The organism is Paenibacillus endophyticus (genome assembly GCF_014192395.1).
Classification (GTDB): domain Bacteria; phylum Bacillota; class Bacilli; order Paenibacillales; family Paenibacillaceae; genus Pristimantibacillus; species Pristimantibacillus endophyticus.
Genome location: NZ_JACHXW010000007.1, coordinates 261,171 through 318,841 on the forward strand (window position 1 = coordinate 261,171; position 57,671 = coordinate 318,841).

Here is a 57,671-nt window from a genome sequence, read left to right on the forward strand (position 1 = left end):
ATGATACTGTTTAGAGGATCCGATAAAAAAGTAGAACGGATTAACCTCAACGATACAGGACATGTCTGCTATTGCGTCAGATCACTACCCATTAAAGTTTGCGGCTTTTCGGACGCAGCACCCAGGAGGCGATGCCAAGTGCGGCATAGAAAAGCGGAAGAATAATGTGGAATCCGTAATCACCGTAATCGTTGGCGAACACATGAGATAGGGCCGCACCCGTCATTAGAAAAAAGATCCCGCTATAAGCCCATTCCTTAAGCCGGGGGAAACCTGGCGATATGATCGCAATGACTCCAAGCAATTTCCAAACTCCGAGAATGTTCGTGACATATAACGGGAAACCAATATCGGTCACTAGTTCGACATTCCCCCCCAATCGCATCAGTTGCCCGATACCGCTTAATGTAATTGAGAATACGAGTATTATTGTGACAGTCCAATAAGCGACCATCCTTCCAATAGTACGGGTTTCTACTTTCATGACTTTTTCATTACCGATGATCGTACTCATTTTCATTCCTCCTAAAAGTTTTGCTTGTGTTACATCTTAGAACCTACTTCGAGCATCGGTAGCATTCACCTACTCGTTTACTTCTTAACAACAGCAATCCACATTTCCCCATATACAAAGCCGTCTCGTTGCCCCATCTCCACCGTTGCATTGGGTCCGCCAACATAGGCGAAATTTTCGGCTCCCGGCAAGACTTGACCAAAGGCAATGCCAGTAAGCATACTACTCAACTCATCAGCCGTCTCACCTTCGCCTTTAACGACGAGGTATTGTCCCTTGGGGAATTGGATTACCCTCTGTTCTTCCAGTACCGATGCTTCTGTCATGACGCCAGCGTAATACATCCTCTTGTGGTTTACCGCTTCGTTCACGGCAAAAATATAGTCATTCGTGGCAATGGCCTTTAAAGCTTCAAGCCTTCCATCCTGCTCCACTGCCCGCCAAAAGCTTTCCTTCTCCTTGTTCATGCCGACATAATCCGTGTAATCGCTCTTTAGCTCCGTTCCAATACCTAGTACGATAAAGCTGTTTTTTTCCTCAAGGGTATACATTGCCATGATCAACACTCCTTTTTTTGAATGGATTAAATGATTTCTTTTTCCACTTGATACGTTTATAATAACCTTAAATCATGTCAAAAAATGATACTGTTTAGAGGGCCCCATGAAAAAAGTAGAACGGATTAACATCATCATGCGGTACATCAACAACCGCGCCCACTTTACCATTTCTGAAATCATGCGAGAATTCAACATCTCTCGTTCGACGGCGATCAGAGATATCCGAGAAATTGAGGCGATGGGAATGCCTCTTGTCGCTGAAGTCGGGAGGGACGGGGGTTATTTTGTCATGAACAATTCCGTCCTACCGACTGTCCGCTTTACCGATAATGAGATTAAAGCCCTTTTTATTGCCTTCATGGCCACAAGAAATCAACAACTCCCCTATCTCAAGAGTCGCCAATCTTTAGCGGAAAAATTACTCGGACTCATCTCAAAAAACCAGCAGGATGATCTTGTTCTGCTAAATCAAATCTTGCTGTTTGAAGGAACCAACCCCCACAATCCCGACCTGCTTGATCTGTCAGACCTGCCCCATCCTATGTTAGAACAACTCATCCAAATCATTATTATGGACAGCTACTTACTGGTTTCCGTCGAAGAAGGAAGGGAAATAAAGTCTTATCCCATTTATCTGTTGCACTTATATCGTGAAAAAAGCTATTGGCAAATTGAAGGCTTTGACCTAAAGGAAGAAAAGAGGCGGATTATTCCTGTCGATAATCTCACCGATGTCAAACCATACCCTGAGAAAAAGAGAATAAGCAAGAAGAAGATTGTCGAACAACTAAGCAAGCAGGAAGAAGCCATCAACCTAGTCCTCGAACTCGGTCCAAAGGCGATTGCCCAGTTTAAAAAATACCATCCGTTAAAAATTTCAATTTCTTACACGAATCCTTATCAGACTACTGCTGTTCTAAAAGCTTTCATCAATGTTCATCATTCGGAGGAATTGGCGGAAATAACAAATTGGCTGCTTTTCCTAGGTGGTGACATCAAGGTTAGGGAGGTGCCGAATGAGGTTTTGGAGGGCTTGCAGGAGAGAATAGTTGTTTTAGGGAATAAGTAAAATAACCCACCCAATAAAGGGTCATTATCCCCAACCCCGAACTGACCTTCGACAGATTAACTTTCTCCATTCGTTGTTCGATAACTATTCGATGTGCGGTTTCCAATATAAGTTCTACAATCGTCGTTACAGGCGGCACTTCGGGCATTGGTCTTGCATTCGCTTTGAACTTGTTGATTCATATTCAACAGAGGAGTCAATTTGCTCATTAACAATCATTACCTACGTGTTACTATTTTCTTTATTATCCGAAGTTAATGTATAAATATACATATAGATCATGCCTAAAAACAAATACGATGATATTCCTTTTTCGGACAATCTTTTAATGGAAACTGCCAAACCTAATAGTTCATTCTCTATTCTATCCTCATAAACATTTAATGTTTTACGATGCCCTTTTTGATTTAGTATTTTTTTAAAGTTAAGGCAAAAGATAATAATGAGAAAGATATTTATTATAAATTCTAATACCGACTTTACTGCTATCTTGTCAACATAACCGCTAATATTCAAGGTATTTTCACTTAATAACCTTATAAAATTATAAATAGACAGCCCAAAAGGATAAAGCAGTGTAATTAGTATAACTAAATCTTTATTTTGAATTACGATCTCGACAAACCTGCTTAAAAGATGTCTCGTCCTCTCTTTTTTATTCTTAAACATATTAACCTTAATTCCGTAGATCGCTTCGTTTTCATCTTTCTCAATAGATTTTTCTTGTAGCTTAATCACATTTTCCAATGACTGATTAATAATCACTTGCCCCAATACTTCAAAATCTACTGTGCCTGGCTGGTTATTCACTTCGTTTCTATGTGTATTAGCCTTTCCACTAATCATTAGTCCTAAATATCTCCAATCACCAGCTGATGTAGAGATTCCCAGTTCCGCTCTTGCTTCCCTAGAAAATTCCCCTCCAAAATCATATTCTCCTCGGCTTTGAATGGCCGGCTTATCATCGTTTACAGAATATCTATAAAATTCAACGTTATCATCGTATATTTCACTATACCCAGTAAGGGAGCAGCTATATTTCCCCTCATGCTCTACATTCTTTCCCCTTTTCGTATATATGAGATATTCATCTATCGTTAATGTGTTACCAGCAATACTTATTATATGAGGAAAATATGAATCCGTTAGATAAATATTAATTAGATTTTCAATTAATTGTTCATCCCGTATGCCGTAAAGTGAATCAAATAATTTCTTTTGAACGGCTCTCTCTTGTTCATTCAATTGAGTAAGCTCTGCATAATAGTCCATTAAAAGAGGATGATGATTTAGAGAATATTTTGAATACAAATTGCCTTCATCATAAGTTAATTTCGGATGTCCCATACCTAGAACAGTGGCATAGGTAGTTCGATCCGTTTCTACATTTATTCTAGTTAAACGTTTATTAGCATTATATGATCCCAAAAGATTCACTTTTTTTAAATCTGTTAATACCCCTGAATATAAAGAATGACTGCATTTTAATTTTCCATACAAATCCTCCCAACACATTCCGGATAATAATGTATCGACCTGATTTTTAACGACAACTGACCTTTCTTCCCCATTTTCATACAGAAAATATTTTAAACTTAAGTAACGACACTGACTTGTTCCCAACCTTCCATGAAGACTTATTAGCTTTTTGCCAGTCGTTTCTGTATATCTATAGTATATAGTTTGTTCATCCAAGCAGTCCAAGAGCCCCTCTACATCTTGTAAATCATCACATTGTAACGTAACGCTAAACTCGTGGGTAATCGCAAGAACACATTTAGATAACAGAGCAGTTTCAGGAACCTGCTCTTTTAGTCGTATATTTTCTCCCCAGCTCCAATATTCTTTATTTTGAATAATATATTCAGCAAACGACTGCTCATTCAATAATGGGCTAATTGCATTGTATATTAAATCCTGTTTTATTTTTTCAACACTCAATTTAGGAGAAACTCCAAATAGACTTTCTTCTCGGATGAATGTACCCCCAATGGATATGTAGTTTGGGTTGCCGCCACATATGATTTTTGAGACTCTTGCGCTCGGTAAGGTCCTACTATGATTCAACAACTCCTGATTTACTTTTTCTATATACGGAATATCAAGTTCTTTAAATCTCATTTAATTACCCCATCTCTAACAACGAACCTTCAGTAAAATGCTTCTAATCGAGCCGCAGTTTGCATAAAGCGGATTCAGACAAATACGCTGCCGTCCACCAGATATCGCTTTTATCATTTTTGACCACATCAATAACATGTAGTCCGCGATTACAAATTTCTTGAATCGAAGGTGCATAAGTAAACCAGCTATCCATGAGCACAAAAGATGCAGACAGACTTGCAACAATTGCGCGATCCAGCATTGCGGCAATATTTTCAGCAGCACTTTGAAGCGCTTCTTTTCGACGCTTGTAACCGGATGAGCGTTTATCGATTCCCGCGGCGATCCCATTTATGCTAGTGTTGTTCGAGCTGAGAAACGCGAAGTCAACCGGAAAGAAGGAGTGACCGTCCGTCCAGCCCATGGTTAGCATGCGAAAATCCTTGTAGTAAACCCCTGTGGCATGATCTTTAAAGCGTACGAGCATCTCAACAGCATTGCTTCGGTTACGTTCAAACAAAGCTGTCTCGCGAGTGTCAGCGGTCAAGTGCTCAACGACTTCTCCATAATTATTGGAGCCCGTCCGAATCACTGCGTCAAAGTTAATTGGATAGGTTGTTACCGGTTAGTCTCCGAACGCCTCGATCTCGTCATCACGATTAACCTCGATTACACGCAACTCATAAACCGTATCTCAGGCTCGATGTAACATTAATAGGGTAAAGTTTAGAGGGCACCAACGGCGAATTTGTTAGGGTGCCCTCATTTCAGACCTTATTATCTATTTCTATTGCACTTTTCCAATATTGCGGACTTAACATCATCTTTAGTAGTTTATCTTTGCATGTAATAACTTCGAACAGTCAATCCGATCAATCCAGAACTCCCGTGCTTGCGGCACTTCCTTTGATACGGTGGAAAATGCACCCTTGAAACCATTAGCGACTAGAATTGGTGTTAATTGCTCTCTCATCGCTTTATGGTGAACACCTCCACCAAAAGCAGGTGTGTACCACTCAGGAGAAGACCCTAATACATTCTTAAGATAGTCCCGGCAAGGCTTAATTTCCCTGTCGTAGAACTGTTGAGGATTTCCACAGTAAGGCTGATGCTTGTGGCAGTGCACACCTATGGTCATTCCTTCACGATGCATATGCTTGATTTCCTGTTCGGTCAAGTAAAAATCATCAATAAATTTAGCTCTATCCGAAAACAGGGTGTCAAATACTGATCCCAGAATTTCAGTTGCTTCTTCTGTTGTCAACTTTACATTCAACATGTACTTGTTATACCTACGCAACCTATCAAGCTCATAAGAATAGATTGTGCTTGCTTCTTCTATGCCAGTTGTATCGTGCTTCAAACGAATCAGTTCCCAGATTTCCTCATCAGACACAAACGAGAGAACAGTATGCACAAGATGCATCATAGGAACAACACCCGAAACCAAAGGGCCTGACATCACTGTAAAATAAGCAGGGATCCCTTTGCGCTTCAAAATATCAAACGCATTGACATATTGATCCTTAGTGCCATCATCGAAAGTCAAGATACACCATGGTCTTGATCTGGGTATGTCCATCTGATCCAGTGAAATAATATCATATGTCTTGCTTAGCGTATCAATTTGATGTGAGAAATCCTGAGGCGACAAAGGGAAAATACCCCTCCAGCCATTTCGCTCCCGGATATAATGGTACATTACGGCAACATTATTCATATGCATTCCATCCTTTAGTCAGCAGCTAAAATATTCGATCGGACCATATCACAATCCGATTTTACAAAGTAAGTATCATCAATAGAGATTGGTGCTCCCTTGTTATGATGCATCATTGTCAACAAAAGCAATCACTTCAAACTACTGACTCAACATATATTGGGCATGCAGCGCGCCGTCTCCTGCTCCAAATAATATAACTTTACTCTTCCCAACCATCTTTACACACCTTGTAATAATTTTTGCAATTGATTTCTGTATCTTATATCGGTTATTTTGAACCGATAATAAAGGTCTTGATTACGCCGTCATGAAGTAAATCTTCTTAATAGTGTATTAAGTTATTAATATGATTTGTCGATAATCATTTATAAAGAAAGAATTCAAGTAGAACTTATAAAAAATAGCTGAGTTGCTAATTTCCAAAAATTTCGCAAGGGGATGTAATTGAACTATGGAGATACGGCTCTTTAGAAGAGATGAGACTAACTTATACATGGAAGCAGTAGATGAAATATGGAAGAAAAGCCATATCTTAAGCAGAGATAAGGCTCTAGCTGATTTTATGTTTTATAATACCCCGCGGCATGAAAAATATGTGGGGAAAGAAAACTATGGTGCTATCGGTGTTTGGGAAGATGGTAAAATCGTTGGTCTAGGTGGCTTAATGCTATTTGAGTTTAACCTAAATGGTGAAACAGAGGCAGCATGTAACGTAACCAATTCTATCGTATTAGAAGAATATCGAAGCTCCATGGCGGGCCTATTATTATATGCTAAACCTTTTGATCTGTACCCTTTCTTCTGCAATTTTGGGATAGGTCTCAGTACATTTTCAATGCGTGTTTCACCGGCTGCTATTTCAAGAGATATTGTAACACAACCTATTTATAAACTAGACCGGATGGTTGGCATTCTTGATAAGAAAAAAACAAGCGAAGTTTTACTAGATGGTAATGAGAATTATTTAAGAAATTATGGCATGGTTAGCAAGGTAACGCAATATGGTGACAAAACAGTTCGGCAGGAACTGGTAAACGATAGATGGGATAGCTTTTACTACACACATATTGCCCCTAAAACTATTAGTGTTTCACGCAACTTTGAATTCCTAAGCTGGAGATATTTAAACCATCCGACTTTTAATTATTTGGTGTATACTGCTCAAGATCAGGCTGGGAATTATGAAGGATTATTTGTCGCAAGGGTTGAAAGCATCGTCAATAACACCGCTAAAATTTTGCGTATTGTTGAGTTTATTTCCAAGAACCAAGATGCTTCCATAGCACTTGCGAACAAAATTGTAGAGATCGGAACTAAAGAGGATGTCCTTTTCGCCGATTTCTATTGCACGACAGATATGTTTAATTTTGGACTGGAATCAGTTGGCTTTAAGAAAGAATTTACTTCAGATGATGATAAAATCGTCTTGCCGTCCAGATTCCAACCTGTGGATTTATCAGTTGTTAATTTGAATGCATGCCTATCTTTTTACGGAAAGAAGGTAAAAAAGTTGAATCTTTTAAATAATAATATCTATTTTACTAAAGGTGATTCAGACCAGGACAGACCTAATTAGGCTAATAACAATATGTATCAGAAATCTGTTTATATGAAATAAAAGGTCCCTCTGACTGCCAGAATGAACTGCGACCCATAAGAAGGACACTTTGAAAAAAGTGACCCTCTTATAGGTCATTTGTGTTTTCCGAGACCAACTAACATTAATCATTTAATTATACAGGAAAACAGGATGCCCCTTCTCAAAAAAATGAGGAGGGACATCCTGTTTATAGATGTTGGACTTTTTAGTGGACTTGACGAATTCAGAGGTCATCTGCTAGCTAGTTAAGTTTAGGGCTATTTGTTTTAATCGTCTACTATCCGGGTCAAAGTTCAAGATGCTCAGTTGTAGGCACTTTTCGCTTTACACTATCTAAAAATGTTTTAGTGAGAAGTTGCTCCTGAATCAATAATAAAGTCCGTCCCAGTGATATATTCAGAAGGTTTTGAAAGTAAATATGCAATTGCATTTGCAACACTTTCGGGAGAAATATAGCCTGCGTATTGTTTTTCTAGTAATTTAATTCTTGCTCCTTCACCGGCTAGGGTTGTATACTCCTCAAGCAGCTCCGTTTCAACAAAAGAAGGACACACTGTATTTACGCGTATTTTTTTATCGGCTAGCTCCACTGCCATTGATTTTACAGCACTATTTAATGCCCCTTTTGATGCACTATATGCTATTTTTGTTTTATCACCTTGAAAAGAAGCAGTAGATGACATAACGACTATGCTTGAGTTTGGATTAAAGTTCCCTTTTTTCGCAAATATTCTAGATAATTCGATGAATGCAAAAACATTAATTACAAACACATCATTTATGAACTTATGCGTTGTCATATTTAATGGGCGCATTGGAGCAATTCCTGCACAATGCACCAAACCGTCAAGTGCCCCTGTTTCTGAAATCAATTTCTTCATCAAGCCCTCAATACCACTAATATCTTTAAGATCATATATATACGAAAGGTGGTTGCCACCTTCCATTTGATACAAAGTTTCAATTAGCTTTTGCTCATTTCTAGCCATCATAATAACTTGAGCCCCTAGTCGGCTTAGTTGGATACAGGTAGCTCTTCCAATACCGGAAGACCCACCTGTAACTAATACCTTCTTGCCACTTAAGTCCATAGGATTAATCAACCACAATTCCTCCGTCTTCGAAATAATCATCCGTTTCAATAATCGGCAAGCAGTTTTCTGCTAACACGTCAAAATAATTAGTTCCCCAAGATAAACCTATTCCAAATCCGGGCGCCAGCACTTTTTTTATTCCCTGTTCTTTGCCCCCATACGCATCACAAATGGTTATGGGTATTGATGTTACACTTGTATTTCCGTATCTGTCCATGGAAACTCCGAGCTTATCAAGCGAGATCTTTGCTTTTTTAGCAATATGCTTGAGCATAAATACATTTGCCTGATGAGGTGCAAACAGGTCATAGTCATTATGAGATATATTATGTTCTGCCATAAAACTTTTTAACATATTGGGAACCTCGGTGATGGTAAAATCGAATACCTCTGCCCCATTCATGTATAAATCATAATCAGAGCGAAGCACACCTTCACCAAACTCTCTACGTTCATGACTGCCTTTTGGAGTGCGGCAAGCACCGGCTGGTGTAATTATAGATTTATATCCAGTACCATCAGTATAATAACAGTAAGGAATTTGCGACGCTTCATCATGCTCAAGGGCTGTGGCAAATCCAGAATCACCAAATAACATAGCAGCGGACTTGTCCAAGGGCGATATACCTTTCGTTGATGTATCTCCACCCAAGAATAAAATACGCTTTGTATCTCCGGTCTGCATCAATGAGCCTGCAATATATATACCATATACGAAACCGGAACAGCCTAAATTTACGTCAAATGCAATACAATCTTTTTTCAAGCCTAACCGTCCGTGCAAAACACATGCAGTGGCTGGAGCTATATAATCAGGACTTTGTGTTACAAAAATCAAACCATCAATGCTGTTAATGTCCCATTCCAAGTGCTTAATAAGATCCTGCGCTGCTACAAAAGCTAAATCAGAGGCTGTTTGTTTTTCTGATGCTACGTGACGTTGTTCGACGCCGGTCATTTTGACAAATTTTGAAACACTCTCTTCTCCGAATAGCCCATTACTTTCCGAAGTTTTTACTACAGTTTTAGGCACTGCACATGCAATACCTCGTATTGCTATATTTCTTAAGATTCCTTTTGGCATATACGACGCCTCATTCCATAAAGTCGATGATGTCTTGCACTGTTTTGAACTCTTTAATCATGGCTCCGGTTAATCTCTTTTCGAAATGTTCATCAACAAGAGCAATTAACGAAATTGCCGCAAGCGAATCCCAGCTTTCTAAGGATTCAAGCTTGCAAGTCATCTCTAACGACCCCTGTTCAAGCTCTAACATATCTTCCAGCAAGTCTAATTTTGTTTGTACGTTCATACTCATTTCCTCCAATTTAAATTAAAATATCTATATTTACCATACGATGATGGTTGAACCCCAGGATAATCCTACTCCAAAACCTACAAGAAGGATAGTGTCACCTCTTTTGATGCGACCCTCATTCTCAGCCTGACAAAGTGCAATTGGTATTGTTGATGATACCGTATTACCTGTATCACTCATGTTTATAAAAAATTTATCCTCTGGAATGTAACACTTTTTCCTTAAGTGATCTAACATATAACTGTTTGCTTGATGAAACACAAAAAAATCGATATCATTAAAGGTTAGGTTATTTTTTATCAAAACGTTTTCTATAGATTTCGGAACAACATCTATAGTAAAATTGAATATTTCTGGTCCATTCATGTATAGGCTATTACTTAAACCATCTTGATTATTGTTTTCTGTCCTTCTTGACCTGACTCCACTTGATGAAACGATCAAATGTTCCGCGCCGCTTCCATCAGTGCCCAAGTCGAATTCTTTAATTTGCGAGGCCTCACTATAAGAAATTAGAGCCGCGGCTGCTCCATCGCCAAAAATGGTTACAACACTTTTTTCTCTTGGATTAATATATTTTGAATAGGTTTCTGCAGTAATTAAGAGTATATTCTTTGCTATATTCGTATTTATTAATGATTTTGCCACAGCTAGTCCATATATAAAAGCTGAACAACCCAAATTAATATCAAAAGCGCCAGCAGATTTGGGAATCTCTAATCGGTCTTGCAGTATACAAGCTGTTGTTGGAACATTATAATCTGGGCTTTGTGTAAAAAGGATTACAAAATCTATATCTTTGGGTTCAATTGAATGGTTCTCAAATAATTTTTTGGCAGCACAGTAAGCAAGGTCAGATACATATTCATCATCATTTGCAATGTGTCTATTTACTATTCCTGTTTTATTGTAAATTTTTTCCTCCGTCCAACCCGGGAAAGTTTTTGCCAGATCTGCGTTTGAGAGAATCTTTTGAGGAAGAAAATATTCAATTGCTTTTATCCCTATGTTCATTCCAAATCCCCCTCAGATTACCTAAAACCACCTATTATCAAAGTTTTTTTCTATACACTTTAATATCGACAATTATCGATAAAATCTTTACATTATCATTCATTAAAGTTCAAAGAAACATATTACTAAATAGTATATCATTTAAAGGGATGCTTATTAAATAGAAATTGATGAGTTGATTCCAAGACACCTCTTTCCACCCAGACCTATGCAATCTGCTTATCAAGCCGATTCTCACGTTTATCCCACGGACCATCCGCAAATCCGTGGTCCCGTATCTTTTTAACTACTTGGAGACAGCGTACCTATATGGAAGGTGTGACGTCCGGCCTTTCTTGTTCAGAGTCATATGAAAAAACGCGAAAAAGTGCAGATCTGATTCAAAAGAATTTCTTCCAGCAATGCGGTCCATCTAAGATCCTCTTCTTCATATCTGGTTGGCTTAAGATACTTGTGGTAAGACTTTAATAGCTCCTACCAGTCCTCGGGAAATCCATCAATGTAGCAAAGAGACACTGAGATTCTACTCATCAGTGTCTTTTAATTAATACTTTTTTACCATCATCGTTAAACTCAAACTCGTTCACTTTAGCCCTATCCGCTGTTTTAAAGCAGCTTAATCAGCTCTTCCAGCTCATCAACCCATACTTTTGCAAGTTCAAAATCAGTATCTTTTAAAGCCAATTCTATTTTCATTTCAAGTGACTTTTTCTTTTGTTCCGTTTCTAAATAATCTTTATTAAAATGACTCGCATAAATCATCTGTCTAAATTTGCGCATACTCATTTTTCTGATCGTCTTATCGTCAATGATTAACACATAATCCATTCCATTTACAACGGAATAAAAATCATGAGAAATCATAAGAATCGCACCTTTATAGTCTTCAATGGCTTTATCCAGTGCGATCTGCGTATAGATGTCTAAATGGCTTGTCGGTTCATCAAGAAGCAGTAGGTTGGCTTGACTGGCAGAAACTTTAGCCAATTGAAGCATGTTTTTTTCTCCGCCGGATAAAGACTCGATTTTTTGATTCAGCATTTCTCCTTCAAAGCCATAGTTTGAAAGATACGATCTAATCTCATCATACGTTTTAAATCCGGCATCGATGAATTCATGTAGTATGGTATTGGAATCCTTTAGCGTTTCGCCTTGAAGCTGTGATAAATAAGCCACTTTAACATCAGCATTTATTTCGATTGAATCATGATTGTTTTGAAAGATTTCTCGGAGTAAGGTCGTTTTCCCGGTACCGTTAGCACCGATAATGGCTACTTTATCCGTAGATTTGATCTCAAAGTTCACATTTTCCAAAAGCAGCTCATCAAAGGAAACGCTATAATCATTGACATTAACCACAGTGGTGTCTTCCATTTTATGAGCCATACCAAAACGAATATCCGGCTGCTTAATATCGACAAACGGCGCTTTGATTTTACGCGCCTCCAGCCTTTCTTGAAACTTGACTCTGGCTTTTAACGCTCTGCCTCTGGATGCTCCCGAATTATAGGTGGCGATCGCTCGAAGATTATCGATGATGTGCTCGTTTCTCTCGATTTCCTCCTCTTCGGCAACGGTTAATTCTTGCAGCTCAATTTTGGTCTGAAGCAAAGAGAAGTTATAATCGATATATCGCCCATCAAACTCTTGGATCTCCGTATTTTCGAGATGTATGATTTTGTTGAAGCAATGATTCAACAGATATCGGTTGTGCGTAACCACCAGCAGCATGCCTTTGTGGGAATTGATCAATTTTTTAAGCGCATTTAGGTTTTCAAAGTCCAAAAATACATCGGGTTCGTCCATAATAAGCAAGTCCGGACGGCTAAGCATTTCCTTCATTACTTGAATAAGTTTGAATTCCCCGCCGCTCAGGTTGGATACGTTAAGATCTTTCAGCTTCATGAGGTTTGCCAGGTTCAACTGCTTATTAATGGTGTTTTCAAAATTGTCCCCGTCCATCGACTCGAAGGCGTCCAAAGCCGATTGATATTTTTCCAGCAGCGAATCCATATCCGACGTGGTTGCCATTTCAGCATAAATCGATGTGATTTCATCTTGTATTTTGATAAATTGTTCTCCGATATATTCAAAAACGGTCATTTCTTCGGTTTTGTCCACTTGCGAGAACTGACTCACATGCCCAATTCTGCAATCCGGGTCGATCTCTAACTTGCCATCATACAAATATCTTTCCGGATCCGTCAGGATATCGATCAGCGTACTTTTCCCACTGCCGCTTGTTCCGATAAAAGCGCAATGTTGACCCTCTTCAAGCGTAAACGAAATGTTGGTATAGAGTTTTTTTTGCGGAAACGAGAAGGATAAGTTATCAACTTTTATCATAGTGTTACCTTTCTTGACAGCTAAAATGGTGATTATTGTTAGATGTAAGTCTGTGGAATAGTGGCTTGTTTCTACTTTACCACTCCGTTTTTCAACTGCATAGGCTACACTTCGTTGGACAGAAAAAATAAGGGCTTATAGTCAGTAAAAAAGGTTCATCGCAGCAGTCAGCCACGATGAACCCTTTCATAAAAAGAAACTACGTTATAATAACTTCATTAAAGCTTTCTAAAACCTGGAAGGCCAGGGAATTGACTTCCCAGAACTCCTGGAAATCCTGGGAATCCCGGAAATCCTGGATTTTCGCCTCCTCCGCCTTCTTCATCAGCCAAAATAAGCTCATATGTCACATTTTGTGCAGGTACTAAGTTCAAATCAAATTCCTTAATTTCCGGTGCTCCATCTAATGCCTTCCATCCAATTCCAGTCAATCCTAATTCCCAGACAAATTTACTTGGAATCATAAATTGTACGCCAAAACGGTAGGTTTCCTCATTGATTACCTTTACTTCTTGTGTAAACGGATCAATAACTATAAATTTCACTTTATACACATTTCTATCATAATACAGCTTCAACGTCGTGCTACCATCTGCATGAACAACTCCACTGCTTATGGGTTCGTAATCGGTACCCGTTCCTTGTAGCGCATAGAATCCGGAGTAGGTTTTATGGGTTGCAGTTACCGTGTCCCCTATTGCTCCTTGTAGCACTTCTGTATCCACTAATTCAAATGGACCATCAATACCCGTACCTCTTTGATAATGCTCCACCGTATACTTTTGCCTCTCTGAAGCCTCCGTCCACTGTGCAGTGTAGGTCAGATTTCCCGCTGGCATTTCACGATTCTCCGACGGAATTGCAGGTGACCAGCCTGCAAATTTATAACCATCACGCGTTGGATCAGATGGTATTTGATAAGGCATTCCTGCAATCAAATAGCTTTTCCCAGAAACACCATCTGCAAAAGCTCCTCCATTCAAATCAAAAGTTAGCTCATACTTACGCTGTAGGTATTGTTTCACTACAAGATTTTTAGGATTATCCGGATCTACTACAATTTTATAATCTGTTGGAAGACCCCAATCATCTGCTAACTCGTACTCATTTGGACTGTTATAATAGCCTGTCGCTTGGGAACGAGCATTGAACTCTTTGAATGCAGTAGCCAAATAAATTTCACTACCGACTTTCAAAAATTGTCCATCGTAGCTATCTCTTGAATAATATTCTACGAGTACCCTCATGTCCTTCTTTAAATCGAAATATGCCGTATAGGTTTTCGATGTAGCTGGAACAACCTCATCCATTGATTCCCAACCCAGGAAGGCAAGACCTTCAACATTCGTCACATAGCTCGGAACATTCAATCTGTCCCCATACTTCATGTATTCAATATACCTGCCTGCGGAAATCGGTACATCATCTGTTGCCTTCGAATAGTCGTGTTGGAAGATCAGCTCAATCGTATCGCGCTTATAATAGTACTTGATTACAGTTGATCCGTCTGCTTTAATCACCTCATGAGTCTTTTGAGGTGTAATAAATCCTGGGATATACTTCGGATCTACTGAAGGTAAAGCATTCGTTTTTCCTCTTAATTTTTCTGTATCGACTAATGTGTAGCCCTTATCATGTAAATTCTCAGAATAGGTTTCAACTAGATACGGCGTATCCGTAGCAGGTACAAATGCAGCATAAAAGTTACGATTTTTAACATCCATTACAGTTGGAAGCGGAACCTTCCAACCTATCGTTCCCATACTTTCATTATACCAACCTGCAAATGTATAACCTTGCTTTGTAGGATCCGGAATCTGAGGAATCGCTGATAAATATGGACCAATAATCTGCCGCATGACTCTCATTTCGGAAATTGGCGATTGGTCATCAAGTTCCTTCAAGGTAATGGTATAGCTATCATTAAGATTATCGTATGAGAGTTTATAGGTACGAGTCAGACCACCAGAACCTAATGATGCGCTTGATCCGTCATAAGTGATATATAATTTGGTTTCATAGCCAGTGTCTTCATCACGATCAGGTGTAATTGTACGATTGCGAGGATCATATCTGAACAAGTCCCTCTCCGCGAAACTGATTCTAAAGAAAGAAGGATCATGTATAGAAGAAGTGACTTCACCATCGTGTAAATCCATCTTATCCATCATAAAGTATTCAAGCGGTAATTGATAAGAGGTCTTTCCAAGCTCACCATGTATCGTAATCGGCTCTATATCATCCTGTTCGTAAGAAAAATCCAGAATCGCGTTACGTGTACCCATTTCGAATAAAGGCTTCTCATAGGTCGTTGAGAAAGGTACAACCGAGAAGGTTCCTTTAAACGCCTGCGCAATAATTTTTATCTCTAAATATAGCCCGATCTCTAAATGATAAGCGCCTTTCATGTTAGAAATCGCCGGGCTGCCTGCTACCCTCTCATAATGATAATAGAAGAAGCCCCATAGTTTAATATATCCGCCTAACTCTGCTTGCACCCCAATGCTATTAAGCGTCGTGGATAGGGCACCGACCTCTACCGTAAGGCGAATCCCCGCCCTTAACCCTAATTCACCCATCGCATAGAAGGTAAAGTTATACTTTTCAGGTACAAGCGTAGTTTGAGAGTTTCTAACCTGAGCTGCCATGATACGCATATTGAAGCTATAACGTTGCCCGTTTTCATACGTATATATAATTCCAACCGAGATATTAACCTTTGCACTCACTACAAACTCTGCCTTAAATACAACCTCAAAAATACCGTAAACGACTCGCGTGCTAGTTCTAAATATTTCTTTCGTAACGATGTCAACCCAATCAATATCTTCGTTCTCTAAGAATTCTTGATATAGCTCGGGCAAGTCATTTGAAATCTCATCAATTTCATTATCGGTGTACTTTTCAGTCTCTTCCATAACCTCTTTAATTTGTCTGGCGACGTTAATAACATCATCACTTTTCCAATCAATATCTTCCTCTTTTTCAAATAGGCCGAGATTGGCATCGAATCTTACTGCCGTATACGTATATACATCAAGATCTACATGTACTGAATAATCGACAGGTATGGATATGAACCAGAAATCTTCCCAGTAAATCTCGCCACCGGCGCTAAGGTTAACTGAAAACTCTTGTTCAAATGTTCCTGTTAATTTAATTTTGATTTCGTGATCTGCACTAACTTCAATCGCTACTTCTGCTTCAATTTCTAAAGAGGCACGAATCCCTGTTTTTCCTTCAAAATGTTCGAGGTCCTTTGAAATATTTACCTTTACTTGTTCAACAGATACTTCTACCTTTGAACCCGCTATATTCATCAGGCTAGTACCTTGAGCCGCATTTTCTCTAAGATGCTGAATGTCGCTATCACTAAACTGGGCAGCATCTACATTAAGTTCCTTAAAGCTGTCTGTTTGCAGAGCCATTGACGCAAGATAGCCCGAAGCCTGTTGTGCAAATCCACTATTGATGGCTTCCTTAGTCATCTCTGCTTCCAGTTGGGCAATACTTTCGCTGCTAAGCAGCTCTTCATTCTCTAATTCCTGATTTTTTTTATAATAATCGAATGAGTTGCGCATGGCTTCTTCGCTAATAACCTCGTAAGTAATCGTATACGTGTGATTAGCAAGATTAACTGTTTTGATCTGTGCATAGTTGGCAAGCTGAGATGCCTCGCTCCATTCGCCGGTATAGAATGCGATAAAATCTCCTGGCTCGACGCTAAGATCTTCTTTGAAATGAAATCCCTCATACTTTGCGTCCGAAAAATCCATCGTTGATTCAGATACCGTGATTGAATTATTGTTCGGATTACCATCCGTATCCTCAGTAACAGTGACGGGTAAAACATCTGGTACAAAAATAATATCCGTTACATCTGGTGCACCGTAATGATACTCATTGCCATTTTTGATAGAAAAAATTTCGACGTAAGAAATGTTTCCTTCATCCTCTAACGGCGCGCTGCCATTACGCTCATTTGGATGTGCTCCATCATAAATGGCAACGGTATCTCCTACTTCAATCTCACCGCCATCATAAATGAAGTAGCCATTCTCATAGTCGCTTACGATTGTTTCCGTGCTTCCCTCCTTGATCTCATACGTAAATAATGAGTTCGCAATAAACTTAGCCTGCTGACCGCCTTGACTCATTAAAGACACATCAGATGCACTTAAATATTTTAGGTTTGAATTGAATTTAAGATTGTTGACTTCAGTCTTAGCCGTCGTAAATGCAACTTCCCTTGTTGATGAGTCGTATTCCGTATCCCCTTCTTTGAAGACTAAAGCATCTTCAGTCAATACGAGCTTAAAGGTACCTCCCTCAGGAAATTGCTTATTCTCGTTATTGGCAGTAATTATGTATTCATTGTTAACCTTAGTTATGGAAATACCTGAATCCTCCATAAAATCAAGATGCGAAGATGAGCTAAACTCAATCGCATTCTTAATCGTAGATTCTGTTAATTCTCCAGAGCGATCAACGACTTTAATTGAAAATGCGCTTGGTTGATCCAGCTTACTAATTACAGGTATGCTTTGGACTTCTAGTGCTTGTTCTGATAATTCTTCGAACCTGGCATACAGTGTTATATCGCTAGTTACGATTCTATCTAAAGAAACTACCTTAGTTAACTCCCTATCCGTATACCAATCCAGGAAACTGTGGTTTGCTTTTCTTGCAATTGGCAGTTCACCTAGTGAATGACCTGCAACAACAGACTTATTCGCGATCGGTGTTCCACCGTCTGTTTGGAATGTAATGGTGTAGGTTCTTGGTGTTGGTATTGTCGGTGTTGTCGGTGTTGGTGAAGAACTTTCCTTAATCACCTCATTACTGCGCATGACAAACGAAGCCGCTTCAGCACGAGTTGCATTGGAGGTTGGATTGAAATTTCCGTTGCGATCTCCATTGATTAGGCCAGCTCTCCATAATGCCAATATAGCATCCCTTGCCCAGCTTGAAACATGACCAATATCGCTTGGCTCTGTAATAACGGTATTTCCTGTTTTATAGTTGATATTAAATTCCTCAAAATATCTCACCATAATTGTAGCCATTTGCTCTTTTGTCACCGTATTGCTCGGTGCAAACTTATTATTGCCTACCCCTGTTACAATACCGTTTTCATTTGCCCATTCTACGTACGGTGCATAATAAGAACCCGAGGACACATCCGTGAATGAAGAGGCTGAGGTGTATTTTGAAGAATCAATTCCTGCTACACGTCCAAAAACGGTAACGAACATTGCACGTGTCATCGTGCCTTGTGGTGAAAAGGTGTGCTCGCCTGTACCTTGAAATAGGCCATTTTGATACACATAATTTGCTGCATCGAAAAACCAATCGCCCGGCTTCACATCATTGAAAGAACTTGTTGTATTCCCATTCGTCAAATTCGTTGCGTCGACAACTGGATTAATATTTTGCACTATACCATTCCAGCTACTTGATAACTCATTGGATGGAGGTAACGCCAACAATTCTGTTCTAGATTCACTAGAATTGCTGGAATCACTAAAACTACTTGACCCGCTGAAGCCACTCCGATCACTAAAACTGCTCGTTTGCGCCGATATCAAACCTGGCGCTACTAGGGACACCGATAATAACACAGAAAGCATTAAACTTATAATCCGTTTGTACAAAGACTATCACTCCCCCAAAAATGAATTACATGAAATGGCATTTTACCTCGTACTGAAAAGTTTTGTGGAACAAGGCTTGCAAGAGACGATTACAAGAAAAAACGACTGACACCATATACAGTGTCCAGCCTCTTGTGCATCCAATTGTTATCTTCAACCATGTTAGCACAGCAACTTAACCCTTATCTGAAACCTAAAGAAAACTTTAACTTCAACTTGAAAATGGGAAGTAGAAATGGATCCAAACTATCAATTCTACAGAATCTATCTGTATGCAAGAATTGGAATACGAGTCGATTGTCACATCATGTGACGAGGATGGAAAAGCGCAAACTTGAGGAATTTAAGAGATACAGTATTATCAAAATGATGTTTTTCTAAAAATAAAAGCGGCAGAAGAGAGTTTATCTCTTCGCCGCTATTTATTAAATAACTTTGCCTAGGATCTGCACAGTTCGGCGCCCTCGAGCTCTTCGGTACTGTACTAATCACTTAAATTCATAGACGAAATCACAATACTTTAGAGTCGATTCTCGATGGGATGCAATGATAACAGTCTGATTATTTAATTTAGACACTGCCCTCATAACTTCCTCTTCAAGGCATTCGTCGAGTGCAGAGGTTCCCTCGTCCAACACCAAGATATCCGGAGAATCGTACACCGCCCTCGCTAGGCCTACGCGCTGGCACTGTCCCCCGGAAAGAAAGATTCCGTTTTCGCCAAGATTGGTGTCTTCGCCATGACTTAACCCTGCGATCATATCTGCTATTTGAGCTACCGATATCGCATGCTTCATTTTTTCTTTATCATAGTCTCGATAGAAAACAATATTTTCCTTCAAGGTTGCATTCAACAAAAAAACTTTTTGCGGAAGATATCCGAAACGAAACTTTATCTCGCCAAGTTGTTCCATCGTTCCATCTTCATGCTCCACATCTAGTCTTCCTTCTTTCGGCACAAGAAGACCCGTCAACAGATTTAACAGCGTACTTTTGCCTATTCCGGAAGGACCCCTTAAACCAACGATAGCCCCGCAAGGAATCTCAACATTTATTTTCTTTAAAACTTCTTGTCCATTCCCATAGGAAAAAGACAGATCACGACATACAATTTTGCTTCCCTGATTAAACCTGCCTGTAGTACGTGTATCTTTGTCTTGATCATTTGCGGCATGCGACTTGCTTTGTTTGTCTTCCTTGAGTATCCCTTTAATCTTCTCGTAGAAACCTCCGTCCATTCGATCCAAAACCGAGGAATTGGCATACAAAGAAGATAAATAACCGTTTATTCTTGTCACTCCTGGCATAACTCTAATTAAAATTAAGGCTAGAATGGCCATTTTCGACATGACGTCCTCGGATGAACCATTTGTTACATAAACAGCAAGAAACGCCATCAACATACAAGCCACCGTAATCAATTCAATTAGATGTCTAGGCAACGTGGAATAGACAGTCTGCTTTACTTCTAATGTTGCATTCTCCCGAATATACCCTTCGTAGAGATGCTCCACTGCATCTTTTGCATTATACAATTTTACTTCCTTGATACCATTTATGGCCTCTCTTGTAACTGCACTCATTCGGTCAAAGCTGTGATTGGAACGTTTTCCGGTATCTCGTACTTTAGTATAAATAAACCGATGGAATAGGATCATGATAAGAACATACACCAGAATCAAAGCCGCCGATATATTGACATTTAGGATGCACATGTAAGCCAAAAGCATGAGAATGACTAGAGCTTCTGCAAAAAATTCCAGCATACTCTGTATACTCAAGAAGATGGAACCCGTATATTTGTTAATATTATTAATAAGAGCCGACGAATCTTCATCAGTGAATGACTGATAATCTTGATCCAGGTACATGCGTAACAGTGACTTGCTTGTATCCTTATAATTGTTAACGATATATTTGCGCTTTATAATTCCTAACCCATATACAAACACGTTTTTTAATAGAAAACATATAAAAACAATTCCCGCAAGAAAAGCAACTTTTCTTATACTCTCATGCCCCCCCTCTAGAATCGCAGAAACAAAGGGGAAAATAAGTGAAATGCTTGCTGTCTCTAACGCTGCACCTATTACATAGAAAAAAACAAGCACGCAAAATCGAATCTGTCTCTTTCGACCGAACAGATTCCATAGTGTAAGTACATTCACTCCGAGTGGTTTATTCAAGGCAGGTCGCCGCTTTCTTAAAATAGTCCATGGAATTAACCTTATTATGAATTGTCAATATTCCTGTCTTCACTCTATGCTCGTTCTCTTTCTTGCCATCATCGCCGTAGTTTGCATTAAGGTCTTCTTAAATGCAGCAATCATATTTTCCACTTCTTTGCGATAATACTCTTGATCACATTCACAGTAGGGCAAAATACTTAAATAAAGCTGCTTGATATCTTCTATCCGTTTCATAGTTTCCGTGAAACTACGCTTCGTACTCGAATGGCCACTACTTCTCCTGCAGTATACATGTAGCTCCTCGTTTAGATAAGCACACTTGCTTCGGCTCGCGATTGGAAGTAGCAGCTGCGGATTCTGATCCACAGTGGATGCCGGAATCTGACGATTAGGATAACAGGAAAACAAGGCTTCCGTTCGCACCATAAAGCGCCCCGCAAGCTCCAAGATACGCTCATGGAACAAGTCATCAAATATATTGGACAAAAACGGCTGATTTTCTTTTTCTCTATACCTGATCGGATTCTCTGTCTCATCTTTGATCAAGCCATTGCTTCGCACCATATTGACATCAGGATGAGCAAGAAGACACTCCACCATCTTTTCAATACTGTCTTCTGTCCAGTAGTCGTCCGCATCGCACCAGGTTAATAGTTCGCCATGAACATTCGGTAGTGCCAGGTTTACAGCAGCCACTTGTCCTGCATGGTTCTGGGAAATAATCTTCACTGATATCCCTTTTTTCTCCATTATTACTGCTCTCTCTGTAAGGACCGAGAGTGAATCATCGCTAGACCCATCATCCACCAAAATAAGCTCCAACGGCGCATAGGTCTGGTTTTCTACGGAATCCAAAAAGGTGTGTAAATGAGGCATGGCATTATAGACTGGCGACATGATGGATACTAACGGTTTCATTCCTTTTACATCCTTTTCCTTAAAATAGCTGCATAATTTTTCATTTCTTCTTCACGTTTTAAACGTCCTGTATTGGTCATATGAAGGCGTCGCCTTAACGTTACTTGGTTGATTTCCCGAACCACAGCTCCTGCTTCCTTCACATTCATCATCCAATCTACCGTTTCTCCGCTTGAAAGATTTTCATCGAAGTATCCGCTCCGATCAAAGACCGATTTTTTGATAAGCCCACAGCCCGGCAATACACCGCCATAACCGTTTTCTCTTACCTTCAGTTTCGCCCTTTGTTCACTCGATAACTCCGGCGAAACAAAATCCTTTGCCTTTCCATATACAACATCACAGTCCGATTTCTCTTCCATGGCAATAAAAAGATTGACCAATGCATCCTGCGACAACACATCATCTGCATCCAGAAACAGTATATACTCCCCATAAGCCATCTTGAGTCCGATATTCCTTGCCTTTGCTGCACCGCCATGTTCCACCGAGATCACACGATCACCCAAGCTCTGGGCTTTGGCAAAGGAGTTATCTTCTGAATGATCATCCACAATAATAATCTCCTTCTCGCCATTCCAGATCTGGCTCGATATCGATTCCACTGCTTCTTCCAAATAATTTCCAGCATTGTATACAGGCATAATAATAGATAGCTTCACTGTATTAATCCTCTTCTTTTAGTCTTGGCCATCCCATATCTGCTTCCACATCATGTACGGGATCTGCCAACAGAAGGTCTTGAACCTCCGCGAATTCATTCAGTTCAAGGCTGTAATCTCCATCAACTACGACAAAATCGCCCATTGATTCCTGGCTGTAAGGTTGATCATCCGAAATGAAAATTTCCTTTTCCGTAAGCGCAGCAATAAACCGCTCTACACGCTGATCAATATCTACCACACAGCCTTCATTATTTTTGATTAAATCAACAATCTGCTTCGGTGCCTTTCCCTGCATCAACGCATCTAAAACCATCGATCCAAGAGCACTTGCTCCATAATACATTCCGGTAACAAAATTGATTACTATGGCCTGTCCATCAGCAATATCATAAAACATCTTCTCTTCGTTTAATTTATACACGTTAAAGTCCCTCCATAAATTTTCGCAATACGGTTACATTCTTCTTAAGGTCTTTACTTAAACAGAACTCATAAGTTGGCAAATCCTTCAGTCTATCCATCATTCTCTTAACCATTTCTGTATCTCTCCGCCCGCCAATCTGACTTACACTGGAATGAACCAATTTTACCAAAACCGGCCCTCGGTCTGTCGGCACAATCATTGGCTCGCTTCCATCCGTAACAATTGGACACAAAATAGCTTTAATCGGTAATTCTTCTTGAAAAGGATAGGCGGACGCATCAAAGAATTTCTTCCCGTTTCGCTTTTCCTCTGTCTTGATAACAGGCATATTCGGTTTCAAAATCTGATTCATATCCGAATTCAATCCAACCATTGTATATAGCGGCAATGCATTTCGTTCTCCCGCTTCACGCATCATCACATAATCATCTGCCACAAAATCCAACCCCTCAAGCAAGCAACTCACCGACAAAGTTGACTTTCCAGCACCGCCCCGCGCGCTTATCAATACCCCCTTATGATTAACTCCTACTGCAGCGGAATGCAGAATCAATAAGCCCTCCTGCTCTGCCCAAAAATAAAAACATCTGATAAGCGGATGTCCCAACATGCAATCATCATAATCAGTGCCTGCTTGTCTGCAGAAATAATAGGTCTTTCCGATGTAGTCGGCACCCTCCATCTCCGTACTTCTAGTAACCTTGATGCATCCCGTAGCATCCTTTCCCTGATACACATCGGTTATTGCTCCTTCGGGCAGCGGCTTATCCCGAAACGAATCGGGAATATAGATGTTAACATCATCCGTATAGCACCATATTACTGCATCCGGTACTCCGTACATCTCTTTTGAAAGCACTCTTCCGAGAAGAGATGATCTTATTAATGACACCTCCATTTCATCCCAATATCGAATTTCAAGAATCCTACCTGCTAACCCGATTTGCAAGTTCTTATAGAGCATCCCGTTTTTCTTTAAAATTCGTTTGTTAACATGTTCAAAAAAGGTGGAAATTGTTGTAGCTTTTTCATTCCCCATCTATTATTCTCTCTTTTCTCGCATAGTAGTTGTTCCAATTAACGAATTCGTAACCGTGAAAGATATTTTCGATACAATTTCATGGGTCTATTAAAATGATAAAGTTCCGCAACATACCTTGCAAAACACATACCAGATCTAAATTCCTTTAATTCATGAGAATAATACTTATACTCCTTTCTAATGGGTTTATATTTTATTCTTAAGCTTATTACCCGCAGCGTGATTGAACCATTTTCATCCGCACGGCGTTCTTTCATATAAGGTACAATCATCTCATAAAAATCCATTGCGTCTGTTAGCCATTTGGTATATCCGCTATTCACTGCAAATAAAATCTCTACATCCTCTAACGAAATGTCCTCTGGAAAACAGGTTGCGAATAACTTCATCATCAAGTGAACGCGATAACTACAATGCAGTTCTTTCGCGCGCTTTGCTATTGCTGCCCAATCCGTGTCAGGCATCATTTTCAACACCATTTTTGCATCAAATAACCATTTCATCCGACGTTCTGGCATCTCATCTACAAATATGCATCGGGATTGCGAATCCAATATATGTACAAACATGTCTATCGGAGACAATACTCTGAATTGACAGCTATTAACCTCAATTTGTTCAACTCTCTCCCAAATATCACTACCCTTTTCAAGATTGTTCTTAAAAATAACATGATGAATATCAAACTCCGTCTTTCCCAATTTATATGTAATTGAATACGGAGCCTCTACCATATACTCCGCACCCATATCTTGAAAAATTGAAACCGCTTTCTCATATTGATCGCGCTCAAGCGCAAAGTCTAAATCAGCCATCATTCTAGATACTCCTGGGGCAAAATGCAAACGCATTGCGGCTCCCTTTAAAAGCAACGGGTATAAATTCTTTTCATTCAATTTTTGCATACTCATAAAAAGTTTCTGCAACATCAGCGCGTTCTCCACCTGATAATAGCGGTAGATGCCTTTTAATTGCGGGATAACATGCTCCGGAAATCCCATCCAATCGACGTTATATCCAAAATGAGCTAACATCAGCAGATAATTATGATTACCCAAATCCATATCTAGTTCTTGAAGCTGACACTCTATTTCTTCTATACTCACATGTTCCTTAAACAGGAGTGACAGCAATCTTTGCTCGCACGGAACAAGTAGCCGTTTCTGCAACTCCTTTTCTATCTCATTATTCATATCTTTTCTTATCATCCATTCCTCTTTGTGGCTTTAGCATATAAGCCGCCTTCACCGACTTACCGATTTTATCACTTTTGGAATTATAACAGATTGTTATGAAAGAATAATGAAAAAATAAGCTAACCGCACAGGGATTTATCAGCATTACGATTCGCCCTATTTGTGATACGGTTCCCCCCGATTTATCTTCACAGCTCGATAAATCTGTTCCACCAGCACCAGCCGCATTAGCTGGTGCGGCAAGGTCATGCGCCCAAAGCTCAGCTTCTGCTGGGCGCGCTGCAAAACATTGGGAGCAAGACCATTGCTCCCGCCAATAACAAAAGCCACGTGGCTTCGCCCATACGTGGCTAATTTATCGAGCTGGCCCGCGAGATCCTCGCTTGACCAGAGCTCGCCTTCAAGCGCGAGCGCGACTACGTGCGCCTCAGGCTTCAGCTGCGCTAGAAGCCTCTCGCCCTCTCGCTCGCGCACAATCGCTTCCTCCGCCGCACTCATCGTCTCCGGCGCCTTCTCATCGGGCACTTCCGTGAGCGTAAGCTTCACGTACGGCCCGAGCCGCTTGGCATATTCCGCTATGCCAAGCACTAAGTACTTTTCCTTCAGCTTGCCGACGGCAGCTATCTGTATATGCAAACCCGACACTTCCCTTTATTCTAAATAAGCTAAAAACCTCTATTCACACCTAAACCACCAAAAAAGTAGCAGGCTCTACGCAAAAATCGCATTTCCGCGGAGGGTCCCAATCTGCGAATTGCGTTTCCTTCAAATCTACTACATCCGGTGCATCCTCATATTCATCTACAAATCGGTCTAAAGCCGTCTCCATATGCTCTTTACACACACAATACATCGTTTGCACGCTTCCTATCCTGATTGATTGAATTTCTACCTAGCGGCTTGTCTTGCCTAATTATCTTGCTATGTCTTTATATGCCTTGCTAGGTCTTTTCACTTTTTGCGTTGTCTTCATATGCCTTGCTAGGTCTTGTCAGGTCTTGCTTTGTCTACATTTGTCTTTCTTTGCCTTGTCGCGTCTTGCAATCTCTTCTCTTCCTATATCCTGCTTCAAGCATCCATGTTACCGTCTTACTAGTCTGTCCAAAAATAACTATACTCAGCATATCAGAAAACGCCCTCCCTTTGTAGTCGACAATTTCCGCAAACCGCAAGCCTCTTTCTCCCGCTTACCAGTCCTATTCCCAGCTTTCCCATCTCCATCTCCATTTCCATTACCAACCACCACTATCATCCTCCTCCAATCCAACAAAAAAACCGCAGCGCTCCCTACGGTCTCCCGTACGTGCACTGCGGTTATTCAACCATCTATTCCTCGTCTTCCTTCTCGCCAAGCTTGAAGTGTGTCTCATTCAGCTTGCCGTCACGATAGTAAGTAATCTTTATCTCATCACCGATCTTTTTCTTGCCGTACAAATATTTACGCAGATCCATCGTGCTGCTGATCGATTGGCCGTCGAGCTTCACGATAACGTCATTGAACAGCAAGCCCGCTTCCTGAGCAGGACCAACCGCCTCAAGCACGATCACGCCGTCATAAATATCATCAGGCAGGTTCAGCTTCGGCAGTGTGCCTTCAATAACGCTATCCGGTTCCTCTTCGGGCGCTTCGGCATCCGGCAGCAGCTCATCCTCACCTGTATCGCCGTAAGCATCCTCGAAACCCTGCTGCTCCCAATACTGCTCCAGATCCATCGTGTAGACGCCTAGGTAAGGACGCGGGACATGACCTAGCTTGATCAGACTCTCCACGATCGGCATAGCTAGGTTAATTGGAATCGCAAAGCCGATGCCCTCCACGCCGAGATCAGCAATCTTCATGCTGTTGATGCCGACGACTCGCCCATTAAGATCAATAAGCGGCCCGCCGCTATTGCCTTGGTTAATGGACGCGTCGATCTGGATAACCTCTTGCTCCCAGTCGTACACGCCATCCTGATTAAGCGATACCGGTACGATCTGCTTCGTCTTGCTTACGCTTCCTGTCGTCACGGACTCCCCTAGCCCGAGCGGGTTGCCGATTGCGATAATATATTCAGCCGGGCGCAGCGCCGAGGAATCGCCAATCTCAGCAACGACATCAATGCCCTTCGCATCAATCTCAAGCACGGCCAGATCGGTAATTTGATCCTTCCCGACGACATGCGCCTCGCGTGTCTCGCCGTTCATGAGAACAACCTTTACCGCCTGCGCCTGGTCGATTACATGATAATTCGTAATAATGACTGCTTTGCCATCCTGCTTGCTTATGATAACGCCAGAACCTACGCCCACCTCGCGCAACGTTCCTTTTTCTTCAGTGTCCTCGGGAAGCGGCTCGCCTTTGCCTATGCCAAGCGCGAACATCTGCTGGTTAATGACGCTTACGACGGCCGGCCTTACTTTGGCCGAAGCCTGTATCGGGCGCTCCAGCGGATCAATCGCCAGCACGCCGCCGGCTGTCGCTACTGCTCCTCCGCCGCTGCCTATCCCGCCTCCACCGCCAAAAACGGCGCCGAACAGCAAGGTTGCGGCCACAGCGCTAGTGATCGAGGATACGAATGCAATGCGGACGTTGGACCACTTTCGTTCCTTGCTTTTATATGGAAAAGCAAAGTCTCCCTTCTTGCTCTCGCGAGCAGCACGCTTGGATACCTTGGTCGAATAAAAATCATCGTCGAATAAGCTCATTGCTATCGCCCCTCTCGATGTCTTAGACATCAAGACTATTTTTTCAATATAGGAATGTTTTCGGAAGATTTGACTACAATAATAATAGATTCGAACGATGGACAGCAGATCTTTTTCATTCCGCTCACAAACCATTATAAATCCAAGGAGAGATGCCGCAATGAAAGCCAAAACCCCCGCCGCATGGGAACATGTACAGCTAGCCGCCAAGCTGGCGGATTTGAAGGATGACCACTACCGTACCGTTCTCACATTAAGCGCAATGCTAGAGTTGTTCATAGATAAGGGCATACTTACGAGAGAAGAGTTAAGCGCTAAGGCCGATGCGCTGGATGCGCAGCTCGAGTCGCTTATTTCCGCTTCACTTCATCCCATGGCGTAGGCTTATCGTGATACGTCGCCCGCAGGGGATGCTCTTCCTTCTTATAAAATATTCCGTGATCCTCCAAGATAGAATTCACGGTCAGCATCGCTAAATCCATCACGTTATGATCAAGGCTCAAGTGAGCCAAATAGACACGTTTCGTTCGATCCGTCATAAGCTCCAGCAGCGCTTCGCCTGCCGCGACGTTGGACAAGTGACCGACATCGCTCAATATGCGGCGTTTCGTATTCCATGGGTACCGCCCCATCCGGAGCATCTCGGTATCATGATTGGCCTCAAGCACCAGCACATCCGAATCGATAATATGACGCTTAACCTTCTCGCTCACATAACCTAGATCCGTTGCCAGGCTGAGCTTCTCGCCATTCTCCACAAAGCAGTAGCCGACTGGCTCCGCTGCGTCATGCGAGATGGGATAAGATTGAATGGCCATTGATCCGAAGGTAACTTCTTCACCTGTTTCCATAAACACACGTTTCTCGGCGGCAATGGTGCCTACATGCCTCTCCATCGCGGCCCATGTTGCCTCATTTGCATAAATCGGCAAATCATACTTGCGCGCAAACGCGCCGAGACCCTTAATATGATCGGAATGCTCATGCGTCACGAACAGCGCGTCGAGCTGATGCCCCGTTACTCCTCGCTCGCGCATGAGCTCATCTAGTTTCTTCGCGCTCATTCCTGCATCGACAATAACCGTTTTTTCATTACCTTGCACGATTGTCGCATTGCCGGTCGAACCGCTTCCCAGTACCGTAAATCGAAGTCCCATATTGCTCTTTCCTGTCCCTTCTCCCGCTCCCGTTAACGTAAACCGTTCGCTGCCGCTTCCCCTTGCGCTTCATCCGTTGCAACCTCGCCGCTTATCGCATGCACATAGAACAAATGGCCGTCCTCCAGCATCACGCGCCAAGATGGTGCGGACACTTGCTTCTCCGAATCGAAAATTTGCCCTTTGTAGCCGAGCTGAATATCCGAAATCACCGCGCCATCCGGCAAGTACGTTTCAATGAGGCTCGCTACGATTTTCGCTGCCGGAAGCACCTGCTTGGCTTCGCCTGTGCCGAGCAGCTCTACCCGGTCCTGCAGGAATGATATAATTTTTTGATCGCTGATATACAGCGTCAGCTTCACGTCGAACATAGGCCGTCCTTCTACGACACGATAGAGGACGAATTGATCCACGCTGCTGTTCAGCAAATCGAATGCGTACTGATCAAGCTCGGGAATACGATTCCCCAGCGTTTTCAACAGCTCTTTTTTAGAATAAATAATGGTACTGTCCACCGGTTTATCTAGAATAACAGGCTCCGCGTTCTTTCGGCTGTCCGAGTGCAGATTGTATGTTAAATCACCCAGCTCCGGCGTTTCCAGCGGCAGATTGGCTTCTAACGAAATTCGTTTCTGCTGCATGAGCAGCACTTTATCCTGCGGCAGCTCCGCTGTGTTCACATTCAGATTCAACTGCTCTCTAATATCTAGCCAGAGCTGATAGCCCAGCAACACATTGAGCAGCAAAAACGAAATAATAAGCACATTTTTCGCTCGTCCCCAATCCACCCGCCTTCACCCCCGCCATCTTAATATCCTTATTTCCCTTTTCCGAAAAACAGTGGGTTTGCTCCGCCGACCGATACCGCAGCTCCTACACCATTCGCAGCCGTTGCGGTGTCTGCATCATCTCCGCTGCCATCTGCGGCGTCGTTCATGGACGACTCCACAACCTGCTTAGGGGGCTCATAGCCACTCGGATAAGCATCGGTCAGCATTTCTTCCGTTCCGTCCGCTAGGCGTACCGCCCAGATCGGGTTGAAACGAAGTCTCTCCTCATCTAGCGGCAGTGCCTGCAGTGCCGGGAACAATGTCTTCACCTCGCTGCGGCGGTCATACCGATTAAGGATGGATTGGAGCTCCTCGCCGCCGGGCAGCCATCTTACCGTACGGGATTCGGAATCCGCAGCAAGCGTAATTAGCGATCTCGCATACTCCGTAACGACTCCCTGCTGAAGCGTAAGCTTCATGTAGCCGTAATGGAACGGGGATGCCGCAAGAACCGGATATTGCTCTACGTATTGCTTGAAGCGGATAGCCTTGCCTTCGCCCCCAGGCAACGCATTCACGAACCGATGAACGCCATCCCAACCGCCGTGCTGATTCACAAAGTCTACCGAGGCATACACATTGTCACTTAATAGATTTTCCGTAATTTGCGGCGCACTCGGATCGGTATAGTTAATCCATTTGCCGTTCTGCTCTACCTGAAGGCCCCGTTTGCCATCTGTATAAATCTGCGAGCCGCCCCGATCCTCTAGCGCCCGTGTCGTGCTCGGATCAAACATGCTGCGCTGCATTAAATCCGGCGAATAAGTCTCGTAAGGAAACAGCATTTCCGTTGATTGGATCGGAACAGCCGGAACATATAGTCCGTCTGCGGTCATCGTATATTTCGGCTGGTATTGCCCGAAGCCTACATAATCCTGCACGTCGCGAACGGTTAGGTCGGCACGGACGGACTCGTACACCATCTCGCCATCCGAGCTGAAGAAGAATGTTCTGATCTCCTCCGTACCCGTCGTTTTGAAGATCCAAATCCGGTCAATCGTCTCGTTTAGAAACAGCAGGTCTCCTTCTAGCTTAAGCAGCTTCTGCAGCAGCTCTACCGGAATTCCGTTCTCGAACCTCAGTTCAATTCCAATATCGTTCTTCCGAATCTCTTCCCAATTCAGCACATCCGACGGGCTTCGTTGAAAGCCCTTGAACTCCCTGCCCTGAATACGCTGGTTAAGAATCATGTCGTAGAACTGCGTGCCTGGATAAATGATGGTATGCTTGTTTCCGCCCAGATGGATAACAAGTGTCTCTGGAAATATGACGCTCTCCACGCTTGTCGCCGTTCCCATCGGCTCGGTATTCACGTAATCCTGGTCGCTTCTGACCGTCGCCCCAAGGCCTGGCATGCTGTAAGCCAGCAAGTAGCTTTGAAGAAGGCTGAGCGCGACCAGCACGATTAGTGTTGTCGTCTTTATTTTCTCCTTCATGCAGGCTCACCCCCTTCTTGCAGCAGCGGGAGCGTGAAGGTCACTGTTGTACCCTCGTTAAGCTCGGAATGCAGCGAAATAGTTCCGCTATGAGCCTTCACAATTTCCCGGGCAATCGAAAGCCCGAGGCCGGTTCCGCCCATGTTGCGCGAGCGAGCCTTATCAACGCGGTAGAATCGGTCAAAAATTCGATCCAAATCCTTTTTGGGAATCCCGATCCCCGTATCTTTGACGCTGATGGCCAGCAATGCCGAATCGGTCGGCTTCTTCGCCGTTAATTCAATGGTCCCACCGTCCAGCGTGTATTTAATCGCATTCGAGAACAAATTATCGAGCACCTGGTCAATCTGATCGCGGTCAAGCCAAGCCGACTCCAGTCCGTTATCGACGCGCACAGCTGCCTTGATCGACTTCTGCCTAAGCTGGAACGAAAAACGGTCAGCCACCTCGTCCAGCATATCGTGCACATTGGTCTGTCTGCGACGAAGTGGCGCCTGATTAGAGTCCAGTCGGGACAGATGCAGCAGATCCGTTACCAGCCTGATCATACGCTCCGTCTCATTGCGGATGACGCCTACAAAACGCTCCGACAGCTCACGTTCCTCCAGCGCACCGTCGTTAAGTGCTTCTGCATAGCTTTTAATCGTGGTGAGCGGCGTCCGCAGCTCATGCGATACGTTGGCAACAAACTGGCGGCGTGACTGCTCAAGCTTCTCCTGCTCTGTTACGTCTTGAAGCACGGCTATCGTACCCGTAATTCCTTTATCGCGGCGATGAATCGGTGTAAAGGTAGCCCGCAGATGCCCTTCCTCGCTATCACCCATGTCCTGCTCATCCACACTGCGTGCAATGAGCATCGTCTGACCGCGCCCTTGCTGAAGCTCACTCAGACGCTGCTCGGATAGTTCAAAAACCTCCGGCAATACAAGCCCCTCGAAGGTGCGTACGTCGAGCAGCTCCAGCGCACGTCTATTCCATACAATTACATTGCCGTTCTCATCTGCTGCAACTACGCCATCACTCATATTCGATAGAATAGAAGCAAGCTTCTCATTCTCTTCTTCATTCACGGACAAGGCTTCCTTCAGCCTGATTGTCATATCATTGAACGCGACGCTCAAGCTGCCGATCTCATCATCCCCCAGCACGGGCACCTGAAGATCGAACTTCCCTTGTGCGATCGCTTCTGCCTGCCGCGTCAGCCCTTGGATGGGACTTGTAATCGTATGCGCCAGCAAAATCCCGAGCACTCCCGTTAAGCCGAGCGCAATGAGCGTTCCCGAGAAGAAGATTTGATTGACCCTGTTTACCGTCTCATAGAGCTCATTCATCGAAGCTACGACATAGACAACTCCGACTACCTTGTTGTCATTGATCGTAACCGGCTGCGCGATCATCTTTTTGCGCGTGTTGTCCTCATCTATGATTTCCTGCTCATTGTCTGTTATGTTCTGGAGCGCCCTGCTCACGGCAAGTGACTTATTCTTCTGGCCGATATATGATTGGTTGCTCTGAACCGAGGTCGCGACCATCTTGCCATTCGAGTCCAGCACCTGAACCTCCGCGCCGCTTATGCTGAACAGGTTGCGAACGACCAAGCTGAGATCCTCGGTCGTACTCTCTGACGAATCGCCTTCCGTATCCGGCTTGGCAGAAAGGCTTTGAGCTGCGAATTCCGAGAGAATGTTAGCTTGCTCCTTGAGGTTCTTCGTGAAGCTGTCTATCAATGAGTTTTTAACTGTGCTGATGAAATAAACGCCGATCAGCTGCATCGCTACGAGAATAAGCAGCAAGTAGATGATGACCAGCTTGACTTGAATCGTTCGGAAGAAGCTTTTGCCCTTCATCCTACGCGAAGCCTCCGGACTTGGAATTGCGCATCATGTAGCCTAGGCCGCGCCGGGTCATAATATACTCCGGACGACTTGGGTCATCCTCGATTTTCTCGCGGAGTCTCCTAATCGTTACATCTACTGTCCGCACATCTCCGAAATACTCAAAGCCCCACACCGCCTGAAGCAAATGCTCGCGCGTCATCACCTTGCCGCTGTTGCGAGCCATATAATACACCAGCTCATATTCGCGATGAGTAAGGTCAAGCGGCTCACCGTCCTTATAGACGACGTACATATCGGTATCAATAAACAAATTAAACAGCTTGAACCCCTGCTGTTCCTGCTCGGCAGGCTCCTCGGAGGAGCTTGCACGCTCGCCATTTGCTCCAGCCGGCTTCTGCTGTCTGCGCAAATGCGCTTTCACGCGCGCGAGCAGCTCACGCGTGCTGAATGGTTTTGTTACGTAATCGTCGGCGCCCAGCTCAAGTCCAAGCACCTTGTCAATTTCTGTATCTTTGGCAGTCAGCATAATAATCGGCATTTGCAGCTTGGCACGAACCTCGCGGCATACGTCCATGCCATCCTTCACAGGAAGCATCAGATCGAGCAGAATCAAATCAGGAAGCTCCTCAAATGCGAGCCTTACTGCTTCTCCGCCGTCAAAGGCGCAAATGACCTGATGGCCTTCCTTCTCCAAATTAAACTTTATAATATCGGCTATCGGCTGTTCGTCATCGACCACTAATATTTTTCCGTGCATCGCTACACCCGCCCGTCGCTTGTCCTTTAATAAATACTTGTAACTTCTATTTTAACACACGTTATCCATTCCTTCACAATGAAACTTCCCTCATGTTAGCAAGGTTCTTCCTTTCTTTCTTTTTACGCGTTTACTTACAAAAAAAATCACCTCCGCATGAAGCGAAAGTGATTATTTCTGTTTATATTTGGGTATAAATTATAAGTACTTTAATGGATTTTGAAGAACGCCGTCCTTATGCACTTCGAAATGCAAATGTACGCCCGTTGAGTTTCCTGTGCTGCCCATGATACCGATAGTATCGCCTTGCTCAACAACAGCGCCCACCTTTGTTTTGTATGAGCTTAGATGCCCATAGACCGTAGTATATCCGTTTTTGTGGTTGATAATAATCGTCTTGCCTAAGCCTGGCTTCGTTCCGACAAATTCAACAATGCCGTTATCGGAAGCATGGATATTCTTGTTGCCGGTCAAATCAATCCCGTTATGCATACGGCCCCAGCGCTTGCCGAACTTGCTCGTCAACCGTGATCCGGATACCGGCATCGCGAAACGTCCTGTTCCTTCGCCGAGTATAACCTTCGTTCCTCTCTCGACGATTTTCGGCATGGCTTCTTTGATAACTTCCTTTGTAAGAAGCTCTTCCGAGACGACATAACCGTTCTGCTTGGTAATGCGGTACGTTAATCGCTTCGAGCCAGCCGAGCCTTCTGAAATGGTTTTGGATTCGCCGACACGCATGTCCGCATTTTTCTTAATCTCAACCGGCGGCTCAATCGTCTCGACCTCCACCAGATTTTCGATGGTTTTAACCGTAAGCTCCGGCTGAAGGACCGTTAGATCGAGTACATCGCCAATCGTAATTTTGTCATCCTTGATCCATGCATTATTCTTGTAGATGACTTCAGGAGATATATCAAACTTCTGCGCGATGCAGCCGACGCAATCTCCGGCTTGTACCGTGTATTTGGTAGGTTGAATGCTGCCCTGCACAAGCATCTTATAGATCGCTTCCGCTTCCATAATCTGCTCGGGATCGATATCGATTGATTCTGTCATAACAGCCTCAATGAATTCGACCTCCATTACTTCGCGCCCAGGCGTCTTGGACACAGGCTTGGCTTCCGCAGCAGGTGCTGTTTTCTCGTTAGAATCAAAGGAGAGCGATTTAACTTCCTTCTGATTCTTCTTCGCTGCCGCAAGCTCAGGTGCGAACTTGCTTTGTACGCGCAGCAATACATCATCGGCCGTCTGCTGATCCTTCACGATGCCGATTACTTTTCCGTCTACCTTTACTTCTACGCCAACCGCATGAGATGCAAACAAGCCCTCGAGCTTGTCCAATGTGACATCCGTTTCAGGCGTTCCTTTGAAGGCTTGAGTAGCTTCGTATGTAATCGTTCCCGTATCAAGCACCATGTTAAGTCCTGGATTTGCTTGCTGAACCTCTTCCGTCTCCAGAAGAACAAGCTGTTCGACTTCCTGTGGGTCGCTTACGGTTCCAACCGCTGTGCCATTCATATATACGTTATAAAATTCGACTGTGTTTGCTTGGACATATTGGATTCCGCTAAATCCTGCTACTGTGAGGAGAACGAGAGCTCCCCCTGCCAATTGAACCGGTTTCCTCCGCCATATAGGCAATTTGGCCTTATCGCTTGCAGGTTGTTGCTGTTTCTTGCCACTCAAGTGTTGCGATCGGTCACGCCGAAAGTACTGAATCGACTGATTCCATACCTTCTGAATCCGACCTTTGTCCCTGAAAACGGTCATGATTGTCTCCTTTTCGCGCTTATGCAACTATTTTTCTGGCTTCCGACAATAAAAAAAGGCGAATTATCCTGTCGGATCACTCGCCTAATACTTTAACATATGCCCAACAATTGGAGCAACCTTTACAAGACGTTCGTAATATTAATATTTCTTCAGAATGTCCATCATTTGGGTGTATTCCGTCTTGTCGAGATGCTGTGCCATGATCTGTTGGATATCTGTCAGCTCCTGTTCCGTCAGCCCATTTTCGATATATTGTGAGATGGTTTGCCATGATTCCTGGGGCAATTTGCTCATTAATAGGCCAAACAGCTCATCCTTGTCCTTATCGGACATCTGTTCCTTCACTTCCGTCAACTCATCGGTTGTCATTGCCGTTTCACTGTCATCAATTCCTGCCACGCCTTCCTCTACGACGGTGCCGCTATCTGGCGCCGAACCGGCTCCCGCATGGGTGCCTCCACCGATTCCAATATCCGTCAGCGGAGGATCCGATGCTTGGATGAAAGCATCTACCGATGCCGGAGGATCTTTCTCCGTCTCTTGCTGCGCATTGGCTTCTGTTTTATCCTCCGTATTCGCGTTTGTATTATTCTCAGTACTCGCTTTCGGACTATCTTCATTACCCGCTTCTAGAGTATCCTCGGTTTTCGCTTCCGAAGTGTCTTTCGTATTCTCTTGCTCTTGCGCTTCCGTTTGTTCTGCAATATCCGTCGTCACTAACGGGTCAGCTCCCCAGAGCTTGCCCCATACGCCTGACATTGCCATAGGCGGCACCTCAAGCGGAAGATTGAATTGTTTTAATATAGACTCTACATAACTAGTAACAATATATCCGGTGGTCCATATGCATAGGAAGCTTAGAATCAGTCCTGAAGCAACCAGCTTACCCAACCATCCGATTCGTTTCAACATTTGCCACATTCCCTTCGTTACGCAGCCTATCTTTCTTTCATTAAAGCTGGCGTTACCATTATCTGTTATATACCATTATGGTCAACAAAAGGGACAGACATTCTCTCTAATGCCAAAACATGCAAAAAAGGATGGCCTCAAGGCCATCCTTCTATGTTAGCTTTCTATTCGTAAATTGGGCGAACCGGGTTCGTTTGCTCACGGTTGCGTCCTACGGAGAAGATCGCAATCGGAATACCTGTAAGCTCTGATACGCGGTTCAAGTAGTTGCGCGTATTCACTGGCAGATCCTCAAGCGTCTTAGCATTGGAGATATCTTCTGACCAGCCTGGGTGCTCCTCGTAGACCGCTTCGCACTCCGAAACCATTTTGAGGCTTGCTGGATACGTTTCGATCACTTCGCCGCGCAGCTTGTAGCCTGTGCAGATCTTAACCGTTTCAAGACCTGTAAGCACATCCAGTGAATTCAGAGATAGACCGGTAATGCCGCTTACACGGCGCGCATGGCGAACGACAACCGTATCGAACCAGCCGACGCGGCGCGGACGGCCTGTTACGGTTCCGTATTCATGGCCTTTATCGCGAATCAATTGACCGATTTCATTATCCTGCTCCGTCGGGAAAGGACCATCGCCTACACGTGTTGTGTAAGCTTTGGCAACGCCGATTACTTGCTGAATCTTCGATGGGCCTACGCCCGAACCAATACATACGCCGCCAGCCGATGGGTTCGAAGAGGTAACATACGGATAAGTGCCTTGGTCAATATCAAGCATAACGCCTTGTGCGCCCTCGAACAGCACCTTCTGGCCTGCATCGATTGCATCGTTAAGAATAACGGATGTGTCTGTCACATATTTGCGCAGAACTTCAGCGAAACCGAGATAGTCGCGAACGATGGAATCCGCATCCAAATGCGATCCTCCGTAGACTTGCTCGATCAATTGGTTTTTCTCGATGATGATGCTGCGAACTCTTGTTTCGAATTCCTCTGCGTCCATCAAATCAGCAATGCGAATACCGTTGCGAGCTGCTTTGTCCATATAGCAAGGGCCGATGCCTTTGCGAGTTGTACCAATCTTGTTGTCGCCTTTGCGGTCTTCTTCAAGGCCGTCAAGCACAAGATGGTAAGGCATAATAACATGCGCGCGGTCACTGATTTTCAAATTGTCCGTAGAGAAGCCGTTATCATGAATATAGTTAATTTCGTCGATCAGCGCTTCGGGGTTGATAACCATCCCGTTGCCGATGACGCAAGTTTTATTATGGTTGAAAATACCCGATGGAATCATCGTCAATTTATACTTTTTGTTATCAATAAGGATCGTGTGTCCGGCATTGTTTCCCCCTTGGTAACGAGCGACGACGTCGGCTCCCTCTGCCAAGTAATCAGTGATTTTGCCTTTACCTTCGTCTCCCCACTGTGTACCAACAACAACAACCGTAGACATAATTATACCCCCGTCCGGTGTTTATAAGCACCGAAAATTACCGTCCAAATGCTGCAGCACGCGATGTCCTTCATAGAAAAGAACATAATTGCTACGTGATATCAGTCAAAAGACAGCATTAATAGTGTAGCAGTCCATCTGCGAGAAGTCAAACTAAAAACGAACAATTGCATAGCTGCCCATGCAATTGTTCGGATATTAAGAGGCTTGCATCGGATCCTGATGCGCGCGGTCTATGCTGACGAATTTATTGTACTTTTTGAGAAACACCAGCTCGACCGTGCCAACTGGTCCGTTACGCTGCTTAGCGATAATAATTTCGATAATATCCTTTTTCTCGGACTCTTTATCATAATAGTCATCCCGGTAAAGGAACGATACGATATCAGCATCTTGCTCAATCGAGCCCGATTCCCGAAGATCGGACATCATCGGGCGTTTATCCTGACGCTGCTCAACACCCCGGCTGAGCTGCGAAAGCGCAATAACCGGAACCTCAAGCTCACGCGCGATTTGCTTCAGCGTCCGCGAAATCTCGGATACCTCCTGCTGCCTGTTCTCGCCCGCTTTACCACGGCCGGAAATTAGCTGCAAGTAATCGATCATAATCATGCCGAGCCCTTTTTCCTTCTTCAGACGACGGCATTTGGCACGAATCTCAGCTACCGTAATCCCCGGCGTGTCATCGATAAAGATTTGTGCTTCCGACAAGGAGCCGATCGCCATCGTCAGCTTCTCCCAATCATCGCCTTCCAGATGGCCTGTACGCATGCGTTGCGCATCCACATTCGCTTCGGCGCAGATCATACGTTGAACCAGTTGAGCCGCTGACATCTCCAGACTGAATATGGCCACTGTCTCTCTCGCGCGCACGCCGACATTTTGCGCAACGTTCAGCGCGAATGCTGTTTTACCTACGGAAGGACGCGCTGCAACGATAATCAAGTCGCTTCGCTGGAAGCCGGCGGTCATCCGATCCAGATCGGTAAAGCCCGACGGAATACCCGTTGTGCCTCCCTTGTCCTGATAAAGCTGCTCAACCTTCTCGAATACTTCCATCAGTACATCCCTGATAGAGATGAATCCACTGCCGGAACGGCGATTCGAGATCTCTAGAATTTGTTTCTCTGCGTCACCAAGCAGGACGCCAACATCATCGGAATTGGCATAACCGTCGGAGACGATATTGGTTGCGGTACGAATCAAACGCCTAAGCATCGATTTCTCTTCGACAATCTGCGCGTAATAATCAACGTTCGCAGCTGTCGGCACAGAATTGGCCAGCTTCGCCAAATAGCTGACGCCGCCGATTTCTTCAAGCAGATGCTGGTCCTGCAAATGCGCGGTCAAGGTCACAAGATCGACCGGTTGGTTGTTCTCTGCAATCTCAACCATTGCTTCGTAGATTTGTCTATGGGGACCGCTGTAGAAATCTTCGCTGCGCACCCGCTCCATCGCCGTAATAAGCGCTTCCGACTGCAGCAATATGGCTCCGATAACAGCTTGTTCAGCCTCTAGATTTTGCGGTGGAACTCGGTCAAACATCAGCTCGTTACTCATTGGGAACCTCCTGAAAGGTTTGCGTAGCAAACCTACTTCGTAAGCATTAACTTAAGGTTTGCGTAGCAAACCAACCTACTTCATAAGCATTAACTTAGGTTTGCGCAGCAAACCTACTTCGTAAGCATTAACTTTGGTTTGCGTAGCAAACCAACCTACTTCATAAGCATTAACTTAGGCTTGCGTAGCAAACCTACTTCGTAAGCATTAACTTTGGTTTGCGTAGCAAACCAACCTACTTCATAAGCATTAACTTAGGTTTGCGTAGCAAACCTACTTCGTAAGCATTAACTTTGGTTTGCGTAGCAAATCCGCATCCTATACATAAGCGAAGGCTTGCGTAGCAAATTTGCTGCACAAGCCCCAGTCGCTTTCTATTCTTCGCTAGCCTGAACGCTTAGCTTCGCCTTCACTTCAGGGTGAAGCTTAACAATGACCTGAGTTACGCCTAGCGTACGGATCGGGTCATCCAGCTCGATTTTGCGTTTGTCGATTTTAATGCCTTGCGCTGCCAGCGCTTCACCGATTTGCTTGCTCGTGATGGCACCGAACAATCTTCCGCCTTCGCCTGCCTTGGTTTTAATGACAACCGTCATTTCCTCCATTTTCTTGCCAAGCGCCTGCGCGTCTTCCTTTTCTTTCTCCTTGCGCTTTTGCTCAGAAGCAGTCTGAACCTCAAGCGTCTTCAGGTTGCCGTCAGAAGCCAGCTTCGCCAGCCCTTGCGGCAATAGAAAATTACGTACATATCCTTCGGAAAGCTCCTTTACTTGGCCCTTCTTCCCTTGTCCTTTAACATCCTGCAAAAATATTACTTTCATTCAAATAACCCCTCTTCCGTTTCGATTTCGTCCAATACCTGTTTCAGTCGTTCGGCAACTTCCACTACCGAACCTTCAAGCTGAGCGGCCGCATTCGTCAAGTGTCCGCCTCCGCCCATTCTTTCCATTACGACCTGCACGTTCATATGACCGAGTGAACGAGCGCTAATGCCGATGAGTCCGTCAGCCCGCTCCCCGATAACAAAGGAAGCCAGTATGTCGGTCATATTCAGCAGTGTATCTGCCGATTGAGCAATGAGCAGCTGCGAATATTTGCGGCCAGACTCCGTAACAGCAATCGCTACATGCTCGTATAGCACTTCGGCATGCTTAATGATTTCCGCTTTTCGTACGTACTCCTCGAGATCCTCCTTCAGCATCCGCTGAATCATCATGGAGTCAGCGCCATTGCGGCGCAGGAATGAGGCAGCCTCGAACGTTCTCGCTCCCGTTCGGAGCGAGAAGCTCTTCGTATCCACGGTGATGCCCGCAAGGAGCGCCGTGGACTCCCTAACATCGAGTACGACACGGTCATGTATATATTGAAGCAGCTCCGTAACGAGCTCGCAAGTCGACGAAGCGTATGGCTCCATATAGACCAAGATCGCATTAGCGATAAATTCCTCGCTGCGGCGATGATGGTCAATCACGACGATACGGTCCGTTTGCGTGAGCAGTTTCGGCTCTTTCACCATCGACACCTTATGCGTATCAACGACGACCGCGAGCGTCTGCGGCGTAATGAGCGCCGTCGCTTGTTCAGGCGACACGAATCGCTTGGATAGCTTCTCGTCTTCCCTAATAAGCTCCATCATCTTTTGGATAGCGGGGTTGACACCCTCTAATACGATATAAGCTTCCTTGCCAAACAACTGCGCCGCTTTCATCACGCCAATTGCCGCGCCGATCGCATCCATATCCGGCATTTTGTGGCCCATGATGACAACGTTATGACTCTCACGAATCAAATCACGTAGCGCATGTGCAACGACACGGGCGCGAACCCGCGTCCGCTTCTCTACGGCATTCGACTTGCCGCCGTAGAACGACTGTCGACTCCCCACCTTAACGGCAGCCTGGTCTCCGCCGCGACCGAGCGCAATATCAAGGCTTGTGTGCGCCCATTGGCCAAGCTCGATAATATGCTCGGCACCCGCAGCGAACCCAATGCTCAGCGTGACTGGAATTTTGTGATCGCCTGTAATTTCCCTTACCTCGTCAAGCACGACAAAACGGGATTGCTCCAGCTGCTTCAGCGTGCGCTGATCGGTTACAAGCAGGAATCGGTCCGAGGTGAGCCTTTTCAAATAGATCTGGTATTTCTGTGCCCACTCGGTAATCTCTGTTGTAACCTTTGCCAGCATCGAGCTTCGCTGATGATCATCAAGGCCCTGCGTTACTTCCTCGAGGTTGTCGATCATGACAACGCCAAGCACAAGCTTCTCGTCATCATATTTACGGCCAAGCTGCCAAAGCTCCGTAATGTTCTTTACGTACAAGATTCGTTCCTTTGGCTTGAAGATCAGCTGGTATACCTGCGAGCCCACCGTTGCTTCCACGGTGCCTTCCCGCTCCTTTACCTGCTGCAAGGAAGGAAATATCTCGGCAAGCGGCACGCCAATGACCGTTTCCAATCCTGTCATATCTGCTATATAAGGATTATGCCACTCTACGATTCGATCTTCGTTATATAGAATAATTCCAAAGGGAAGCTCGCTGACAACGTCGTTGCCCGCTTTCTTCACCCGATATGACAATGTGCCCAAATACGTTTTAAGATCTTTGCGGAAAGCCCGCTCCGCCATTACGGTATAAACCAAAACCCCGCCGGTAAGCAGCAGCCCGAGCAGACCAAGCAGCCATTCAAACCAAGCAAGCGCCACCGACATCAACACCATCAGGACAAAAGCCCATACCTGATGCATGCCGTGCCAACGCGTAACCAAAAACTTCGGCATTTCCTATCCGCTCCTGTGCTATGGTTTCGTAAACGACTTGCGGATTGGGAAAGCAGTATCCAGCACACCAATTAAGCTAAGCGGCGGGAACAATAGCACCGGAATTGCAATAAGCACCGGCACCGCTTTATTCCAACCTCGCTGGTGAGCAAGGAAGAAGAAAAATCCGACAGCCTGAAACGCAAAAACAAAACTAAGCAAAGGTACCAGGTTCAGTAAAGCGACCGAAAAGAAAGACTCGTTCGTTGTGGATGAGAACAACTCCATTACATACGTAATTAAGTACAACACGACAAGCAGGCGCGGCAGGCGCCATTCCCTTGCGCGCGTGAATCTTGGCACCTCTGGACCGCCGCTCCATTTCACGGCTCTGCGACCTAAAAACTGCGCAATTGCGGTGATCGTAAAGGAGATCATGATAAAGGTTACCGGAATAGAATTGATCATCGTTTGAATAACCAGCTCCGTTAGGCTGGAATCCCACTCGGTTGGCAATAAGCTTTGAGACATAAGGTCTTCAACCGACACGCGAATGAATGAGCTCAGCTCTTTGATGAGCGATAAATCCAAGATCATCTCAAGTATGAGCAGCTCCAGCATCAATTGCGCCAGAACGACAACGCCAACCGTCCGAACCACCCTCGAAGCAGGCGCTTGCTTAATATACAAGTGGCCCATCACAATGGACGGGATTAGAAAAAACAATCCGATAATAAGCGTAGCTGGACCACCGATAAAAAATGCCAGCACCCAAACGGGCAGCAGATGCAGCGCGAACGCTTTGGGCGACAAGGTCGTATAAAGCACGACATACGGCACCATAAGCAGCAGCATGGCAAAAACATTTAAGAGCGGTACTAACAGGGTCAATAATAAAAGGAGTGCCGCACAGCTCCACAGCACTGGTTTCAAGCCGGTTCTCAAACCGTTCACCTCTTGCTTTTATAATCTGGTTTCTTACGAAACTTTTACAACTCATTATAGCATAAAAGCAAAACATATCACGCACATTCACGCCAACGCCTCGCTTCACCCGAAAAAACAAAAAAGACGGAACAGTCACGCCATTCCGTCTCCATTTTTATTAGATTGCCCTGCTGAGCTTAAACTTAGTACCTGCGCGCCATTACAGGAACACGTATCGGCTATTTGTCCTGCAGCACGTTATGCTGCTCCATAATAATCTTCTGGCAGTAATCGATAATTTCGCTTCTCCGAACGATGCCGATAAACCGGTTCATATCATCGACGACGGGCACGAAGTTTTGCAGCTTCGCAAGCGAGATCAGATCATCCATATTGGCATCGATCCGAACGGTCTTGTTGTTCATACGAAGCGGCACATCCGCAAGCCTGATCTTATTGGTATGATCCAGCGTCAGATCGGCATGATCCTTGATGTACCATAGAAGATCGCCTTCCGTCACCGTACCGGCATAACCGCCGTCATCATTAATAATAGGTACTGCCGTATAACGGTGATATTCCATGCGTTCAAGCGTCTGTCTGAGCGTCGCATCCTGCGTAAGGCATACGACCTCCTGTTTCGGCAATAAAAAGAAAGCGATATTCATATTCCCCAACCACTCCGTTCCGTTTGCTGTTTCCCCTATTCCTGTTGGCCGAAGGCAGCAGACGGATCGGAGCAAGCAGATCTACTGCTTGGAGGCGTCTTCGCTGCTCGAAAGCGAGCCTACCTCTTTCACCTTGTTCACTGTGTACTTATCCGGCAATATCAAGCTGGATGCAGGCGCATCCGCATTCAACCAGCTCTTAATCATCGTCTGTACCTTCGACAAATCCTCTTCATCTGCAAAATAATACCAAGGCCCGCCATTCTTCAAACGATGCCCGCTTCCAAGCAGAGAGTGACTGTAAATATTCCGATCCTTCGCCTGCAGCATGTTTTGGCCTAGATCGACGAGCTGCTGTGGACGCATATCCGTGCTGAAATTTTCGCCCATAATATTCATAAGTTCTGGAATTTTGGACCATTGATTCATTTGCTTTGCTTTGTCCATGAGAAGGCCCAAAAAGATTTGATGCCGTTCCGTACGGTTCATATCTCCACCTGCATCCTCACGATATCTCACGTAATTTAGCGTATCTTGACCATTATAGCTTTCTTGCCCTGCTTTGATGACGAACTTCTCATGGTCGGCGTCATCATTAATCATGTCCTCTTCAATAGGGAGCGACATGCCGCCAAGCGTGTCTATCACATTACGGAAGCCTTCGAAGTTAATGGAAGCATAATAATGAATCGGCGCATCTAGAAACTTTTGTACGGTGTCCATCGCCATTCCTGCTCCGCCATACGCATAAGCATGTGTAATTTTATCCTCTTTGTCCTTGCCCACGATCTCCACATACATATCCCGTGGAATCGAAACCATCAGCATATCGCCATCATTGGGACGAACAACCGTGTAGATCATCGTATCAGAGCGCCCGATTTCCTTGCCGCGCTGATCGACGCCGAGCAGAAGGACGGAGAACGGATCCTGCTTCTTATCTATTGTACTAACCGGAATGGGTTCCCGTCCATCTATCGGTTTATAGGTTTGCTCCAGCTGCTTCTCCACATGTCCTTCCAGAAACCAATCGAATCCCAGCATAGCCAATGCCCCGCGATTGAAAAAAACAGTAACGGCAAGGATAACCACTGCGGCTGACGCTGCATACATCCATTTACGTTTATTCATAATATGATGACTACTCCTATCTGGTCTATTCTTTTATAATTACGCATTCTCAGTTTAGACGATATATTGTCGAAACAGGTTACAAAACTTTTACAATGGAATCATACCAGAAATGGATATTTTTTAATAATATAAAAAGGTCTAGTCCTAACTCGCGGCGAATACAATCAGGAAAGAATATGTAAATTATAGAAAGGGTGAAAATTGTGGATCATCCCCCATCCTTGAAACCGGACAGCTCCTCAACCGGCCTGGACCCTAAAGTAGCGGGCTTGCTTTGCTATCTCGGCGGATTTATTACCGGCATTATATTCCTAGTTCTAGAAAAGAATAGCCGCTTCGTCAGACTTCATGCGGTGCAATCGATCGTAGTGTCGGTCGCTCTCATTGTCCTTAACCTGCTATTTGGCTTTATTCCTGTTATCGGCTGGTTGCTCGGGCTGCTGCTTGTGCCCGTCGGGTTTGTTCTGTGGATTGGCCTTATGCTGCTTACGTTGCAAGGCAAGCTTAATAAGCTTCCTGTTATTGGCGACTGGTCAGAGCAGCAAGCCAGCAAATTTTAATTCTATCGCTTCAAAATGGGACGGCCTTTCGCCGTTCTTTTTTGTTCTTTTAATAAGTTCAAAAGAACTACTCTTAAAACCATTATCATACTCTCGTAATTCAAAGAAAATGTCTAATATCGATTAGCCCAACGCTCCAAATGCGCTTAATTGAACGCTTACCGCAATTTATCACCGATTCAGAGGTTTGAAGAATTGGCAGAAAGTTCGTACTATTAAATGAAACCAAAAAATCGAAACAAGAAGGATCGTGAATATTTCATATGGGTATAGGACTTAATCTATTATTATTTGCTTTACTAATTGTACTCACTGCTTTTTTCGTTGCTACCGAATTTGCCATTATTAAGCTTCGGACCAGCCGAGTTGATCAATTAGTCGTTGAAGGCAAAAAAAACGCGCTTGCCGTTCAACGTGTAGTCAGTAATTTAGATGGATACCTATCGGCCTGTCAGCTCGGCATAACCATTACAGCGCTCGGACTCGGGTGGCTCGGAGAGCCAACCGTAGAAAAATTATTGCTCCCGCTATTCGAAGCTTGGCAGATCAACAGCGATATTAGTCACATTCTTTCATTTGTTATTGCCTTTATCGGCGTAACGTTTCTGCATGTGGTCATCGGCGAGCTTGCTCCGAAGAGCATTGCGATTCAGAAAGCAGAGCTTGTCAGCTTCGCCGTTGTTAAACCGATTATTCTGTTCTACAAAGTCATGTACCCATTTATTTGGCTCTTAAACGGTTCTGCGAACGCTTTAGTTCGTTTGTTCGGCTTAAAGCCAGCCAAGGAGCATGAGAATGCCCATAGTGAAGAAGAAATTCAAATTATATTAAGCGACAGCCTTGAAAGCGGCAAAATCAATACGACGGAATACGGATATGTAAATCGCATATTTGCTTTTGATGAAATCTTGGCAAAAGAAATTATGGTTCCGCGTACCGATATGACCGTTCTATATAAAAACAATACGTTGCAGCAAAATATGGACATTATCCGCAAGGAGCAATATACGCGCTTTCCTGTTGCTGGCGACAGCAAGGATAATATCGTTGGCATGATCAATACCAAACAGCTGTTTCTTGAGTATCAAGAGAACAAGCAAATTGATTTGCAAACCCTCATTCAGCCGGTTATGTCCGTAGCTGAGGTACTTCCAGTCAAAACATTGTTGACAAGAATGCAGCAGGAACGCGTACATTTCGCTATAGTTGTCGATGAATATGGCGGCACTTCCGGCCTAGTTACCATTGAGGATATTCTAGAGGAAATTGTCGGGGATATCCGGGACGAATTCGATGCCGACGAACGCAAGGATATTGAGATGATCTCCGAGACGTCCTATCTCCTGGATGGGAAAGTGTCGCTTACCGAGCTTGGTGACCTGATTGGCACGGAGCTGACTCATGAGGAAGTTGATACAGTCGGCGGTTGGCTATACAGTGAGATGGAAGAAGCAAAACCCGGCAAGAAGTTCGACTTTCATCATTTAACCTTCACGATTCGCGAGGTAAGCAAGCACCGCATCAACAAGGTAGAGCTTACGATCACTCCGCGACAGACTTTGCTTAAACCCGAAATCGGTTAATAACAAGAATAAACGGCTTCACCCTCCTCTGCAAGGGAGGGTATCCGTTTATCGTAGAAATAGAAGAATACTTTATCGCGTGAAACATATAAAGTCTTATACTTAAAACAAGGCAGATGTCCGATGACATCTGCCTTGTTTTATGCTGCATGAATATACGGACTGAGATCAAGGGCATCTTAATAAAAAAAGAAAAAGGAGAGGAATGAGCATGCATATTGATATGGTCCTTAATATCATTTGTGGTTTGGTTATTCCTTGGCTCGCTGCTATTCCACTCATACGGAACAATCCGAGAATCTTAGTGCTCATTTGTCCGATTAGCGCAGTCTCTTCCTTAGTCATCAACTCGCTTGGCTTCCAGATGGGATTCTGGGATTTTACGCCGTTTATCCCGAACGACGAATCCGTCTCCGCCATGCCGCTTGACCTTGGCATCTACCCCATCCTTGGCAGCTATTTGATCATGACCATCAAGTTTCACAAAAGCAAGACGGCGTTCATCTTGTTTTTGTTTATTTTTTTTACTACACTGCTTGAATTCATAGCCTTGCTATTCGGTAAGGTATCCTACGGAAACGGCTGGAATATCGGCTATACTTTCTTGTCCTATGTGCTGGCCTTTGGACTTGTTTATTTGTACTACAAGCTGTTAAGCCGCTTCCGTATGCTATGACAGCTGATCCTCGCGCCGATCTTCCTTGTACAGAGAAGAACGGCTCGTGAACCAATCGTACAAGTGAATGACAATGACCTTAAGCACCGCATAGCCAGGAACGGCTAACACGATTCCTGCCAGCCCGAACAGGTTTCCAGCCGTTAAGATGACGAATATGATCGTGATCGGATGGATCTGCAGGCTTTTGCCCATAATCTGCGGTGAGATGAATTTACCTTCAATAAGCTGAACGATCGTCCAGATGACGATCATCTTCAGCAGCATAACAGGAGAAGTGACGAGCGCTACGACCAAAGCAGGCGTAATCGCAATAGCAGGCCCGAGGTAAGGAATGACGCTCGTACAGGCTGCAACTAACGCTAGGACAAGCGAATATTCCAATCCAATAATCAAATATCCGATATACAGCAGCATGCCAATGCAGAAGCTGACGATAATCTGGCCTCTAATATAACTGCTGATCTGGCCATTCATCTCTGCCATGATACGTTTCGACTGCGGCTGCAGCTGGTTAGGCAGAAAACGGACAATCGCCTGCGGCAAATGCTTGCCATCCTTGAGGAGATAGAACAGAATGAACGGCAGCGTCACTATGGCTAGAAAAACTTCCTTGATCGCGCCTACGAATGATCCGACGCTTGACAGTGTGCCATTCAGGAGCGAGGTTGCCTGCTCTGTGATATTGCCGGATAGCTCCGATGGATTTAAGTTAAACCATTCCTGAATCTGCATAAAGCCTGGACTGTCCATAAAGTCCTCGAAATTTTTGCGTAGCTGGTCTCCGTACTTCGGGAAATTGTTGACGAAGCTAACCGCCTGTTCATTGAGAAAAGGAATTACTGCAACGAGCAATATCGTGATAAGACCTGCCCCGACCAGGAATAACAGAATAATGGAGTAAACTCTTTTAATCCGATTGCGCTCCAAATGATCCACGATCGGATTGAGCAAATAGTAAGCGATTCCCGCTAATATGACAGGCAAAAGCAGTGTTTTGAGCAGTACCGTAACCGGCGTAAAGATATATGATATTTTGGTAAGCACCATAATATTTAGCCCAACTAGCAGCAGCACAAGCAGAAACAAAACGAATTTGTTATTCAGAATAAACCGTTTGAACCGATCGGTTCCCGTTTTTGCATTTTCCATCTTGTAGTCCCTTTCCTTCCCATAAAGGCAATCATTTTGGTTTATTGTAGCATTACTTTAAACCAAAACGCGAATGGGAGGCTCGATCATTCCCTTCATTACAACAAACATGGTGGCTCCATCGTCAACCGTTACCGTTACGCGTTGTCGCGGAATTATCTTTTTAATGCCTTCTCCTCTGCTGCCGCCGGAAAGATAAGCTTCAACATAGGCGGAGTCACCAGTGTTGTAATCATAATGACCATAACTACAGCTGTAAAATAATTCTGCGGCAGCAATCCGGATTCTAAACCGCTTGCCGAAATAATAAGCGCTACTTCCCCTCTCGATACCATCCCGGCACCAATCGCAAGCGACGACCGGTTATTAAAGCCAGTCAACCTTGCACCTAATCCACCGCCGAACAGCTTTGAGAGAATAGCAACTAGGGATAGCACAATGATAAATACGAGTTGGTTGCCTAAGCCATCGAATGTAATGCTTAACCCGATGCTAACGAAAAATACGGGAACAAAAAGCGTATATGCAATAGGCTCAACCTTCTTCTCCACTTCATGTCTGAACGTTGTTTGCGAAATGGCTATCCCAGCTGCAAATGCTCCTATAATACCCGCTACACCCATCTTCTCTGCAAAATAAGCAAAAGAAAAACAAGCGACCAACGCACCGCTCATCAGCGCCTCCGTTACTTTAAGCTTTGCTATCAGCTTCATAAATAGCGGAATAATCCAGATGGAAACCGCAATGACAACGACAAAAAATAATGCCTTTTTACCGATTAAAGCGGGAATCGATATACTTTCCGTCGTACCCAGCAAGCTGAGCATCACTGCCAGCAGAACAACAACGACGACGTCATCTACAACCGCTGCTCCTAGAATCGTGCTGCCTTCCTTCGAATTAAGCTGATTTAGCTCCTTCAATGCCTGAACAGAGATGCTAACGGAAGTTGCACAGAGCAGCAGGGCCAAGAACAAGGATTCAGATTGCGATAATCCAAGTCCCGAAGCAACGGCATACCCGCCAATAAACGGTAAAATAATTCCTCCGATTGCTACCGCGAATGCGGATTTCCAGTTTTGGCGCAGCTGATCCAAATCCGTTTCAAGCCCCGCAATAAACATAAGCAGCAGCACGCCAATTTCCGCAAAATGGTCTATAAAATCATCAGGCTGTATCCAGCCTAGAAAGGCCGGCCCGATAATGATGCCTACGATTAGCTTGCCCAGTACGGCTGGCTGCCCCAGCTTTACGGACAAGTGGCCGGCTGCTTTGGTCGCCACAATAATGAGCGCTAAATAAAAAATAAACTGCATTCACTTACACTCCTTACTTGTTTGGCTTAGCATACAACAAAAAGAGGCCCTTATGCATAAGGGCCTCTAAATAAACAAAAAGAGCCCTTGGTGACAGGCTCCTCCGTTTTGGTGCATATTCACTTCACAACCTATTCAGTCGTGTAAGGAAGCAATGCGATTTGACGTGAACGTTTAATTGCGATTGTAAGCAAGCGTTGGTATTTCGCGCTTGTTCCAGTCACACGACGTGGCAAGATTTTGCCGCGCTCGCTGATAAACTTTTTCAACAAATCAACATCTTTATAGTCAATTTTAGAGATTTTGTTTACAGTGAAGAAACACACTTTACGGCGTTTGTTGCGTCCGCCTTTACGTCCGCTGAACTTACGTTCTGGACGCTCGTCGCCACCGTTATCTCTTTGCTTGAAAGCCATGATAGGTATCCTCCTTATCGTTGAAAATTGTACAATTATACAGCTGCTCTATATTGCGATAAAGGCTGTATAACCGTTCCATCGATATGCGAAGTAGCTAGTACTCCGATATCAAAATGGCAAATCATCCTCTGATATATCAATCGGGCGTCCGTCATCCTGGAAAGGATCACGGCTGTCGTTACGTGAGTTATTGCCAGATGGCCGGTTACCGCCGCTTTGGGTAGCGTTGCCGCCGTAAGATCCGCCGCCGCTGCTTGTACCGCCGCTGTAGCTGCTTCCGCCTTCTTCGCGCGAGCCGCCGCCTTCTTTGTTGGATTCCAAGAACCGTACGTTATCAGCGATAACTTCCGTTACGTAGACGCGTTTGCCTTCGTTGTTCTCGTAATTCCGCACTTGAATGCGTCCTTCAACCGCTGTTAAGCGGCCTTTACGCAAGTAGTTGGCGCAAGTCTCGGCCAGTTGACGCCAAGTTACAACCGGAATGAAATCCGCTTCACGCTCGCCTTGACCACCGCTCGTAAACGGACGATCTACCGCTAACGTAAATTGTGTAACCGCAACACCTGCAGGCGTATAGCGAAGCTCTGGGTCTCTCGTCAATCTACCAATTAGTATAACACGATTCAACATCGTTTCTGACCTCCCAATCGAACAATCCAGCGTGGATTAAGCGACGTCTCTGACGATCAACGAACGGATAACTTCATCCGTAATCTTCATGATGCGGTCAAGTTCATTCACAACTTCAGTCGTTGCGTTGAAATGTACCAGTATAAAATAACCATCACGAAGCTTGTTGATTTCATACGCAAGACGACGTTTTCCGCTCACATCTTGCTTTGTGACCTCTCCGCCGTTGGAGATAATGCCATGGAATTTGTCAACGATTGCCTGCAAGGCTTCTTGCTCAACGTCTGGACGAACGATGTACATTACTTCATATTTGCGCATATTGTTTCACCTCCTCTTGGACTAGCGGCCCCATAAATGGAGCAAGGAACGAGCTTCTGCTCGCATCTCTATATTATATCAAATCCAACTGCCTATGACAAGTGATTTTAACAGTTGAGCTTGATTTGTGTTGTTATAGCCGTAATCTGCTAATTATGCAATCGCGCTTAACTGCAGATACTATCCCAGCGGACAGATAAGAAGCATTTATTTTGCCGTACAATCAATTTGTATATGGAGGATGATCCTAATGGGTGAAGGTACCATGTTCTCTCCGGGAGACAAAGCACCGAACGACGGCACTTACATCGAGGATGGAGTGAATTCCTTTCACATGGGCATTCAAAATCCCAAAAAAGTAACCTTGAACAAAGGGCAGCGCTTCCCTGATACAAGCAACCATGAGCGTAAATGGAAGCGCATGGGCCATTAATTTCCATTCATCTCACTGTATAGGACTTAAACGCATTGGTTATTCTACATTTGACGGTGTAAGAGAGGTGTGGTTCCGTTGGACCATTCTGGCAATAAGCGCAAACGACTGTACCTGCCATCAAGCGGATCAGCTCTGTTTCGCTCATGAACAGCCTTTAGGTTAAAGCCTAAAAGCTGTTCATGAAGCCTTAAGAGATTTTCTTTCACACAGAATTGAAGCGGAGGATTGTGCCAAAGACACTTGTCTCATATGCACATGCATTCGAGCATCGCTGCGATCCACCGTTCAAACGGAGATGCAGCATTGTGCTCAAAAGGAATAAATGAGGCTTTGGCTAATTTTCTCCAATTGACGAATGAAGCTTCCTCAATTGCTTGTCGTGTTTATGAATTGACTCAACCATTCAACACCGTCAAAAAAGAGGGCTCGCGAGAGCCCTCTTTTCATTTATTCATGCCAAGCTTTGCCCGGTCGATCAACTGGGTAACCATGCTCCGCCCTGTATTGCTTTCGTTCCGTCGTAAAGTCCCACCACTGCTTATCGCTGCCAGAATGGTTGGCATGATGAACAGCAAGCCTCATCACGTCTTCTACGCAAGGATCCATCCAAACACCGTGCAGCCGCTCTAGCCGCTCAACGAGCTGGGCACCGCTCTCTCCGCTGCTTTTAATCTGTTCCAATGAATGAAAACCAAGCTCATATAAATTTTGAGCCAGGCTAGGCCCAATTGAAGGCACATTTTGAAAAAGTGCTAGAGCCCGTAAAAGCGCCGCCCTCTCTTGCGGTACATGCATGATCAGACAAAGTTCATGTACAGAGCAGTTCTTCAGGTCTATTAGTTTTACTTTTGCATGTCTTAAATGCTTGCGTTCGTCATCGGTTAAAGGCAGCTTAGGTGTACTCATCGAAGGGACCTCCCAGCATAAAATATAAAAAAAAACGATTCGGCAATCGAATCGTTTGACTGTTTGTGTTTATGGCGGAGAAGGTGGGATTCGAACCCACGCACGGTTTGACCCGCCTAGCTGATTTCGAGTCAGCCCCCTTGGGCCTCTTGGGTACCTCTCCGCATGTAAAAATTATTGTATCACACAGCATGTCTTCCTGCAAGTGCTTTCTTCAAAATAAGCTTAGTTTATTGCGAATCCGACATTCCTTCCGCAGACGCATTAGAACGGAGAACCTTCTTCATGTTTTTCTCAAACTTTGCCCTAGGGATCAGCACGCTGTGCTTGCAGCCTACGCATTTGATGCGAATATCCATTCCCATGCGTATAATTTCCATTTCATTAGAGCCGCAAGGATGCTGTTTTTTCATTTGAACAACATCTCCCAGCTCAAACTGCTTACGCTCCATCTTTGACGCCCCCTTTTTCATTGCGCTGATAGGTTACCATTCTTGGGTAAGGAATTTCTATTCCGTTTGCATCCAGCGACTTCTTGATGACCATATTGAGCTTGCGCGAAACAATGGGATGCGTATTCGGTCTGCATTCGGCCACAACACGTATTGTTACTCCTGTCGGTGCAATCGTCTGAATACCGAGAACCTCCGGGGAATTAATCAGATTCTCATCCTGCATGGTAATCATCGTATGGCGGATAACCTCGAGTGCTCGATCGACCTCTTCCTCAAAGGCAATCGAAATATCAATAACCGCTACACTATTATTTATAGAGTAGTTAGTCACTTCATTAATCATTCCATTGGGAACAATATGTACTTCTCCCGTCCAGCTTTGTATGCGTGTCGTGCGCAGACCAATAACCTCTACCGTTCCTTTGAACTGCCCTGTCTGTATGACATCGCCAACAGCGAATTGATCCTCCAGCACGATAAAAAAACCAGTAATGATATCCTTCACCAAGCTTTGTGCGCCAAACCCGATTGCAAGTCCGAGAACACCTGCACCTGCGAGCAAAGGCCCCAGATTGATGCCGAACTCTGACAACACAAGCATAACAGTAATAAAATAAACGACATATGAGGCTACATTTTTCATTAGCTTGCCTACTGTAGTCATTCGTCTAGTATGGTTTGCAGGTCTCTTGCTCTCACGCTCTAAGATAACACGATCAATGGTTTTATGTATGATCCACACGATAAGCCGGCCTATAGCGAGGAACATAATAACTCTCAGTGCCGAGCTACCAAAGGCCTCCCACAATTCGTTATCTGTCAACCATGCGACAACCTTATCATATCGTTCGTTGATTGACATCCCCATACCTCCTTCGTTGCCTATTTCCGTTCACATTTCAATTTGCTCATAACCTGATGCAACCGGTTTGAATATGCCTCTAACTTCTACGTTTTCTTGGATAATGACATCCTTCACCATCGTTAAATCCTCTTCCGGAAAGTGAATGGACAACGCGCAGCCGGCTGTGATTTCCTTGGGAGTAGGACAAATATCAATTTCAATCTCCGCATACTCAAGCAGCATCTCAGCACGCAACGCCTGCTGCGTCGAATCGAACGCAATTAACACGTGCAAGACCTCCGTTTTGTTAGAATATCGATCAGCTATACATAATAAATATCAAAACTATCTGACGTATAAAATGGTTGTCCTATCCATATACTAGTAACATATCGGTATTATCGGAGGGATTCTATGAAACTTTCATTTATCAAAGAAACGCCTTTGAAGGTGCCCTACACAACTGCGAACGTTATTGGCATGCTGGTCAACCGCTTGACCGCCATGCTGGATGAGCTCGCCGATAACCGTCCTATTGTTGTTGTATGCATAGGTACCGACCGTTCCACCGGAGATTCATTAGGACCGCTAATTGGAACTAACTTATCAAAATACCGGAGCCCTCATTTTTCTTTATTTGGAACGTTGGAGAACCCCGTTCATGCTATGAATTTGGATGATACGCTTATCGAAATTAATCGACGCTTTCACAAGCCATTTGTCATCGGCATTGATGCTTGCCTAGGTCAGGTTGCCAGTGTTGGAAGCATTCAAGTCGGAGTCGGCCCTGTTCGTCCTGGTGCTGGTGTCAACAAGGATCTCCCGCCGGTTGGCGATGTTCACATTACCGGTATCGTAAACGTTGGCGGCTTTATGGAATATTTCGTATTGCAAAACACCAGACTGCATCTCGTGATGAAAATGTCGGACATCATATCTCTTAGCCTGTTTACTGCCATTGCGAATCATGCCCATCTTTCCACCAGCAGTGCAATTGAGCAAACAGCTGCATCCGATACGATCTAGCTTGCGTCCTAATATGATTTATTTGGCCTCATGAATAGCCTTACGTTCTTCCGGGGTTAATGGATAGGTTGACTCGCCCTTTTCCACTGGTTTCGCATAGACGTATGTGTTTTCCCTGCTATGAATGCCCGAAAAAATAGCTCCGTCTTTTTCCTGATTAATAATGGCAATGGAAAAGCTAAGGTCACTTCCTTGCTCGGCAAAAGCATTGTATCGCACAATACCTACTTTGCTCTTCTGAAGCGGAAGTGCCGCTTGGACGTCTGCCAATTGTGCTTTTAACACAATATTGGCCTGTTGCTGCTCAGCAAGCCCTTCTTTAAGCTGAATGATGACTTCCTCCATATTTGTTACGCCTGTATTCCCCATGACCGCTGTATATTGCTTTCGCAGCTTTTTCAGCCGCCCGCCAACAACTGCTATCCATACAAATAATAAGATTACCAATAATGCGATTCCTACTGTTACAGCATTCATCGGATTTGTCGTCCAGTCTTCCATTGTTGTTAATCCGCCCCCCACAATCATTGCTATGCCTTGTACTGTTTTGCGATTTCCTTAATTGCAGCTGATAAAGCATCAACTTCCTTATCCGTTGTATACACGCCTACGCTTGCCCGAATTGCTCCCGTCTCAGTCGTACCTGCGCATGCATGTGCGAGCGGTGTACAGTGAAAGCCAGCTCGCACGGCAATATGATAATGCTGATCCAATATAAAGGAAAGCTCTGATGGATCTACCCCATCCACATTAAAAGCCACTATGCCTGTACGCTGTTCCCCAAGTTCCGGCCCCAGCAGCTTAACCTCGTTAATCAGCTTAAGTCCTTCCATAAGCCTTTGCGACAACGCCCATTCCTTAGTATGGATTTTCTGAACCGTCTCATTCAGCACATACTGTACACCGGCCTTTAAGCCTGCTATACCTGGAGTGTTTTGCGTGCCTGCCTCATAACGATCCGGCCTCACTAAAGGCTGCTCACGCGCCTCAGATTGACTCCCGGTTCCGCCATGGAGCAATGGAGCTAATTGAAGCTCAGGATCGATGTACAGCCCTCCTGTGCCCTGTGGTCCCAATAGACCTTTATGCCCTGGGAATGCCAGCATATCAATACCCATTGCTTTGACATCTATCGGGAGAATACCCGCGCTTTGCGCTGCGTCGACAAGAAGCTTTATGCCGTGTTTTTTGGTTAACTCTGCTATAGCTGCAACCGGCATTATCGTCCCAAGAAGATTGGAGCTATGGTTGACTACGATAAGTGTGGTTTGCGGGCGTATGGCTTTAGAAACCTCATCGATATCTAAACTCCCTTGCTCATCTGACTCTAAATAAGTGACCTCGATACCAATTGTCTGTTCCAAATAATATAAAGGTCTTCTCACAGAGTTATGCTCAACGGAAGTTGTTATGATGTGGTCGCCTGGTTTAAGATATCCTTTTATGGCCATATTAAGCGACATCGTCGTATTTGAAGTGAATGCTATATCATTTGGATTTTTTATGTTAAAAAGCTTTGCTAGATGTTTGCGTGTATCGAACAATATCCGACTCGCCCTTACGGCCATCGCATGGCTTCCTCTGCCAGGATTAGCTGCATCGTTCAACATTGCTTGAATCACTGCGTCTGTTACCTCAGGTGGTTTTGGCCATGAAGTTGCTGCATGATCCAAATATATGATTGGTTTCTCTGTATTAACCACAATTCCGCATCCTTTCAAGCTATCTCTCCACAACAATGGCATACCTTAGTTTAATCTTTCAAAAGCAAGATTACAACATAGGTATGCCATTTAATAATAGGCTTTACGCCATATATTGAAGCAGTTCAAGCAGTCTTTCCAAATCTTGTTTGCTATAATATTGCAGCTCTATTTTACCCTTATCTTTTTGTTGCTTAATTTTCACCGTTGTCTTAAAACGTTCGCGCAATGACTCTTCAAGATGGTCGATGTAAGGGTCACGTTTACGTTGATTTGGCTTCGCTGCCGTATCCTCAGCCTGCTTCGAATCAAGCTTTTGAATGGC

The 57,671-nt window shown here is 44.3% G+C and carries 53 protein-coding genes, 1 tRNA gene and 1 pseudogene (1 of these 55 only partly in view); 8 read left to right on the top strand and 47 right to left on the bottom strand.

Annotation, left to right across the window (positions count from 1 at the left end):
• Positions 1-91 precede the first annotated feature (91 nt).
• Positions 92-514: a DoxX family protein gene (locus FHS16_RS14250; protein ID WP_183563278.1), complete on the bottom strand. Its 423-nt coding sequence runs from the start codon at positions 512-514 to the stop codon at positions 92-94.
• A gap of 77 nt (positions 515-591) precedes the next feature.
• Positions 592-1,071 (bottom strand): GyrI-like domain-containing protein, encoded by a 480-nt coding sequence (locus FHS16_RS14255; protein WP_183563281.1) that lies wholly within the window; start codon positions 1,069-1,071, stop codon positions 592-594.
• 106 nt (positions 1,072-1,177) lie between these two features.
• Here FHS16_RS14255 and FHS16_RS14260 point away from each other — a divergent pair, with 106 nt between their 5' ends.
• Positions 1,178-2,143, top strand: coding sequence for a helix-turn-helix transcriptional regulator (locus FHS16_RS14260; RefSeq protein WP_183563284.1), 966 nt, complete (start codon positions 1,178-1,180; stop codon positions 2,141-2,143).
• Between the two features lie 222 nt (positions 2,144-2,365).
• Here FHS16_RS14260 and FHS16_RS14265 read toward each other — a convergent pair whose 3' ends face one another.
• The 3 genes and pseudogenes from FHS16_RS14265 to FHS16_RS14275 form a co-directional block, all read right to left on the bottom strand.
• A complete protein-coding gene (locus FHS16_RS14265; protein ID WP_183563287.1) occupies positions 2,366-4,264 on the bottom strand; it encodes a hypothetical protein in 1,899 nt (632 codons plus the stop codon).
• Between the two features lie 21 nt (positions 4,265-4,285).
• Positions 4,286-4,802 (bottom strand): annotated as a pseudogene (locus tag FHS16_RS14270) (transposase); the annotation flags it as partial.
• Between the two features lie 270 nt (positions 4,803-5,072).
• A complete protein-coding gene (locus FHS16_RS14275) occupies positions 5,073-5,966 on the bottom strand; it encodes a polysaccharide deacetylase family protein (protein WP_183563290.1) in 894 nt (297 codons plus the stop codon).
• Between the two features lie 496 nt (positions 5,967-6,462).
• On the opposite strand from FHS16_RS14275, the gene FHS16_RS14280 reads away from it, so the two are divergent.
• A complete protein-coding gene (locus FHS16_RS14280; protein ID WP_183563293.1) occupies positions 6,463-7,545 on the top strand; it encodes a hypothetical protein in 1,083 nt (360 codons plus the stop codon).
• A 368-nt stretch (positions 7,546-7,913) separates the two neighbouring features.
• Here FHS16_RS14280 and FHS16_RS14285 read toward each other — a convergent pair whose 3' ends face one another.
• The 15 genes from FHS16_RS14285 to FHS16_RS14355 all read right to left on the bottom strand — a co-directional run bounded on the left by FHS16_RS14285 (position 7,914) and on the right by FHS16_RS14355 (position 28,118).
• Positions 7,914-8,672, bottom strand: coding sequence for an SDR family NAD(P)-dependent oxidoreductase (locus FHS16_RS14285; RefSeq protein ID WP_183563296.1), 759 nt, complete (start codon positions 8,670-8,672; stop codon positions 7,914-7,916).
• Complete coding sequence (locus FHS16_RS14290; protein WP_183563299.1) at positions 8,665-9,747, bottom strand: 3-oxoacyl-ACP synthase III family protein; 1,083 nt, start codon at positions 9,745-9,747, stop codon at positions 8,665-8,667. The genes FHS16_RS14285 and FHS16_RS14290 overlap by 8 nt, the downstream gene beginning before the upstream one ends.
• A 10-nt stretch (positions 9,748-9,757) precedes the next feature.
• Positions 9,758-9,976 (bottom strand): acyl carrier protein, encoded by a 219-nt coding sequence (locus tag FHS16_RS14295; RefSeq protein ID WP_183563302.1) that lies wholly within the window; start codon positions 9,974-9,976, stop codon positions 9,758-9,760.
• 36 nt (positions 9,977-10,012) lie between these two features.
• Positions 10,013-10,996, bottom strand: coding sequence for a 3-oxoacyl-ACP synthase III family protein (locus FHS16_RS14300; RefSeq protein WP_183563306.1), 984 nt, complete (start codon positions 10,994-10,996; stop codon positions 10,013-10,015).
• 606 nt (positions 10,997-11,602) lie between these two features.
• Positions 11,603-13,342, bottom strand: a complete 1,740-nt coding sequence (locus tag FHS16_RS14305; RefSeq protein ID WP_183563309.1) for an ABC-F family ATP-binding cassette domain-containing protein — start codon at positions 13,340-13,342, stop codon at positions 11,603-11,605.
• Between the two features lie 218 nt (positions 13,343-13,560).
• Entirely contained in the window at positions 13,561-18,996 is a 5,436-nt protein-coding gene (locus tag FHS16_RS14310; RefSeq protein ID WP_183563312.1) for an S-layer homology domain-containing protein, read from the bottom strand.
• A 488-nt stretch (positions 18,997-19,484) separates the two neighbouring features.
• Entirely contained in the window at positions 19,485-21,182 is a 1,698-nt protein-coding gene (locus tag FHS16_RS14315; RefSeq protein ID WP_183563315.1) for an ATP-binding cassette domain-containing protein, read from the bottom strand.
• Between the two features lie 69 nt (positions 21,183-21,251).
• Positions 21,252-22,103, bottom strand: coding sequence for a glycosyltransferase family A protein (locus FHS16_RS14320; protein ID WP_183563318.1), 852 nt, complete (start codon positions 22,101-22,103; stop codon positions 21,252-21,254).
• A gap of 5 nt (positions 22,104-22,108) precedes the next feature.
• The gene (locus FHS16_RS14325) at positions 22,109-22,747 is read right to left on the bottom strand and encodes a glycosyltransferase family A protein (RefSeq protein ID WP_246431759.1); all 639 of its coding nucleotides are present in this window, start codon (positions 22,745-22,747) and stop codon (positions 22,109-22,111) included.
• 22 nt (positions 22,748-22,769) lie between these two features.
• Positions 22,770-23,189 carry a PqqD family protein gene (locus tag FHS16_RS14330; RefSeq protein WP_183563324.1) on the bottom strand — a complete coding sequence of 140 codons (420 nt, stop codon included), beginning with the start codon at positions 23,187-23,189 and terminating at the stop codon, positions 22,770-22,772.
• Position 23,190: 1 nt separating this feature from the next.
• Positions 23,191-24,231, bottom strand: a complete 1,041-nt coding sequence (locus FHS16_RS14335; protein WP_183563327.1) for a phosphoenolpyruvate carboxykinase (ATP) — start codon at positions 24,229-24,231, stop codon at positions 23,191-23,193.
• A 38-nt stretch (positions 24,232-24,269) separates the two neighbouring features.
• Positions 24,270-25,442: a nucleotidyltransferase family protein gene (locus FHS16_RS14340; RefSeq protein WP_183563330.1), complete on the bottom strand. Its 1,173-nt coding sequence runs from the start codon at positions 25,440-25,442 to the stop codon at positions 24,270-24,272.
• A gap of 144 nt (positions 25,443-25,586) precedes the next feature.
• On the bottom strand, positions 25,587-26,066 hold the full coding sequence (gene rlmH / locus FHS16_RS14345; protein WP_183563333.1) for a 23S rRNA (pseudouridine(1915)-N(3))-methyltransferase RlmH: 480 nt from the start codon (positions 26,064-26,066) through the stop codon (positions 25,587-25,589).
• A gap of 49 nt (positions 26,067-26,115) precedes the next feature.
• Positions 26,116-26,283 carry a CxxH/CxxC protein gene (locus FHS16_RS14350; RefSeq protein WP_183563336.1) on the bottom strand — a complete coding sequence of 56 codons (168 nt, stop codon included), beginning with the start codon at positions 26,281-26,283 and terminating at the stop codon, positions 26,116-26,118.
• 473 nt (positions 26,284-26,756) lie between these two features.
• Positions 26,757-28,118 carry a S1C family serine protease gene (locus FHS16_RS14355; protein ID WP_183563339.1) on the bottom strand — a complete coding sequence of 454 codons (1,362 nt, stop codon included), beginning with the start codon at positions 28,116-28,118 and terminating at the stop codon, positions 26,757-26,759.
• 160 nt (positions 28,119-28,278) lie between these two features.
• Here FHS16_RS14355 and FHS16_RS14360 point away from each other — a divergent pair, with 160 nt between their 5' ends.
• The gene (locus FHS16_RS14360) at positions 28,279-28,500 is read left to right on the top strand and encodes a hypothetical protein (protein WP_183563342.1); all 222 of its coding nucleotides are present in this window, start codon (positions 28,279-28,281) and stop codon (positions 28,498-28,500) included.
• On the opposite strand, the gene FHS16_RS14365 is transcribed toward FHS16_RS14360, so the two are convergent.
• The 14 genes from FHS16_RS14365 to FHS16_RS14430 form a co-directional block, all read right to left on the bottom strand.
• Complete coding sequence (locus FHS16_RS14365) at positions 28,469-29,275, bottom strand: MBL fold metallo-hydrolase (protein ID WP_183563345.1); 807 nt, start codon at positions 29,273-29,275, stop codon at positions 28,469-28,471. The two genes, FHS16_RS14360 and FHS16_RS14365, sit on opposite strands and share 32 nt — an antisense overlap.
• A 32-nt stretch (positions 29,276-29,307) precedes the next feature.
• Positions 29,308-30,063: a two-component system regulatory protein YycI gene (gene yycI / locus FHS16_RS14370; protein WP_183563349.1), complete on the bottom strand. Its 756-nt coding sequence runs from the start codon at positions 30,061-30,063 to the stop codon at positions 29,308-29,310.
• Between the two features lie 29 nt (positions 30,064-30,092).
• Positions 30,093-31,541 carry a YycH family regulatory protein gene (locus FHS16_RS14375; RefSeq protein ID WP_183563352.1) on the bottom strand — a complete coding sequence of 483 codons (1,449 nt, stop codon included), beginning with the start codon at positions 31,539-31,541 and terminating at the stop codon, positions 30,093-30,095.
• Positions 31,538-33,388, bottom strand: coding sequence for a cell wall metabolism sensor histidine kinase WalK (gene walK / locus FHS16_RS14380; protein WP_183563355.1), 1,851 nt, complete (start codon positions 33,386-33,388; stop codon positions 31,538-31,540). Before walK ends, FHS16_RS14375 begins: the two co-directional genes overlap by 4 nt.
• Before the next feature lies 1 nt (position 33,389).
• A complete protein-coding gene (gene yycF, locus FHS16_RS14385) occupies positions 33,390-34,136 on the bottom strand; it encodes a response regulator YycF (protein ID WP_183563358.1) in 747 nt (248 codons plus the stop codon).
• Positions 34,137-34,334: 198 nt separating this feature from the next.
• A complete protein-coding gene (locus FHS16_RS14390; protein ID WP_183563361.1) occupies positions 34,335-35,909 on the bottom strand; it encodes a M23 family metallopeptidase in 1,575 nt (524 codons plus the stop codon).
• A 141-nt stretch (positions 35,910-36,050) separates the two neighbouring features.
• A complete protein-coding gene (locus FHS16_RS14395; RefSeq protein WP_183563364.1) occupies positions 36,051-36,824 on the bottom strand; it encodes a hypothetical protein in 774 nt (257 codons plus the stop codon).
• 164 nt (positions 36,825-36,988) lie between these two features.
• The gene (locus tag FHS16_RS14400) at positions 36,989-38,275 is read right to left on the bottom strand and encodes an adenylosuccinate synthase (RefSeq protein ID WP_183563367.1); all 1,287 of its coding nucleotides are present in this window, start codon (positions 38,273-38,275) and stop codon (positions 36,989-36,991) included.
• Between the two features lie 198 nt (positions 38,276-38,473).
• The gene (gene dnaB, locus FHS16_RS14405; protein WP_183563370.1) at positions 38,474-39,835 is read right to left on the bottom strand and encodes a replicative DNA helicase; all 1,362 of its coding nucleotides are present in this window, start codon (positions 39,833-39,835) and stop codon (positions 38,474-38,476) included.
• Positions 39,836-40,209: 374 nt separating this feature from the next.
• Positions 40,210-40,653 (bottom strand): 50S ribosomal protein L9, encoded by a 444-nt coding sequence (gene rplI, locus FHS16_RS14410; protein WP_183563373.1) that lies wholly within the window; start codon positions 40,651-40,653, stop codon positions 40,210-40,212.
• On the bottom strand, positions 40,650-42,611 hold the full coding sequence (locus FHS16_RS14415; RefSeq protein WP_183563377.1) for a DHH family phosphoesterase: 1,962 nt from the start codon (positions 42,609-42,611) through the stop codon (positions 40,650-40,652). Before FHS16_RS14415 ends, rplI begins: the two co-directional genes overlap by 4 nt.
• An 18-nt stretch (positions 42,612-42,629) precedes the next feature.
• The gene (locus FHS16_RS14420; protein WP_221226346.1) at positions 42,630-43,535 is read right to left on the bottom strand and encodes a DUF2232 domain-containing protein; all 906 of its coding nucleotides are present in this window, start codon (positions 43,533-43,535) and stop codon (positions 42,630-42,632) included.
• 221 nt (positions 43,536-43,756) lie between these two features.
• Positions 43,757-44,185 (bottom strand): CBS domain-containing protein, encoded by a 429-nt coding sequence (locus tag FHS16_RS14425; RefSeq protein WP_183563383.1) that lies wholly within the window; start codon positions 44,183-44,185, stop codon positions 43,757-43,759.
• Positions 44,186-44,266: 81 nt separating this feature from the next.
• Positions 44,267-45,316, bottom strand: coding sequence for an LCP family protein (locus tag FHS16_RS14430; RefSeq protein ID WP_183563386.1), 1,050 nt, complete (start codon positions 45,314-45,316; stop codon positions 44,267-44,269).
• Between the two features lie 206 nt (positions 45,317-45,522).
• On the opposite strand from FHS16_RS14430, the gene FHS16_RS14435 reads away from it, so the two are divergent.
• The 3 genes from FHS16_RS14435 (at position 45,523) to FHS16_RS14445 (ending at position 48,138) form a co-directional block, all read left to right on the top strand.
• A complete protein-coding gene (locus tag FHS16_RS14435; protein ID WP_312890899.1) occupies positions 45,523-45,879 on the top strand; it encodes a DUF4870 domain-containing protein in 357 nt (118 codons plus the stop codon).
• Positions 45,880-46,142: 263 nt separating this feature from the next.
• Positions 46,143-47,462 (top strand): hemolysin family protein, encoded by a 1,320-nt coding sequence (locus tag FHS16_RS14440; RefSeq protein ID WP_183563389.1) that lies wholly within the window; start codon positions 46,143-46,145, stop codon positions 47,460-47,462.
• Positions 47,463-47,673: 211 nt separating this feature from the next.
• Positions 47,674-48,138 carry a CBO0543 family protein gene (locus FHS16_RS14445; protein WP_183563392.1) on the top strand — a complete coding sequence of 155 codons (465 nt, stop codon included), beginning with the start codon at positions 47,674-47,676 and terminating at the stop codon, positions 48,136-48,138.
• Here the strand turns inward: FHS16_RS14445 and FHS16_RS14450 are convergent.
• From FHS16_RS14450 to rpsF, 5 genes are all read right to left on the bottom strand, one after another.
• The gene (locus tag FHS16_RS14450; protein ID WP_183563395.1) at positions 48,133-49,290 is read right to left on the bottom strand and encodes an AI-2E family transporter; all 1,158 of its coding nucleotides are present in this window, start codon (positions 49,288-49,290) and stop codon (positions 48,133-48,135) included. The two genes, FHS16_RS14445 and FHS16_RS14450, sit on opposite strands and share 6 nt — an antisense overlap.
• A 155-nt stretch (positions 49,291-49,445) precedes the next feature.
• A complete protein-coding gene (locus FHS16_RS14455) occupies positions 49,446-50,606 on the bottom strand; it encodes a cation:proton antiporter (RefSeq protein WP_183563398.1) in 1,161 nt (386 codons plus the stop codon).
• Between the two features lie 131 nt (positions 50,607-50,737).
• Entirely contained in the window at positions 50,738-51,022 is a 285-nt protein-coding gene (gene rpsR, locus FHS16_RS14460; protein ID WP_054025756.1) for a 30S ribosomal protein S18, read from the bottom strand.
• A gap of 111 nt (positions 51,023-51,133) precedes the next feature.
• A complete protein-coding gene (gene ssb / locus FHS16_RS14465; RefSeq protein ID WP_183563401.1) occupies positions 51,134-51,655 on the bottom strand; it encodes a single-stranded DNA-binding protein in 522 nt (173 codons plus the stop codon).
• A 36-nt stretch (positions 51,656-51,691) separates the two neighbouring features.
• Entirely contained in the window at positions 51,692-51,976 is a 285-nt protein-coding gene (gene rpsF / locus FHS16_RS14470; protein ID WP_139990857.1) for a 30S ribosomal protein S6, read from the bottom strand.
• 250 nt (positions 51,977-52,226) lie between these two features.
• Here rpsF and FHS16_RS14475 point away from each other — a divergent pair, with 250 nt between their 5' ends.
• Complete coding sequence (locus FHS16_RS14475) at positions 52,227-52,409, top strand: YjzC family protein (protein ID WP_183563404.1); 183 nt, start codon at positions 52,227-52,229, stop codon at positions 52,407-52,409.
• 450 nt (positions 52,410-52,859) lie between these two features.
• Here the strand turns inward: FHS16_RS14475 and FHS16_RS14480 are convergent, their stop codons facing one another.
• The 5 genes from FHS16_RS14480 to FHS16_RS14500 form a co-directional block, all read right to left on the bottom strand.
• Positions 52,860-53,318 carry a helix-hairpin-helix domain-containing protein gene (locus FHS16_RS14480; RefSeq protein ID WP_183563407.1) on the bottom strand — a complete coding sequence of 153 codons (459 nt, stop codon included), beginning with the start codon at positions 53,316-53,318 and terminating at the stop codon, positions 52,860-52,862.
• A 72-nt stretch (positions 53,319-53,390) separates the two neighbouring features.
• Positions 53,391-53,481, bottom strand: a tRNA-Ser gene (locus tag FHS16_RS14485).
• A 67-nt stretch (positions 53,482-53,548) separates the two neighbouring features.
• A complete protein-coding gene (locus tag FHS16_RS14490) occupies positions 53,549-53,770 on the bottom strand; it encodes a DUF951 domain-containing protein (protein WP_183563410.1) in 222 nt (73 codons plus the stop codon).
• Positions 53,760-54,635, bottom strand: coding sequence for a mechanosensitive ion channel family protein (locus tag FHS16_RS14495; RefSeq protein WP_183563413.1), 876 nt, complete (start codon positions 54,633-54,635; stop codon positions 53,760-53,762). Before FHS16_RS14495 ends, FHS16_RS14490 begins: the two co-directional genes overlap by 11 nt.
• Positions 54,636-54,665: 30 nt before the next feature.
• The gene (locus FHS16_RS14500; RefSeq protein WP_183563416.1) at positions 54,666-54,905 is read right to left on the bottom strand and encodes a putative Se/S carrier protein; all 240 of its coding nucleotides are present in this window, start codon (positions 54,903-54,905) and stop codon (positions 54,666-54,668) included.
• A gap of 126 nt (positions 54,906-55,031) precedes the next feature.
• Between FHS16_RS14500 and yyaC the strand changes: the two genes are divergently transcribed.
• Entirely contained in the window at positions 55,032-55,643 is a 612-nt protein-coding gene (yyaC, locus tag FHS16_RS14505) for a spore protease YyaC (RefSeq protein WP_183563419.1), read from the top strand.
• Positions 55,644-55,661: 18 nt separating this feature from the next.
• Here the strand turns inward: yyaC and FHS16_RS14510 are convergent, their stop codons facing one another.
• From FHS16_RS14510 to FHS16_RS14520, 3 genes are all read right to left on the bottom strand, one after another.
• Entirely contained in the window at positions 55,662-56,144 is a 483-nt protein-coding gene (locus FHS16_RS14510) for a DUF4446 family protein (RefSeq protein WP_183563422.1), read from the bottom strand.
• Positions 56,145-56,173: 29 nt separating this feature from the next.
• Positions 56,174-57,346 (bottom strand): aminotransferase class V-fold PLP-dependent enzyme, encoded by a 1,173-nt coding sequence (locus FHS16_RS14515; RefSeq protein ID WP_376769671.1) that lies wholly within the window; start codon positions 57,344-57,346, stop codon positions 56,174-56,176.
• Between the two features lie 103 nt (positions 57,347-57,449).
• Positions 57,450-57,671: the 3' portion of a ParB/RepB/Spo0J family partition protein gene (locus FHS16_RS14520; RefSeq protein ID WP_183563428.1), read on the bottom strand. The gene runs 633 nt beyond the window's last position; 222 of the gene's 855 nt are visible here — the last part of the coding sequence; its start codon lies off the right edge, out of view; its stop codon occupies positions 57,450-57,452.

Coding starts and splice junctions, on each gene's coding strand:
- rpsF (WP_139990857.1), bottom strand. CDS start 51,976: ATGCGCAAATATGAAGTAATGTACATCGTTCGTCCAGACGTTGAGCAA.
- FHS16_RS14375 (WP_183563352.1), bottom strand. CDS start 31,541: ATGAAGGAGAAAATAAAGACGACAACACTAATCGTGCTGGTCGCGCTC.
- FHS16_RS14340 (WP_183563330.1), bottom strand. CDS start 25,442: ATGATAAGAAAAGATATGAATAATGAGATAGAAAAGGAGTTGCAGAAA.
- ssb (WP_183563401.1), bottom strand. CDS start 51,655: ATGTTGAATCGTGTTATACTAATTGGTAGATTGACGAGAGACCCAGAG.
- yyaC (WP_183563419.1), top strand. CDS start 55,032: ATGAAACTTTCATTTATCAAAGAAACGCCTTTGAAGGTGCCCTACACA.
- FHS16_RS14325 (WP_246431759.1), bottom strand. CDS start 22,747: ATGCCTGTATACAATGCTGGAAATTATTTGGAAGAAGCAGTGGAATCG.
- FHS16_RS14305 (WP_183563309.1), bottom strand. CDS start 13,342: ATGATAAAAGTTGATAACTTATCCTTCTCGTTTCCGCAAAAAAAACTC.
- FHS16_RS14350 (WP_183563336.1), bottom strand. CDS start 26,283: ATGTATTGTGTGTGTAAAGAGCATATGGAGACGGCTTTAGACCGATTT.
- FHS16_RS14250 (WP_183563278.1), bottom strand. CDS start 514: ATGAGTACGATCATCGGTAATGAAAAAGTCATGAAAGTAGAAACCCGT.
- FHS16_RS14475 (WP_183563404.1), top strand. CDS start 52,227: ATGGGTGAAGGTACCATGTTCTCTCCGGGAGACAAAGCACCGAACGAC.
- FHS16_RS14415 (WP_183563377.1), bottom strand. CDS start 42,611: ATGCCGAAGTTTTTGGTTACGCGTTGGCACGGCATGCATCAGGTATGG.
- FHS16_RS14440 (WP_183563389.1), top strand. CDS start 46,143: ATGGGTATAGGACTTAATCTATTATTATTTGCTTTACTAATTGTACTC.
- FHS16_RS14425 (WP_183563383.1), bottom strand. CDS start 44,185: ATGAATATCGCTTTCTTTTTATTGCCGAAACAGGAGGTCGTATGCCTT.
- FHS16_RS14290 (WP_183563299.1), bottom strand. CDS start 9,747: ATGCCAAAAGGAATCTTAAGAAATATAGCAATACGAGGTATTGCATGT.
- FHS16_RS14390 (WP_183563361.1), bottom strand. CDS start 35,909: ATGACCGTTTTCAGGGACAAAGGTCGGATTCAGAAGGTATGGAATCAG.
- dnaB (WP_183563370.1), bottom strand. CDS start 39,835: ATGAGTAACGAGCTGATGTTTGACCGAGTTCCACCGCAAAATCTAGAG.
- FHS16_RS14260 (WP_183563284.1), top strand. CDS start 1,178: ATGAAAAAAGTAGAACGGATTAACATCATCATGCGGTACATCAACAAC.
- FHS16_RS14430 (WP_183563386.1), bottom strand. CDS start 45,316: ATGAATAAACGTAAATGGATGTATGCAGCGTCAGCCGCAGTGGTTATC.
- FHS16_RS14455 (WP_183563398.1), bottom strand. CDS start 50,606: ATGCAGTTTATTTTTTATTTAGCGCTCATTATTGTGGCGACCAAAGCA.
- FHS16_RS14280 (WP_183563293.1), top strand. CDS start 6,463: ATGGAAGCAGTAGATGAAATATGGAAGAAAAGCCATATCTTAAGCAGA.
- FHS16_RS14365 (WP_183563345.1), bottom strand. CDS start 29,275: ATGGGACTTCGATTTACGGTACTGGGAAGCGGTTCGACCGGCAATGCG.
- yycF (WP_183563358.1), bottom strand. CDS start 34,136: ATGCACGGAAAAATATTAGTGGTCGATGACGAACAGCCGATAGCCGAT.
- rpsR (WP_054025756.1), bottom strand. CDS start 51,022: ATGGCTTTCAAGCAAAGAGATAACGGTGGCGACGAGCGTCCAGAACGT.
- FHS16_RS14395 (WP_183563364.1), bottom strand. CDS start 36,824: ATGTTGAAACGAATCGGATGGTTGGGTAAGCTGGTTGCTTCAGGACTG.
- FHS16_RS14510 (WP_183563422.1), bottom strand. CDS start 56,144: ATGGAAGACTGGACGACAAATCCGATGAATGCTGTAACAGTAGGAATC.
- FHS16_RS14490 (WP_183563410.1), bottom strand. CDS start 53,770: ATGGAGCGTAAGCAGTTTGAGCTGGGAGATGTTGTTCAAATGAAAAAA.
- FHS16_RS14255 (WP_183563281.1), bottom strand. CDS start 1,071: ATGGCAATGTATACCCTTGAGGAAAAAAACAGCTTTATCGTACTAGGT.
- FHS16_RS14275 (WP_183563290.1), bottom strand. CDS start 5,966: ATGAATAATGTTGCCGTAATGTACCATTATATCCGGGAGCGAAATGGC.
- FHS16_RS14320 (WP_183563318.1), bottom strand. CDS start 22,103: ATGAAACCGTTAGTATCCATCATGTCGCCAGTCTATAATGCCATGCCT.
- FHS16_RS14400 (WP_183563367.1), bottom strand. CDS start 38,275: ATGTCTACGGTTGTTGTTGTTGGTACACAGTGGGGAGACGAAGGTAAA.
- FHS16_RS14300 (WP_183563306.1), bottom strand. CDS start 10,996: ATGAACATAGGGATAAAAGCAATTGAATATTTTCTTCCTCAAAAGATT.
- FHS16_RS14360 (WP_183563342.1), top strand. CDS start 28,279: ATGAAAGCCAAAACCCCCGCCGCATGGGAACATGTACAGCTAGCCGCC.
- FHS16_RS14265 (WP_183563287.1), bottom strand. CDS start 4,264: ATGAGATTTAAAGAACTTGATATTCCGTATATAGAAAAAGTAAATCAG.
- FHS16_RS14295 (WP_183563302.1), bottom strand. CDS start 9,976: ATGAACGTACAAACAAAATTAGACTTGCTGGAAGATATGTTAGAGCTT.
- FHS16_RS14445 (WP_183563392.1), top strand. CDS start 47,674: ATGCATATTGATATGGTCCTTAATATCATTTGTGGTTTGGTTATTCCT.
- FHS16_RS14355 (WP_183563339.1), bottom strand. CDS start 28,118: ATGAGCTTATTCGACGATGATTTTTATTCGACCAAGGTATCCAAGCGT.
- walK (WP_183563355.1), bottom strand. CDS start 33,388: ATGAAGGGCAAAAGCTTCTTCCGAACGATTCAAGTCAAGCTGGTCATC.
- FHS16_RS14495 (WP_183563413.1), bottom strand. CDS start 54,635: ATGTCAATCAACGAACGATATGATAAGGTTGTCGCATGGTTGACAGAT.
- FHS16_RS14480 (WP_183563407.1), bottom strand. CDS start 53,318: ATGAGTACACCTAAGCTGCCTTTAACCGATGACGAACGCAAGCATTTA.
- FHS16_RS14450 (WP_183563395.1), bottom strand. CDS start 49,290: ATGGAAAATGCAAAAACGGGAACCGATCGGTTCAAACGGTTTATTCTG.
- FHS16_RS14335 (WP_183563327.1), bottom strand. CDS start 24,231: ATGGGGAATGAAAAAGCTACAACAATTTCCACCTTTTTTGAACATGTT.
- rplI (WP_183563373.1), bottom strand. CDS start 40,653: ATGAAAGTAATATTTTTGCAGGATGTTAAAGGACAAGGGAAGAAGGGC.